Consider the following 57,671-nt stretch of genomic DNA (forward strand, 5'->3'; position numbering starts at 1 on the left):
CTTCAGGTATAAGGTTTAGTTCTTCTAGAAAGATGTCAAGTCTTTTATCTTCTTTAGTATAATGGGTCATTTCAAAATAATCAGAAACTCCCTCCGGAATAATCAATGGCATTAAAGCCTTAAACGAGTCGTGCATTTATATCAAATATCAAAACATAAATCTCAGATTTTTTTATCTAATCCACAACTTTTGTACATGATCCGTTAAAGTTATAATCTTAAGGAGGGTTTTCATTAAAAACATTAAATTTAATTATGGAAACTCCAAAGAAAAAGAGCACTGAAAAATTTGTCAAAGACATTCGAAAACACACCCGTCGTATTTTCACTTCAGAGCAAAAGATTTTAATCGTTATGGAAGGTTTACGAGCAGAAACTTCTGTAGCCGAACTCTGTCGAAAGCACAATATTGTGCAATCTCAATTTTATTCATGGAACAAAGAGTTTATGGAAGCGGGAAAAAAACGTCTTTCAGGTGATATTACTCGAGAAGCAACCAGTGATGAGGTCTCTGATTTGAAGAAAGAAAATGCTCGATTGAAAGAAATTGTAGCCGATCTAGTTCTTCGTTACGATATCGTAAAAAAAAGTTCAGACATGCTGGATTAATCCATAAATACAGGAAATATATGCGATTATCAGCAGGCGAAAAATACGAAATCATTCAAGCAGTCACACGGAGTGAAATCGGTGTGAAACCAACTTTGGATAGCTTTGGAATTGCCCGAAGTACCTTTTATAAATGGTATCAGAATTACCTCAAAAATGGCTATGATGGCTTGGAATCAACAAAAAGAAGTATTCGTAGACAGTGGAATAGTATTCCGCAGGAGCAAAAGGATTTAGTTGTAGAGATTGCATTGGAACATACCGAGTTGTCTTCAAGAGAATTAGCTTACAAAATAACAGATGAACAAGGTGTTTTTATTTCTGAATCAAGTGTTTATAGGATACTAAAACAAAGAGATTTGATTCCTGCACCCAATCATTTTCTTATTTCAGCAGCTAATGAGTTCAAAGATAAAACAGCATTTGTGCATCAAATGTGGCAGACGGATTTCACTTATTTCAAGATTATTGGCTGGGGATGGTACTATTTGAGTACTGTTTTGGACGATTTTAGCCGCTATATTATTCATTGGGAATTATGTGACTCGATGAAAGCTGAGGATGTAAAAAGGACAGTAGATACAGCAATAGCTAAAGCAAAATTGAAGTCGAAAGCGAAACCGAAATTACTATCGGATAACGGAGCTTGCTACGTGTCAAACGAACTGAAAACTTATCTTAAAAGCGATATGAAGATGAAACAAGTGCACGGAAGACCAATGCATCCACAGACTCAAGGGAAAATTGAACGATATCATCGGACGATGAAAAATGTAGTCAAACTCAATCATTTTTATCATCCCGAGCAGCTCATCGAAGCTTTAACAGAATTTGTAGACAATTATAATGAAAAACGTTATCATGAATCACTGAAAAATTTAACACCTGCTGATGTCTATTTCGGTAGAACAGATCAAATTCTAAGAAAAAGAAAACAGGTCAAAATGAATTCTATTCAGAATAGAAGGCAATTGTATAATCAACAAAAATTACTAAATTTATGACAACAATCTCTCCTTAAGGAGATAGACATAAGTGTCCAATTTAGTTTGATGACGTACATGATGTGTATATTTCCTCCAAACACTTTTTTACATCTTGGTATACTAAACTTTTTTGAGACTAAAAACTCCTTCAGAAATAAAAAAGGCCTCTAAATGAAAATTTATAGAGGCCTTTATTATAAAAAGTATGAGCTATTTCAAAACGCTAATTAACTGATTTACCCTGGTTGCTTCTTAACACTAAATAACCAACTATACCTGCTATTAATGACGTGATTAATATACTTAGTTTAGCTTCTGCAATATTTGTAGGATCATTAAATGAGAGTATAGCGATAAATATAGACATCGTAAACCCTATACCTGCTAATAAACCTACTCCTAAAATATGTCCCCAAGACGAGCCCTCTGGTAAGGAACTTACCCTTAATTTGGTACAAATATATGACACTAATAATATACCAACTGGCTTTCCGAGTAGTAAACCTAATGCAATACCTAAACCTAGATCTGAAATCAAACCTGAAACCATAGTAGATTCTAACGTTATATTCGTGTTTGCGAATGCGAATAATGGTATAATTATAAAATTCACCGGTTTAACTAAGGCATGCTCTAAACGCTCTAGAGGAGATTCTAGATTTGTATCATTCGTTGGTAATGTCATTGCAACAAGTACTCCTGCTATAGTTGCATGAATACCAGAATGGTGAATAAAATACCAAATAAATACTCCAGGAATTAAATACAGATAAGGGTTAAGAACATTAAATCTATTCATTAGAATAAGTACTACCAAACCTATTCCAGCATACATTAAATAAGAAACTTCAATACCCGAAGAGTAAAAGAATGCGATCACTAATATGGCAATCAAGTCATCTACTATAGCAAGTGCTGCTAAAAATATTTTCAAACTTGAAGGAATTCTGTTTCCTAAAAGATTGATTACAGCCAAAGCAAATGCAATATCTGTTGCCATTGGTATTCCCCAACCTGAACTCGTGGTTTGACCGGCATTAAGCCCTAAATATATAATGGCAGGAACAATAGCGCCCCCTACAGCACAAAGTATCGGTAGAGATGCTTTCTTAGGAGATGATAGCTCTCCTTCTACAATTTCTCTTTTAATCTCTAAACCTACCAATAGAAAAAAGATCGCCATTAAACCATCATTTATCCATAGAAGAATGGAATAATTTAGATGTATACTAGCACTTTCATAGCCTACTTTTAGGTCAAGGAATTCTTGCAAGGAGATTGCTAAAGGAGAGTTCGCGATAAGTAATGAAAGGATAACGCATATAAAAAGTAAAATTCCGCCTGCATTACTAGACTTAAAGAAGTCTTTAAAGACATTCAAATTAATTAATTGTGACATAAGATACATTAGTTTTTATTCCAAAAATCCATATTTGGAAAATTGTATTTTGAATTATTATATTTGGGGTCTTTCCCCACTTTATACTGTGTATTATAATCTTGATAAAGGACTAACACCTTACGATGCAATAACAGAATAGCGATTAAGTTCAACCAAGCCATTAATCCGACTCCGATATCACCAAGATCCCATGCCATTTTTGCAGAGCTTATACAACCTATAAATACAGACAGGAGTATAAGGACACGTAAGCCATTTAGTAGTAATTTACTAGATCCTCTCGATTGGATAAAACTAATATTAGTCTCCGCGATATAGTAATAAGCCATTATCGTTGTAAATGCGAAAAAAGTTAGTGCAATCGCTACAAATGAGGAGCCTATTAAGGGAAAATGATGAGCAACAGCATACTGTGTAAATGCAGGCCCCATTTCTACATTAGAATGAAGATTCTGGACAATAAAGCCTCCTTCAGGATTTACGACATTATATTGGCCAGTAAATATAATCATAAGAGCCGTAGCTGTACACACAAAAAGCGTATCGACGTACACTGAAAAACCTTGTACAAGCCCCTGCTTAATAGGATGAGAAACTTCTGCGGCTGCGGCTGCATGAGGAGCTGTTCCCTGCCCCGCTTCATTACTATAAATACCTCTTTTAACTCCCCAAGCAATTGCACTACCTACTATAGCGCCAAAGGTAGAATCTATATTCAAGGCTGACTTAAAAATTAGAGCAAATACACTGGGAATTTGTGCGTAGTTTAAAGCAATTATTATTAGCGCCATGATGATGTATAATCCTGCCATTAAAGGCACTACATATTCAGCAATCTTACTTATTCTACTTACCCCTCCCCAAATGATAAAGGCTAATAATAAGCATAAAGAGATTGCAATAGCATAAGGTGATATATGAAATGCAGACTCAATTGCTAATGTAATACTATTACTTTGAACACTAGGTAAAAGAAAACCAGTCGAAATAATGGTAACTATAGCAAAAGCCCATGCGAAAATCTTATTATTTAATCCCTTCAAAATATAAAAAGCTGGTCCTCCTCGGTATTGTCCATCTTTTACTTCTTTATACATTTGTCCTAAGGTGGATTCCACTATCGCAGAAGCACTACCTAATAGAGCTATAACCCACATCCAAAAAATAGCACCTGGACCTCCCATACCAATAGCTGTAGCGACACCTGCTATATTACCCGTACCTACACGACCTGAAACGGCTAAGGAAAAAGCTTGGAAAGAAGAAATACCTGTAGAAGAACTAGTCCCCTTAAATAATAAAGATACCATCTGCTTTAGATGGGTAAATTGGGGAAATCGAAATCTAATCGTGAAGAAAATTCCTGTAATTAAACAAAGAAAAACTAACGCGTCAGACCAAACTATTTTATAAACAAAATCTATTATTTGCTGCATTTGATATTAGGTATGATATATACAGCCAACTAAGGTATATAAAACCTTCTATTGTATTTAGAATTATCGCATAGATTATATCTATATATCTACAACTTAATTATCAATAATAGCAATTTTTAAATGTTCTTATTATTTTTTTCAACTAATATCTTTAAAAATGTTACTTCTACAAGTGACTAAATTCACCTTTAGTAAAGTAGACTTCAGTGTCCAATTTAGTTGGATAAAGTACAAATATATTTAATTTCAAAAAACAACTTTCTAAAACAAATCTTCGATTCTCTTCAAATCGTCAAGGAAAAATTTTGAGAATTGTTCGGACATGGGTACAAAAAAGCATTCTCCAAAAGAGAAGGCTTTTTTATTTATAATTACGGAGAACTTAGCATCTCATACTTGAATCAATAGGGGATCATGTAAGATCTGGACTACCTAATATTTTTAGGATTAATTCTTTCAAGCCAACTTTTTAATTAAACACTTTAATTTGATTTCGATTTCCAAAGGAGTTCGATAGCCAAGAATGCAATATATTATTTTCGTATTATACGAGTTTATATACAAAGCAATAGCATCAGATAATTGTTCAGAGGAGATGTATTTGAATCTATATAGCCGCTCCTACTTTATTGTATTAAAGAAAGTTTCGGCTACTGCATTGTACCTCATTTAATTTTAAGCATACTGGATGCAGCGATCTGAATGAACAATGAGTCCTTGTTGAATATCACTGCTTACTCTAGCTGGTAACCAAGCTTTAAGGAATGTATTCTTGGTCGTCATAACGCTTTTTAAAGACCATACAATAACTTTTATATCCGCAAAATCAATAATTTTAGTCAAAGAACTCCCTCTATCATTCACTCTTATGTAGGTAATATTAGATACCGACCTTTCACCTATTTCTAGACTTTCAAAACTTCAATCCAGCACATTTCCCGCTATTGGAAAAGAATGTATTGAATCGGTAGTTGTTGTAAACTTTCTTCTCAAGACACTTTTAAATCCCATTTTCTTCATCAGTACTCCTACATAAGAACTAGAATAAATAAGCCCTCCGCGTTCCACATTTTTTAACTCTAAAGCTCTCTTAAATCAGATGGCTACTGCCTTTTTTAGTATATCTCGCTCTTCGGTTACATCCTTTAATTGCTTACTTAAATCTTTCAACTGTGGCTCCTCAATAGATAATTCCTTTTATTTGAAGTAATCACCAGACTTGGAATGATATTCTTGGCTCCATCGACTAATCATGCTATCATTGATAGCGTAGTCATCACTGATATGTTTTGTCTTTATTCCAGATTTATATAGCTCCGTTACTATCAGCTTGAATTCATTGGCATACTGTGCTGCCATTCTTCAAATATATTAATTTCTAACTCAAGTAATTCGTCACAACAAAAGTAGACACACCATATAACGCATGCATGTTAACACTACATAATCTGCTTTACCTTTTTTTCTAAAATTAGCAGCCTTGAATTTATCAAAATGCGCCAAAGTTTATTGTTATAATTATTTAACATACTGTGTTAAAACAACAATAACTCAAACAAAACTTATTATTTAATGTTATATATAATCTTTTGGGGGTTGATTTTTTAAAATAATTAGTATAAACAATCATAAAACTACAGGCTATGGAAAAAGCAAAAAATGTAAAAACAGATCAGCTTGGCCAGCATTTGACAGACAACGATCAAAAGGTATTGACGACCAATGATGGTGTGCCAGTTTACGACAACAATAACACGCTAAAAGCAGGAAATAGAGGCCCATCTTTACAACAAGATCATATCTATTTCGACAAAATGGCACATTTCGACCGGGAACGTATTCCGGAACGCGTAGTACATGCTCGTGGTTCGGCAGCGCACGGTCTATTTGAGGCAACAGGCGATTTATCCGAATATACCACTGCTGCTTTTTTAAAAAAAGGAACAAAGACACCTGTTTTTACCCGCTTTTCTACTGTAGCAGGATTTAAAGGTTCAACAGACCTTGCCAGAGATGTGAGAGGGTTTTCTGTCAAGTTCTATACCGAAGAAGGGAATTACGATTTGGTTGGAAACAATATTCCGGTATTCTTCATACAGGACGCCATGAATTTCCCTGATTTAGTACATGCAGTAAAACCCGAGCCAAATAATGAAATGCCACAGGCAGCTTCTGCTCACAATACGTTTTGGGATTTTATTTCGCTGATGCCCGAATCTGCACACATGATTATGTGGGTAATGTCGGACAGGGCTATTCCACGAAGCCTTAGAATGATGGAAGGGTTTGGCGTACACACCTTCAAATTTGTCAATGATGAAGGAAAATCCACTTTCGTAAAATTCCACTGGAAACCCCGTTTGGGCGTACATTCCGTAGCGTGGAACGAAGCACAGAAAATTTCAGGTTTTGATGCTGATTTTCATCGCCGAGATTTATGGGAAGCAATTGAAAATGGTGATTTTCCACAGTGGGATTTAGGTGTACAATTGATTCCCGAGGAAGACGAGCTGAAGTTTTCGTTCGATATTTTGGACCCCACCAAAATTATCCCGGAAGAATTGGTTCCGGTAAAAATCATCGGAACGATGACCTTGAACCAAAATCCTGAAAATTTCTTTGCAGAAACCGAACAGGTGGCCTTCGACCCTGGAAGACTGGTTCCCGGAATTGATATATCCGACGACCCACTTCTGCAAGGAAGGATTTTCTCGTATATGGATACACAAAATTATAGGCTCGGTGGGCCGAATTTCCATGAACTTCCGATCAACAGACCGATTAACGGAAAGCATAATAATCAGAAGGACGGTTTCGGACGGATGGATATTCTAAAGGGAGCAGTCAGTTATTTCCCAAACAGCAAGGCTGAGGGCTGCCCCTATCATGCCATGCTTAAGGGAAAAACAACAGGTTTCCAATCACATAGACAAGCTATTGATGCGTCAAAAGTGAGGGCGCGTTCAGATTCGTTCGCAGATCATTTTACACAGGCACGCTTGTTCTTTCATTCTCAAAGCCCCGAAGAACAGGAACATATTATCAGTGCTTTGAGTTTTGAATTATCCAAGGTAGATGATGTGAACATCCGCCGAAGAGAATTGGCTATTTTGAACCAAGTTGATAAGGATTTAGCGAAGAAGGTAGGTGATAATTTAAACTTGACACCTCCTAAAGAACTGGATGAATTAACTTTGAAGTTTGCCCGCCAGAATCATCCGGAATATCCGATCAAACCGAAAAAGCCCGAGGTAGAAAAATCAGAAGCTCTCAGTATGAAAATTACGCCCGGAGAAGGAACGATAGAAACCCGTAAAGTAGCCTTTTTAGTAGATGATGGGGTTAGTAAAACCTCTGTGGACAGGATGAAAAAAGCCTTGGAAAAAGAAGGGGCTCAAGCCGTACTGATTGCTTCACATGTAGGAAAGCTGCAGTTTAAAGAAGGTGGAACAGAAGATGTACAACATTCGTACCTCACAGATTCGTCTGTTTTATATGATGCTTTTTATACACCCGATGGCGATTCTGTAAAGAAATTAGCGGACAATCCCGATTACATACAATTCATTAATGAAGGTTTTCGCCATTGTAAAGCCATTGCTTTTGCCAAAGAGGCTGAAGAGCTTATCAAGGAAACTTTAGTTAAAGAAGACCAGGGCGTGATATTGGAAAGCACAAAAGACCTGATCAATGATTTCATTACAGCAATGAAAGGTCATCGTGTCTGGGATAGGGAAAAACCGAGAAAAGTTCCGGCTTAGAATTTGTTTTACCTATATATGATTGATTAATATTGCTCCGGGCAACTCACAGAGGTGGACTATCAAATTAACTAAAATCTATCTCCTATGGATAAGATAAAAATAGTACAACATTCTGGAATTTTAAGTTGTATTGGGAATACGCCATTGATACCTTTGAATCGTGTTTTTTGCGATTCAAAGGTACAATTGTATGGGAAATTGGAAATGTTTAACCCCGGAGGAAGCATAAAGGACCGTACAGCATTCAATATTCTAAAGAATGCAATGGACAAAGGTATTGTGAGCGATAATACGACCATTATAGAATCCACTTCAGGTAATATGGGTATTGGGCTGGCTCGAATATGTCATTATTTCGGCTTGCGTTTGATACTCGTGACGGATCCTCATATCAATACTTTAACCGTCAATATCTTAAAAGCCTTCGAGGCGGAAATTATCACAGTCGATAAGCACGATGGAAATGGCGGATATCTCAAAACACGATTAGGTAAAGTACAGGAGTTGCTACAGGAAATTCCCAATAGCTTTTGGCCGGATCAATACCACAATATGGACAATCCTTCGGCACACGAGCAAACCTTTCTGGAAATCTTAAACAGCCTGAGAAAGGAACCTGACTATATCTTTGTATCTACCAGTACATGTGGCACATTACGTGGATTGGGCGATGCGATCCTTAAGCACAACGCCCTTACCAAAATAATTGCCGTAGATGCTGTTGGAAGTGTGATTTTTGGTGACAAACCAAATAAGAGAATCATTCCCGGAATGGGTGCCAGTCACCCTTCTAACTTTTTAAATCTAGAGCAGGTAGAAGATGTAATCATGATTTCGGACAGGGAATCCGTAGAAGGGTGCCATCATTTGCTGAAAACCGAAAGCATATTGGCAGGTGGCTCTTCAGGAGCTGTAGTAAAGGCTATAGAAAAAAAATTGCTCGACATCCCAGACAACAGTAGCGTAGTAGCCATTTTTGCCGATAACGGCGAACGATATCTGAACACCATTTATTCCGAATATTGGGTTAACCAACAATTTAATTCATTGGAAAAGTGATTTGGAAATCCATACATATAGCATCGGAACCTGGTCAGGAAAAAGATTTTATCCATAAACAGATCCATCGGCAATCAGATTTTGTACCGGGTAGTGATTCGATATTTAAAGTAGGCATCGTAGGTGGAGGTCCGAAGGGCTTATACGCTTTGGAGGAATTGTTTAGTCGTATAAAAGAGGAAAAAATATCAGGCAATTGGCAAATTCTGTGGTTTAACGATACGGAAAATTTTGGATGTGGTCCGAACTATCAAGTAGACCAACCTGACTATTTGCTCATCAACTATTGTATCGGTCACGTAGATGCTTGGGATAGAACTAAAAATTCATCAAAAAACTATTTGAATATGATGGATTGGATTCAAAAATTCAAGACGGATAAAAGGGAAGTTAAGCCTACGGATTTTGCTTCCAGGGCTTTGGTGGGTCATTATTTGCAGTATGTTACGATGCAGGTCATTGGTTCAAGACCCGAAAACATCCAATTAAGACTCATTCCTGAAAAAGTCCGAAATATAGAATCAAATTCCGAGGGAAAATTATGGATTCAAACGGATAATGGTGACTTCTGGTTGGACAACGTTTTACTTACCACGGGACATTGTTACCGCAATTTTCCAATGATCGACTTTCAGGAAAATTCCATTCCTGAAAATTATTTGACCGCAGCTTATCCCGTTCAGGTTTTAGATAAAATTCCACCTAAGAAAAAGGTAGGCATTATTGGTTGGGGATTGACATTTATTGATGTTGCTTTGCAACTGACCGAAGGAAGAGGAGGTCTCTTTGATAAAGCGGATAACTATATTCCCAGCGGAAAAGAATCTATTTTGTTCCCCTTTTCCCGGAATCAACTGCCTATTATGCCTCGTGGACCAATCTATGGAGAAAATACCTATAAGCTTCATTATCTGAATGAAAAATGGTTTGATGAAATACAAACCATTCTAAAGCAGAGAAAAATAGATTTCAGAACCGAACTATTTCCTTGGTTGGAAAGGGAGTTGAATTTCGCTTATTACAGCACGCAGCTCCAAACCCGTGAGGCAAGTGATGTAGAAGCCTATATACTCTCGCTGCCAGAAAAGGACCGATTCAGCTATCAGGATTTATTGTTTCCACAGATTCCAAAGGTAGGAAAGCTACAGGAATCGTATGTCTGTTATGTGGAATCACTAATTGCCGAAGCCGAAAAAGGCGAATTACAAAGTCCATTGATGGCTGCCGCTTCGGTTTGGCGGGAAGCCTCACCATTAATATCAAATATCTATCGGGCAGGAGGTTTTACTGGTGAATCTCATAAATTTTTGGATACGGAATTGTTTGGGGCATTTTGTAGAACCAGTTACGGACCACCGATTGAAAATATGAAAAAAATAAAAGCATTGATGGCAGCAGGCATTATTCAAGTTCAATGGAAAGCAGGTGTGGATTTAACGTATTATAAAGAACAAAATCAGTTTATATTGCAATCCAAAGAAAACCGGGAAAATGTGGATTTTATTGTCGATGCACGTATTGCCCGCCCGAATTTATCGCTGAGCAATTCCGAGCTATATCAAAATTTATGGAAGAATAAGTTGGTCGAACCTTATCAAAATGATAGCTACCGACCCGGTTGCATATGGATAAATGCCAACGGAAAAGCACTGAATTATGAAAAAGATATTCCGCTTTATGTGTACGGCAGTAATACAGAAGGATTTTTGTTGGATAACGATACCTTGTCTCGTAAAAAAAACAATCTTGCATCAAATTGGGCAACCGATACTTTGGAACAACACCGCAAAATTCTAGCGAATCATAATTGAAAACTATTAGAAATAATTGTAAATGAGCACCAATCAACACATACAACATCTTCCTTTAACGCCATTATTACATCCTTGGATAAAAGAACTAATAGGACATCCTGAATTGCTGCTTTCCGCGATAGAAGAGCACGGATCTCCGATCAATGTACATTCTTTGGCACCTTTCGGGGAGAATATACAGGCTTATCAGGAGGTATTCCAAAAATTTGGACTGAAATACAAAATCTTCTTTGCCCGAAAAGCCAACAAATGCATTGTTTTCCCACTTGCAGCTTCAAAACAGGGACAAGGAGCTGATACCGCCAGTTTCCGAGAACTGAAACAATGTTTGGATGCGGGCATCGCCCCGAAAGACCTCATTTTGACGGCTGCTGTAAAAAACAGACAATTACTTGAATTGGCAGTTGAGCATCAGATAACGGTGGTATTGGACAACATGGACGAATGGGATTTGTTGCAACAAATTGTCCGGGACAAGCAAAAGGAAATCACGGTCAATGTTCGTTTGGGAAGTTTCCATTTCGAAGGAAAGACCTTACCCACCCGATTCGGATTTACTTCGGAAGAAGCCTTTTTGTTTATTCAGAAAATTCGCAAGGAAGAACCTTTGTTACGATTTTCGGGATTGCATTTTCACCTAAACGGCTATTCGGTGGAGCAACGTGTAACTGCCATCGAGCAATCTTTGGAGCTCATAGACCGATTGTATGAACAAGGGATCAATACCGAATCGCTGGACATCGGCGGCGGATTTTTGATGAATTATCTGTCCGACAAATTCGAATGGGAAAATTTTCACCGTGAACTCAAACGTGCCGTTTTGGATGAAAGAGAACCTATTACGTATCAGAACGATGCGCTGGGAATGATCAAGCTAAACAATCAGCTATATGGTGAACCTACGGTCTATCCTTATTATAATGAGCTCCACAAAACCGATTTTCTAAAATCCATATTAACTTCCATTTCTTCAACGCAGCAACAGCCACTTTTTGAGTTGCTCAGAAAACGCAACATAGAATTACGAATGGAACCGGGGCGCTCTTTACTCGACCAATGTGGTATAACGGTAGCCAAAGTTGCATTTCGTAAAAAGGATTCAGACGGAAATTGGTTGTTTGGGCTGGAAATGAACCGCACACAGCTTCGCAGTTCCAGTGCCGATTTTTTGTTGGATCCAATTCATATTCCACAAACAGAAAACCTCGAAAATACGGATTATTGTGAAGGATACCTTGTCGGATCCTATTGCCTGGAGCAGGAATTGATCTTGAAACGTAAGCTTGCCTTTTCGCAGTTTCCGCAAGTAGGTGATCTCCTTATTTTTCCGAATACAGCCGGGTATATGATGCATTTTTTTGAATCAGAAGCACATTTGTTTGAGCTGGCGAAGAATTTGGTAGTTGTAGGGAATGTTCTTTATTTTTGCGATGGTTTAAAAATATAAAGCTTTATCTCATCAATAGATGAGTTATTGATTTTAGGACTCCTAATATTTTAGGACTATTTTTCTCAAGCCACTTTTTTATTTATACGCTTTAATTTCCAGCGGAGTTGAGTAACCTAGACTGGAATGTATTCTTTTTGTATTAAACCATTTTATATACTCAGCAATAGAATCAGATATTTGTTCCGAAGAAATATATTTGAATGTATTTAGCCACTCATACTTTATTATTTTAAAGTAACTTTCGGCTATTGCATTGTCCCTACAATTCTCTTTTCTACGCATCCTTTGTATTATTTTTATATTAATAGAAAAAAGATTGGTGATTTATTTGAAGCATACAGGATGCCGCTATCTGAATGAACTATGAGTCCTTGTTGAATATCCCCGCTCCCTCCTACTGATAACCAAGCGCTTAAGAGGGAATTCTACTTTTGTATCATTCTTTGGCAAAGTCATCGCACCAGGCACTCGACATAAGAGTATACTTAGATATCCAATTTACATTAACACACATAGTTTAAATCTATTTCTTAAAATCTATCTCCACGCAAAGATAACACTCCAATTTGCGTATGAGACCGTTTAAAGTATGCTCCTATACGCTAACTGTAAAACTAGAGATCATATGACAGCTCATTTATTAACAATAAATTTCCAAAAAATTAACGCTAATTTATTAGATAAGTGTTTAATTTGTAGTCTATATAATCAAAATTTGAATATAGATCAGAACAGCTTTAACACCTCATATTTTAACCAAAATTAATTTTATATAACACATTAACAATTCTTAGAATCCTAATTTATAAAACATGAAAAAGATCTTCTTAGCACTGACTATTCTGTTTGCTAATAATGTATTATTAGCACAAATCACGGATACGCGCAATGCATTAATAAATCGTGATGAAAGTAAAGTCTTTGTAGTCTCACATCGTGGCGAATGGAGACAGGCTCCAGAAAACTCAATCAAGGCTATTGATTTAGCAATCGAAGCCGGCGCAGATATTGTAGAAATAGATGTAGCGAAAACAAAGGATGGTCATATCATATTGATGCATGACAAAACATTAGAGCGTACAACTACAGGTAAGGGAAAAGTATCTGATTGGACATTAGATTCATTAAGAACATTAAAGCTAAAAAATGGCGCTGGTATACGCAGCAGACATAATATCCCTACTTTAGAAGAGGCTTTATTATTCTCCAAAGGCAAGGTAATGTTGAATTTGGATAAGGCTTATGATATTTTTGATGATATATATCCAATTCTAGAAAAAACAAATACGACGGATCATATAGTCATGAAAGGCAATAAGGATGTAAAAACTGTAAAGCAGCAATTTCACCAATATTTAGATAAAGTGATTTATATGCCTATTATCAACTTGGATAATGCAAATGCTTTACAACTCATTAAAGATTTTGACAAACAACTTAACCCTGTCGCTTATGAGTTCGTTTACAAAAACGATTCAAATCCTCTGCCAAAAGAACTCGCTAAAAGTCTAAAAGGTAAAAGTCTAATTTGGTACAACACCCTTTGGGACACATTAGCAGGCGGTCATGATGATGATTTAGCTGTTGACAATCCAGATGCTGCTTACGGCTATTTGATAAATAAATTAAATGCCAGAATTATTCAAACAGACAGAACTCCTTATTTGGTTGATTATTTACGTAAAAAAGAATGGTAAAACACAAACCATTTTTAGAGCATACCCTATATAAGGTCATCAAAATTTCATCACTATAATAGATAGCTAAAAGCTAAATCGCCAATATTTCATAAGAAATATTGGCGATTACAATTAATAAAAAACACTTTAGTTTCAGGAAAGTCATTCATCTGATGAATGACTTTTCTATTTATTTATGGATCTAATGGTTCATCCCAATCGATAACAAAAGATGATTCAGAAGGTAAAAACTCCAACAATACATCAGAAACTCTCTTTCCTAGAGTATAAGGAACATACCCTAATTCCCTTACACAACGATTACCCATTTTCTCCACTGTATCAATATGCCCAATACTACTTCCTACTAAGGACATTTTATCCTTTGGAAATCCATATTTTAATAACAGTCGTGAACCATTGCGCATATTTGTTGTGGTATGTCTCGCATGGGGATCTATCAAAATAGCGTCAGCGGCAATATTACATACTTCAACCAAATATTTCTTCATTTCAATAGCTTCGACATAGGGAGTTTTGTAAGGATGTACTCTTCCTCCAGAAACAATAATAAATGGAACTAAACCTTCTTGATAAGCTCTTGCAGCCATTCTACATCTCAATATACCGCCCGGACTAATAGGTTGATTATACTTATCAGGACCAGCTCCTAAGACTAATAAAGCGCTATATGGATATTTACTCCAATTCAAATCTTTGCTTTTAACAATAGCAGCTAGGTTTTCGTTATACTCCAATGGCTCCAATAAAGCAGCATCCCATCTTTCATTAATCTCCAAAAAACGGATTGCTGAAATCATCGGTAAAAAGAAAACAGCTGAGTTTTGCTTCATATCTTTCAAAACATCTTGTTGCACATCTTTCAGTACATTCAAATATGATTTATTTGAGGTATTGAATGATATCGAATCGATTCGTGGATAATTAGGTTTCTTTCCTCCTGCATATACATCAATTGCAAAATTCATTGCCTTAAAGTCTTGTACCAACGCAATTGTTAAATATTCTTTTGGAGAAATAAGCTTATCATTTACACTATATTTAGAACTTGACATCAATATTTCATGCACTAGTGTTCTGAAATCTTCTTGCTCATCATAAGCGCGATTTAAAGACTTTTGTAATATCAATATCTCATCATCAGACCACTTAAATCGGTCTATATAACACGATACATCTTTACAATCTACTACAGCATTATGCAATGCCTTTTTCTTTTCCGACAACAATTGTCCAACTCCTTTATCATTTAAAACTAATGTTTCTATAATAGATGGCTGTTTATAAAGAAGGTAGTTTAAATAGTAGTTTTTTGAAATCCCCCATTCTTCTGGAGAACTTGGTATTGGGCTTTTGTTTGAGTTCTGTGCCACCAGGTTAATGGTAGCACAGAAAAATAATAAACATATAATAAAGGCTCTCATAACATTAATTATACCCTATATTTTGATACATTCGCTCAGGATTTAACTTGTACTCATCAAAAGGAATTGGAAAATATCTATCTTTGACACTAATATTAGACAGCTTAGCATTGCCATAATTAGCTTGGTTTTTTGTAGAAAAATAATCAACTAATTCCTGTGGCTTGTAAGTTCTGATTAAATCAAACCAACGATGATTTTCGAACGCTAATTCTACACGTCTTTCATGCAAAATCGCATCTTTCAATGTTGGGTATAAATTTACATAAGTAGGATTTTGTATTGAAATATCATACGAAGGCAAACCTGCTCTCTCCCGTACCTCATCCAATAAAACAATCGCTTCACTTTCTTCACCTAAGTACATTTTCGTCTCAGCTAACATCAACATCACATCAGCATAACGAATCAATATCCAATCATTACCGCCCCAGCCAGTAGTTCCTGCAGCGGCACTATTATCTCTAAACTTGGTAACAAACCAATCATTAACACGAGAATCAGTAGCGAATTTCACAGAGAATTCTTTTCTAATATCTCCGACTTCATATTCACTTACCAAGTCTTTACTTGCTCTAGTACCTACACCAGTTGAAGGAAATTGAGAATTAATATTTTCACCTCTAGCTTGATTATTACGTGCTATATTAGAGTGGTATTTCTGATCACCTTGCAAATATTGAACTTGAAAAATCAACTCTTTACAGTTCATTTTTTGATTCACATCAAAAACATCACTATAGTTTATTTCAGACAACTCTCCAAAAGTACGGGCTGCGTATGCAGCTTCTAAATGTTGTTCAGCTTTCAAAAGATTAGCTTGTTTATCATCTGTAAATGTCGTCCCCATTGTCAAGTACACTTGACCTAAAAGTGCATTTATAGCCGTTTTTGAGGTTCTCCCAACTTGATATTCCCACTGCTGATTTGGCAAATTACTATCCAATGCATCAGTCAAATCCTTTACTATTTGTTTATACACTTCAACCTCTTTCACACGAAATGCTAAAGCAACAGCTTGCTCTTTTGTAGTGATTTCTTCTGTAACTAAAGGAATATCTCCAAATTTGCGAACCATATGAAAATATAATAACGCTCGTACAAATTTAGCCTCGGCAATATATCTTTTTTTCAATGCTTCATTTGATAATTCCACCTGTTCGATTCTTGATAAAACTGTATTACATCTAGCTATCCCATCAAACATAGCAGACCAATGTGTTCTCAAATAACTATTACTAGGTAATATCGAAAAATCATTAAATTGAAATGGCTCTCCTGCATTGGATTGATTATCATCTCTACCAGCATTGTCCGAACGTTCTTCATTATATAATGCACTCCCTTCGCCTACTGTATTTCCTGACCTTAATACTTCGTAAAGACCATTTACGGCAGCCCCAACATCACTTTCACTTTTAAAAAAGTTCTCTACAGAAACAGCATTTGGATCACTCTGATTGAGAAAATCTTTCTTACAAGAGCCTAAGGCTAATAAAATAAATGGTAAAATATATCGCTTTTTCATTGTTGACAATTATTAAAATAATAGAAATTCTGTTTTAGAATGTAACTTTTAAACCTAAATTATATGATCTTACAAGTGGATATAAACCGTAATCAACTCCTGGTGTAAGATTTCCTCGCTGATTGTAATCTGGCTCCGGATTATAACCTTTGTATTTTGAAAATGTCAATGGATTATCGATTGAAGCATAGAATCTCAAACCACCCAATTTCAATTTATTTACCACCTCATTAGGCAATGTATAGCCTAGCATCACATTTGTCATTCTTAAAAAAGAAGCATCTTGAATATAAAAAGTTGATAAACGAGTACTATTACTTTGAGTACCACCACGCGCTGCACGGTACACTTCACCGTTACCAGGATTGCTTGGAGATCTCCATCGTTGAGCTACATCTGCATATTGATTACCACTACCTTCCATATTGTACAAATAATAATCATATCCATCTAACACATCATTGCCATGTGAACCATTAAAAGAAGTTCTAAAATCAAAATCTTTATAATTTAGGTCTATAGCAAAACCATATGTAAAATCAGGATGTGGATTACCTATGATACGTTTGTCTTCATCATTAACGATACCATTACCGTCAACGTCCTCAAAATATAAATCACCAGGCTGCAACGCAGTCGTCGATGCTGATGATGGGGCAACAGTTTGATAATTTTCTTCAGTAGCTAAACCTAAAACTTTAAATCCATAAAACATTCCGATAGGACTGCCTTCTTGTGTCACGTGTGTGATATACGAACGCTCAGCACCATTAGTAAAGATTGTAGAAGCTCCCCCAAGAGCCAGTACTTTATTTCTATTCACATTTATATTACCACTAAATCCCAAATTGAAATCTGAAGTACGTATTATCCTGGTGTCCAATTGAATATCAAAACCCTTATTTTGAACTTTACTATTTGGAAGATTTGTTAAGATTGTATTTGCGCCAGATATAGCAGAAATTGGTTGATTAAATAATAGATTAGTGGAGCTACTCAAGTAAACATTAGCCATTACATTTACGCTACCATTTAATAATCCGATATCTAATCCAGCATTATATTGAGATGTAGTTTCCCATCCAAGATTTGAATCTTTAAGATCCAATGGATAATAAGCCGTCTCTACTCTATCACCAATAATTACACCAGTCGGACTACTAAAATTTGTGATATTTGCATAATCACCAATATTGTTGTTTCCACTACGTCCCCAGCTTGCTCTTAACTTCACAGTAGAACCTGAACCTAACCAATTATTATAAAAGCTTTCATTTGATACCGTCCATCCAGCAGATACCGATGGGAATACCCCCCATTTATTATTCAAACCAAAGCGTGAAGAAGCATCTGTACGTAATGATGCTGACACGAAATATTTCGAATCATAACTATAATTAACACGTGAGAAATATGACTGTAATGTAGTTACTCTTTTAAAGGCATCTTCTAATACAAAGTTTGAAGGATCTGCTCCTTTATCGGTGATTTCACCTATAGCATCATTTTGAAAACCTCTAGCGCGTACAGCAATATAATCCGTATCTGTCCTTTGTGCAGAATAACCTGCAAGTGCAGATATCGTATGTTTTTCGCTAAACGTTTTGTTATAGTTTAAAATTGCTTCTACCAGCTTGTCAATTTCGCTTCTATTATTAGCATCTGCATAAGCTGCCGATTTCGCATTATCTGAGAACGGTTGATTGTTCCCGTTCGAAATACTTGTAGGCCTATAATAATCATATTTCTGATCATTAGTAGATAAACCACCATTCACACGTAAAGATAAACCATCCAATATCTTAAAATCTGCAAAAGCATTATACAAACCTCGCTTGCCTAATCTTGTATTTTTGATCTTAGAAACATAAGCAAGAGGATTTTCTGGATTTTGAATACCATATTGAGCTGCAGAAAGCGCAGCCATTTCATATTGCGCATAGGTGCCATCCTCATTATAAACAGGTAATGTAGGCGCATATATTAAAGCAGACATAGATGGACTTCTGTCAAAACGGCCAGTAGTCACTTCTTTATTATCATTATATGTAAACGCTACATTAGCTCCTACAGTCAAACGATCACTCACTTTAGAATCAACATTTACACGTATATTAAAAGTCTCTTGACCTGTATTAAGCATTATACCTTGTTGGTTTTGATAGGAACCACTCACATAGTACTTTGTCTTTTCACTACCCCCATAAGCCGACAAATTATGACGTTGAAAGGGTGCATTCCTATACAATGCATCTTGCCAGTCCGTATCATATTTAGCTTTTTTAGCTGTTCCAGTAGTAAAATCATAGTATTCTTCAGGAATAGTAATAGATCCAGCATTACCAACACGAGAAACACGAGATGCATTATCATCAAAACGCATAGCGTCGTCCCAAGCCATGCCTCTTCCTAATACTAAGTCTCTATACGTATTATTACGGCCATCAATTAATAAATCAATAAATTCTTCAGAATTCAGTAAATCAATCTTCTTTGATAATTGTCCAAAACCTCCTAGTAATTCATAATCAATATTATTTTTCCCCTCTTTACCTCTCTTTGTTGTGATAAGGACAACCCCACTAGCTCCTCTTGAACCATAAATCGCAGCAGAAGCAGCATCCTTTAATACATCTATACTTTCTATATCATTAGGATTGATATTCAAATTATTCCCTGCTGGATAACCATCTATTACATATAAAGGATCTGAACCTGCGTTAATTGATCCCATACCACGTACTCTAATTTTTGTACCATCGTAAGGAGCACCGGAAGTTTGCATAACTTGCACACCAGCAATTTTACCAACCATTGCTTGACCTAATTTTGGTGAAGTCAAGTTCAATTCATCAGCCTTTACACTTGAAATCGCACCTGTCACATCAGACTTTCTTACTTGTTGGTATCCTATAGAAACATAGACTTCTTCAATTTCTTTACCATCACTATTCAATATAATCTCTGGTCTCAACTGATTATCTACTTTATAAGACAATGTTGCATAACCAATATATGAAACTGAGAGTAAGTCTCCTTTTATAGCCTCAATACTGAAATCACCTATCGAATTTGTTTGCGATGATACTTTTGTTCTTTGATTAATAACTGTAGCACCAACCAAAGGCTCGCCGTCTTTCCCTAAAACCTTTCCTTGCAATAGTTCTTGGTTAATTAACATATTCTCCGAAAAAGAAAATGTTTCGGCATGTACAGAAATCGAGGTCGTTGATAAAGCCATCAGTACCCACAATAATTTGTTCGATTTGATTTTCATATAAAATGTTATCCAGTTAATTTGCCAGCAAAACTAGCCATCAAATGTTAATACAATATTTGCCTCACATTAACTTATCTTCATCTACAAACATCAAAACCAGGAATTTCACCCTAAATATTAATTAATATTATATTGATTATTACCAAATTGTTAATTTTACAGGATAAGGTGTTATTAACGAAATCGAACTATGCATTTGCCAATAAATCAAAATGATGAAATGAAAATCTATCTCGTATAATCCGTTCTACATTGTAATCCGTTTAATCCAATCAGTAAAAGCTCAAACTTTGACTAAACAAGTTGAAGTAGTTTTAGTTCCTTCTGCTGATGATGGACAACCTTCTCCAGGAGCTTCCTCCACTTTTTATCAGATGAATATTTTACCACACCTATACACTATTTCAAAATAGGATATGGATATCTAGCAAAAAAAATAATAGGTTTTACACATAATTGAAGTGACTGGTTGTAAAGGAAGTGGTGCCTTAAAAATGAAAAAAACATACCTAGGAATTTATTATCAAAACAAACCTATTCATAAACAAAGTGAATACGTTGGTCCATGATTTTATAAATAGAGTTAGCAGAACAAATCAGCAATTCTTTTAGTAAGTACTAAGATTTGGGGGTATACGAATACAAATTTCCACTAGGAAAGAAATGGATTTATTCTTGGTTATAACGATGTGCTAAACAACGCTGTTGTTAGCAATACATATACAATAAATCAAAAATAATTATAGGAACTAAAAGCGCTAAGACAATATATAATGTAGGTATTCTCACCGTATATTAGGGTACAGAATTTGACAGCAAGAATAATCAAAAGATTAATAACAAGTTATAAGGTATTAAAATTGATCTAACTAAAAACACACAAAATATTCGAATATAGTTTTCGGCTTTAAGCGAACAAGATGCTTTTCAAAATTTATCAAAAAACAAAAACTCATCCTATAAAACCTTAAATTCTTAAGCAGAACAATATTGGTAAAATGAATTAGGAAAAATCACTATTGATAGTCTACTTTATGCTACTTAATTACTCTTGTAGCTTTCTTTTTTCTTCAATCAATTTAGAATATCAAATGTCCAATTTAGTTTGAAAACATACACAATGTAGATTATCAGCAAAAAATTGGACAGGTAGCCATAAAATCTTTAGGAAACTTTACGGAGACTAATACCGACTAGCATATTGTTTCTTCAAGATAGATAATTTACGCTAAACGGTCTACTATTTTTAGTAGCACTCCAATTATTTGGCGTAAATAAAATGTTAGCACAATGAACTTTAATGGGATATTTTTTCAATTAAATCTTTACGTGAAGGTGTCCATGATGTAAGTATGATACCATCTTCATTCCCTATACACTTGAGATTATGCTGAACATTTGGTGCAACATATATTACATCACCAAGATTAATAATTGCTTTTGAAGCACCTTCTGTAGCTTCAAAAACCCCTTTTACAACATAGTTATTTTCTTCATTTACGTGCTGGTGTAATGCTGCTACTGCACCTACTGGAAAATGTAATTCTGCAACAGTTAAAGAGTCACTGTTGCTCAGTATTTTGATGGTCACATCTCCAAATTTAATTGAGCCTAATCCTGTCATAATTATGTTTTTTATAGTTAATTTTCATTTTATTAAACATAACAAAAGACTTAATTGTTTTTTTAAAGCAAAGAATTATGCCACCTATTAATCATGATACGAATTAGAACCCTTTATACCTATATAAAAAAACATTTTCTGAAACTTATCAATACTAATAATAATAGCGCTACATGTTCAATTTAGGTTGATGACGTACTAGAAGTATTATATTCTTCGTGCTGTAGTAACAATCAAAAAGAAAAACAAAATGGCTATAATCTTTGTTATAATAGGGAATATTTCGAAAAACAATAAACGTGAAAAACATACAACCTAACTGCTTTAAAGTTATTAAAAAGTACTTTCCCATATTTACAGCATCATTACTTACTTTACTACTTGTTTTACCCTACAACCTCCTATTTTCACAAGTTCACATGAATAAGGATTCCGTAGATAACATTATTGAATCCTCCCCAGCCTTTACAATATTTAAGGACAACTATTTCATTGTTGGAGTTCCTATGAACCAAAAGCCGGATGCATATAATTCAGATGCTAAATTTCAATTCAGTTTTAAATACCGAATAAACAATGAAGCATTACCTGGCGAAATCTATTCTTATTTTACCTATACTCAAAAATCATTTTGGGATATTTTTCGTAATTCAAGCCCATTTGCTGAAACAAACTACAACCCAGGTCTTTTATTGATAAAACCTATTTACAGCAAGGGTGAGTTTTCTAAATTGCTCATGTTTTCTATAGAACATGAATCTAATGGGAGAGACAGTACATTCTCCCGCAGTTGGAATTTTGTTTCTATAAGGTACGCACAGATCTTTTCTAAAAACCTACACGCCTCACTCAAACTATGGGCTCCTATCGGTATCTCTGACAATCCAGACATTACCAAGTACATCGGATATGGCGAAATACAAATGTCCTGGATGATTATAAAGAATAAATTATTTGCAGATGCTTCCGCTCGAATGGGTAAAAACTTTGATAGAGGGAGCTTTCTAACTGAAATCAGTTGGAAACCATTCGCAAAGACGAACCAATATTTTACATTACAGTGGTGGCAAGGTACCGCAGAAAATCTTTTAGATTATAAGAAAAACATAAGTATGATTAGGCTTGGAGTGATTCTAAAACCAAATTTCATGCGTTTCTATTGATAAAAAAACAGCATGGTAGACATGCCTGTTATTGAATTAGCTTCAATATATTAAATTTCTAAAATAGTTTGTTAGGAATATGAATAAATAGGCCTGCACAGCAATATAGGTGCAAAATTTAAGGTGATAACTAATTCAAAACATTCACATGAAATAATGGACAATGTATTAGATCGTACCTTTAGGCTCTCAAAAAAATCACAAGTTTGGGTATCTGATATTACTTACATCTATACCAAAGAAGGCTTTATTTACCTAACTACCCTGCTAGCCTTATAAGACAATAAATGTATTGGCTGAAGTATTAGCGATGGTAATAAAACTGAATAAACTTCATTGGCAGCGTGGAAAATGGCAACAAATTGATTTCCAAAGAGCAGATGAGGGGTGAATTATTCGAATATATTGAAATCTGATATAATCAAGAACGTCAACATTCTACAGTAGGAAATCTTACAAGTAAACAAGAAAGGACAGTATATTAAAAAATTACTTAACCCATACTGCTGATTTTATGTACATGTGCGGGAATATATTATGCAGTTAATAGCAAAATGTTAAAAAAAGATAATAATAATCCATGCACAATTAATTTTACTTAAGTTTAAATATAATTTAAAAAATATGAAGTGTCCGAACTGTAATGAAACCCTATTAATGACGGTACGTCAAAATGTTGAAATCGATTATTGTCCTACATGCAGAGGAATTTGGTTGGATAAAGGCGAATTAGATAAGTTATTGGAGTATTCCGTTCAAAATACAGAGGGGAATAATTTTAGAAAACAAACCTTTGATAACGAGCGAGTACCTTATCAAGAAGGTTACGAAAGAAACGATAAATATTCAGACAGAAATTCATATCCACAACAACATGGACGAAAAAAGAAATCTTTTTTGTCTGATTTATTCGATTTTGACTAAACATAAATTTTGCTACAATACGAACGTGAAAAGAAATTGATAACCATATTGTACCAAGCAAATTTACGTATGGAGGAATAAATAATAAAATATTCTAACAAAAGGTCATTTATGGCCATTTCAATTGGAAACGCATCTAATTATTCGATATATATAATTAGATGAAATAAACTAAGATATCCGAACACTGATAAACTCCCCAGTTTGGATAGCAGATAATATAGTAAGATAGAAATTGTAAAAAGGAACTTACAAAGGCTATACAGGATAGCCTTTGTAACTTCACGACCAAAGTATAACTTAAAGTTTAATCTCTTCAACACCTCGCATCAGATATTTTTTTAAACTACTCACTAACATTTTTTAGGTTGTACATATTAAAAAAATACTCAAAACGATTTCAATTCTTTAAGTCCACTTCAAATTAGATCTACTACAAATTTTCATTCTGTTTATCAGATTCGCCAACCATGCTTCTTACAATCCCAGGATTACTATTTTTCTTTTTCATTTTTAGATTTAAAAATTCTACCATGATAGAGAATCCCATAGCAAAATAAATATACCCTTTAGAAATATGTTGATCGAATCCTTCTGCTAGTAAAGAAACACCGATAAGCAATAAAAAAGATAAAGCTAGCATTTTTACTGTTGGGTGATCGTTTACAAATTTAGAAACAGTTGAGGCGGACAACATCATTACAGCAACAGCGATAATAACCGCCGCAATCATAACTTCTATTTGATCAGCCATTCCAACAGCTGTAATTACTGAATCTAAAGAAAAAACAATGTCTAAAATTAATATTTGAATAATTGTACTAGCAAAAGAGTGAACTTTAACTTTCCCTCCTTCCTCTACAACACCTTCAATTTTATGATGAATTTCTACAGTTGATTTATAAATTAAAAATAATCCCCCAACCAGTAAGATTAAATCGCGTCCAGAAATAGCTAATTTATCCAACCATTCTATGTCATTTACACCAATTAAAGCCCCTATATTGAATAGAGGGTTTGTTAAACTCATTACCCAGCTTAATGAAAATAAAAGTAAAACACGTGTAAACATGGCTAAAAACAAACCAAGCTGCTGAGCTTTCTTTTGTTGGTGAGCCGGCAGTTTACCTGCTAAAATAGAGATAAATACAATATTATCTATTCCTAAAACAATTTCTAACATTGTTAAAGTAAATAATGCAATAAGTGCATCTGCTTGTAAAAAAACACTAAAATCCATAATAAATGTATGTAATAGTAAATGGTAACCTTTTGGTTAAAAAATAATTTGTAAATCTAAGTATATCTTTTTTTATAACCATCTATGTCTAACAAAAAATTTAACTATCCCTATAATACAGGAAAAATTTAAACAGGTATAACCTTTTTTGAAAATAACCTTATAAAATAAATGGAAATTTATACTTTTGCGGAAATTGCATTAACCTAAGCCTAGAAATACCACGTTAAAGCTAAGCTTATAAGCAACCCAGTTTCCTATATAAATAAAAAGAAATTAATATATATAAATCATTATACCTATGCCTAATTTTACTAAAAAAGGTTTATTAATAATAGCTGTTATACTCTTGTGCATTCATGTGCAGGCAGCAACCAGCAAGGTCTTTAAATTAGAGCACTATGGTGTGCTTCCTAATACTGGTGCAAATATGAGCGCGCTGGTGAATAAAGCCATACAACAGATCATGGCAGAAGCCGGCAATAACAACTCAGTGGTGATACGCTTTAAAAAGGGGCGTTACGACTTCTATCCGGAGGGAGCGGTACAGCGGGAATATTATATTTCTAATCATGACCAAGACAATCCCAAAACTGTCGGTATATCCTTAGAGCAGTACGAGAATATGATTATCGACGGTCAGGATGCAGACTTTATCTTCCATGGACGTATGCTGCCTATAGCATTAGTTGACAATAAAAACGTTTCTTTAAAGAATATCCATATCGATTTCGAGCAACCGCAAATCTGTCAAGTAGAGATTTTAGAAAATGACCTAGCGTCAGGGACGATAACATATAAAACGGCACCTTGGGTAACGTACAGCATCAAGGATAGCATTTTTTATAACACGGGACATCAATGGAAAATGCACCCTACTGCAGGTATTGTTTTTGAAAAAGACAGTAAACATATTGTCTATAATACCAGTGATATTGCTGTAGGCACAAAAAAAGTCATTGAAATAGCTCCTGGCGTCATTAAAGCCCTTAATTGGAAAAATGACAAATTAAAACCTGGTATGGTCGTAGCGATGCGCTCTTGGCAGCGACCTAATCCTGGGATATTCGTGCACAAGGGGCTGAACATCAGCTTGAGCAACATTACCGTTCATTATTCAGAAGGTATGGGTTTATTAGCTCAACTGACAGAAAACATATATTTGGATCAGTTTAATGTGGCTTTTCGCGGAAAGAATGACCCTCGTTATTTCACAGCACAAGCGGATGCCACGCATTTTTCAAGTTGCAAAGGAGTTATTATCGCTAAAAATGGCCTTTATGAAAATATGATGGATGATGCTATTAATATCCATGGCACCTACTTGAAGGTATTGAAAAAAATTGATAAGAATACAATTATAGCGCGCTATATGCATGGACAAGCCTATGGCTTCGACTGGGGCTATATGGATGATTCGGTACAGTTTATACAGTCTAAAACTATGGAACTTTACGAAGGCAAAAATAGCATTGCTTCAATTGAGGTACTACGTAAGGAGGCTAACGATCCTATACGCGAGTTTAAAATTGTTTTCACACAAACCTTAAGTGACGAAATAGATCCTACAGTACTCGATCTGGGTATAGAAAACCTTACATGGACACCAAAAGTAGAATTTACACATAATATCGTCCGTAACAATAGAGCACGTGGCGCTTTATTCAGTACGCCGCAACGAACTATTGTCAGCAATAACCTATTTGATCATACCTCGGGCACGGCAATTTTATTATGTGGTGATGCAAACGGATGGTACGAAACAGGCTCAACTCGGGATATCTTGATTCGCAAAAATACCTTTATCAATGCATTGACAAGTAATTTTCAATTTACCAATGCAGTGATATCGATATACCCTGAAATTCCTGATTTGAAAAACCAAAAGAAATATTTCCACAGTAATATAAAAATAGAAAATAATACCTTCGAGACCTTTGACAAGCCTCTGCTGTATGCAAAATCTGTGGATGGTATCACGTTCATCAAGAATAAGATCGTGACCAACAAAGATTTCCCTGCTTTTCACTGGAATAAAAAAGAAATATTATTCGATCGCGTTATTCATGCTACTTTAAAAGACAATACTATAGACGGTAAGCCACTTATCTACCCGAGCAACTAATATAGAGCACGGTTTAGGCATTGAAAGATGTAACCCCGAATCGCCTCTATCTTGTCATTCGAAAGCATAAATACGGATAGTAGCTCCACGAAAACAATGAAAGCTGTCTAAATTGTTTAGACAGCTTTCTTATGGATTATTATGACGGCTAGTAGCCGGTTTTTGATACTTTAAAAGATTTAGGGGTAAGGTTTATCGCTGCCTGAGGAATAAGCATGAATTATTAAAATTTTTGGTTATAGTATATACATTTATGAATATAGGTTAAACTAATTCCAATATTATAGGCGAAATTACAAGCACAAAGGCTACACTTAAATAAGTTTAGCCTTTGTGCTTAAATGGTATTATGATGTAGAATATTATTGGTTTTAAGTTATTAAAACTAACTCTCTCTACCTTTATTGAAAATCTTATACAGTATAAATGGAAACACAATAGTAGCTATAAAACTACATATTAGAATCACAATATAACTTCTACCTTCGCTTGCAGACATTGAAGATGGTATAGAGAAGGCTGCATATAGGGCTAATAAAGACATTATTAAACCAGCTCCACCAAAGAAAACTTTACCAATTAGTCCTCCAGGAACTGCATAATCTCTTGGTGCATCTTTATGACGAAATACAACCACAAAATAAGCAACAAAGAATAACACATAAGCACTTAAGTAAATAACAACAGTAAGTGAGATAGCAGTTTGGAAAGACATATTAGCTCCCGAACTACCAGAACCAAAAGTTAAAACTGCTGCCCAAATAGTTACAATTATTCCTTGAATTAGTAATATAAAGGTAGGAACACCTTTACTGTTTTTCTTTGCAAAACGAGCTGGCAGATATCCTTGTTCAGCTACATATTGAAGACCTGAAGTTGGTCCCACTACCCAAGAAGAAACTTGTCCAAAAATTCCAAAACAAATTAATACGCCAATTACAATTACCGGCCAAGAATTTTTTCCGGGTGAAATTAATACGCGAAAAGCATCAATCAAACCCTCATTAGAAGATATATTTCCTTCTATCACCATAGCAACGATACTACCCCCTAAAGTACATAATATAACTCCAACTAAAACTAATCCCATCATAATTAACGGATAACTGCGTTTAAAGTTATTTAAACCAACAGCTTTAGGTGCAGAAGCTTCTACTCCCATATAGGTTAATACGAAGGCTGTCATTGCAGCAAGGTTACCTTCTTTTGGAAAGAAATCAACACCTGTAAAATTCGTTGAGACAGTATGGCCATTACTAAAGTAATAAATCGCTAAAACAGCTAAAGCTAATACGGGCAGGACAATACCCAAAGAAAAGGCATATTTAGCAATTTTTGCGGTAAAAGAAGTTCCCCTAAATTGTAATAATGTAGTAATCCAAAAAAGCACTAGTACTACACTGAACTTTATCCAAGGTACCTCGTTGAGCTGTGGAATATCCAATACAGAAGCAAAAACACCAATAATAAAGTAAAACATTGTTACGAAACCAACTGTAATTTGGAACCATTGAAAAAATAATGCAGCAAATCCCATAGACGTTCCTAAAGGCTTACCTACCCATGAAAATATACCACCATCGGAATAACCTTTAACAGTTGCTAATTCGGCTGCACACAATGCTACAGGTAAAAACCATAAAGCACCACATAATATTAAATAAAAAATTAGTGTTTGCCCGCTCTGTGCAAAAGTCGGATATTCATAAACAGTTAAAAATAAAGAAGCTGTCATCGCAAAGAATGCGAACTTACTCATTGACCCAGGCCCTGTTAAAGGTTTACTAGTTTCTGCCGTCCTAGTTGTGCTACTTGAATTATCTGGTTGTCCCATAACGCATAGTTATAATTAATAAATCAAAAATTAAATTAAGTATCATCTTTTGAGATTATCTTCTCCTAATATTAATAACCCAAAATATCCAATTTAGTTTGATGATTTACAATTAAACCTAGCATTATACAAGACTAGTAGTTTCCCCTGCAGATAGGATTTCTAACTTCAGTGCTAAAGTCCATTTTCTGTACTTCATAATATCAATTGTATTAATTTGAAATTTAATATATCACTCCGAACTCTTAGAGGGCTAAGATACTAGCCTATTGCGAACAACACATTTACTTTTGTATAATTTATTTTATAAAACTTTTAACGTATAAAAATGTTCTATAGAAAACATTTTATACAAATATGAAAAATAAAGAACCAATTCGCGGCAGCCAAGGGGCGGATATTATCGGCCCTCGTAACTTTGAAGTTGAGAACCAAAATCCAGATATCCTTTTACCCCCTGAAACAGATCATGGTGGAATTCCCAATTTAAAATTCCCATTTGCCATGGCACACAACCGTTTAGAAGATGGTGGATGGGCTCGTGAAGTAACCCAAAGAGAATTGGGTAGCTTGAAAGAGATGGCTATTGTAAATATGCGTTTACCTGCTGGCGTTACTCGTGAGCTTCATTGGCATAAAGAAGGCGAATGGGCTTATGTTCTTAAAGGAAAAGTTAGATTCTATTTAATAGACGATCAACGGAATACATTAATTGAAGATCTAGAAGAAGGAGATCTTTGGTATGCTCCTCCGGGATTTCCACATGCCATTCAAGGTCTAGAAGAAGGTACTGAGTTTGTACTTGTTTTTAGTGATGGTAACTTCTCAGAAAATCAAACCCTCTTAGTAACAGAGTTATTTGCTCATACGCCTAAAGAGGTATTAGCGAAAAACTTTGGCGTTCCAGAAAGTGCATTTGATGGTATTCCAGCAAGTGAAAAATATATCTTCCGTCTTCCTGTTCCCGGACCTATTGAAGAAGTACGTAAAGAGCTTGGTGCTGTTAATTTTACGGATAAATATGTTTTCAAAGCATCAAAGCATCCAAAAAATATATTTGAAGGTGGGGCAACACAATTAATTGACAAGCGCACTTTTGAAGCTACAGATCTTGCTACGCTTATTATAGATTTAGAACCTGGAGGGATGCGCGAAATACATTGGCACCCAGATGCTGATGAGATTCAATATTATATTAGTGGACAAGCACGAATGACGGTTTTTGATGCGGTGAATAATGCCAGAACTTTCGATTTCGTAGCCGGTGATGTAGGTTATGTTCCAAGAACCTTAACACACTACATTGAAAATACAGGTACAGAACCAGTACGTGTTCTTAACGTCTTCCATAAAGGTCTTTATAGTGATGTATCACTTAACAACTGGTTAGCTCTAACCCCAAAAAGTCTTGTAACTGGACATTTAGATATTGAAGAGCCATTTATTGACTCTTTACGTCAAAAATATCAAACAATCGTTAAAGGATAATCTATTTTTTCATCACATAAAAATTAGCTAAGGGACTTATTAACAATGTATATCATCTCTTAATAAGTCTCTTAGCTAAAAAAATATAAAAGGCTACATATGGAAAGTTTTATGTCGAAAATGCTTTTTGCTGATCTTATACCCATTTTAGTGATTATGGCTATTGCGTATATCAGTGGCAAAAAGAATGTTTTTCAAGAAGGTCAATCTCAAGTTTTAAACAAACTAGTCTTAGATTACGCTTTACCAGCAGCATTGTTTATTTCAATCGTTAAAGCTGATAGAGAAATGCTATTTGAAAATGCAACCCTAAGCATTATATCTCTTGTGGGGCTAGTATCCCTATTTATGCTTTCTTATTATACTGTACAATGGTTTTTTAAGCGCTCGAAAGCTGAGGGTGCCGTATGTGCTCTTGTCGCTGGATCTCCTACGATAGGTTTTCTCGGCTATGCCATTCTTGATCCACTTTTTGGAACAGGTATTGAAACAGGGTTAGTGGTTGCAATTGTTGCAATTGTCGTAAATGCTGTAACTATTCCGATTGGATTATACTTATTGAATGCAGGAAAAAGTAGTACGGATCCAAATGCTAAAAGCCAAGGAAATGCACTCCTTTCTTCTTTAAAACAGCCTGTTGTTTGGGCTCCTATCCTTGCTGTATTGTTTGTTCTTATCGGAATTAAAGTACCTACTCAACTTGATCCTACGTTTAAATTACTTGCACAAGCAAACTCAAGTGTTGCTGTATTTGCAGCAGGACTTACACTAGCTGCTTACAAGTTTGAGCTTGATTGGGAGATTGCTTATAATACATTCTTCAAACTGATTTTAATGCCGGGTATATTTTTAGCAGCAGGATTATTCTTCAATCTCAGTAGTTTAACATTACAGATGCTTGTGTTAGGTGTTGCACTACCTCCTGCATTCTCTGGTGTGATCATTTCAGGACAATATAACGTGTATACACGGCAAGCGACATCAAGCCTTGCAGTAAGTGTAATAGGTTTTATCATAGCAGCACCAGCTTGGGTATATTTAGCCAAAACACTTAGTCATTGACACGATATCCATTATGATACATAAATTATATATTGCATTGTATAGCCGATATCATACTAAGTGAAGAAATTAAAAAAATACAATCAAAGGCTATTTTATATAGCCTTTGTTATTTTGCAACCAAAAGAAAATTCCAAAAACAGCAAATCACTATTTCACCTTTTGAGTTTAGAACACTATAAATAAACAGATCAAAACTACATTTTTAAGGGTAGCGATTTTTAAGGTAGATTACACCTTTACCTAACATGATGGCAAACAGATATGTCAGGTAAAAAAAACAAGCACAAAACATTAAAACGTATAAATCGTTATATAATATAAGATGTAATTGAAATTAGCGCTATTAGCGTATCAATCTGTGCTGTTATTTAGGATATATACTAGCTAGTATAAAGGGTAGCTACCTAGTCCAAATCTTAAGCATATATTAGTAAATAGAGGTCAATTTAATAGTATTAATCAAAATATAAACACTATGCTACAAGCAACACAACGAGTAATACACAAATTCTTCAGTAATAGTATACATATGTTTATTATTGAGGTAGTAAAAGAAAACGTAGAAGATCCTGATAAAGCAGTATACAAATGCAGGTACTATTTCAATGGCATCTTCCATACAGATGATTTTCTAGGAATTGAACTAGAGGCTATCGATTAAACTTTCAACATCTGCTATAAAGCATATAAATAATACTTAAGGAGTAAGCTATTATTTATATGCCCTTCAAGCTATTTTGATTACTCCATTATAATCAATGCTCTTCGTCATGTAAATGCTGTGGTTCTTTAGGCATAGTCATACTTACAAATAAGCATATTACAAGCATTACTATTACGTAAATGAAAAATAAATTTTCCTGATTTATATCTTTAAACTTCAAGGCCATAGCAGGTGCTGTTCCTCCAAATATAGCATTACCAATAGCGTAAGAAACACCTACCCCTAGTACCCTAACTTCTTTAGGAAACATCTCGGCTTTTACAATTCCACCTATGGCAGTATAAAAGCTTAAAGTAATCATCATAATACTTAGCAATACAAAAATGATATAGGGATTGTCACCATAGGTCTTCATCCCAATCCCCATTACAGGGTATATAAGGAGTGCTGTAAAAATACTAAAATAGATCATAGATTTACGATTTCCCCACCTATCACCTAAAGCTCCAAAAATAGGCTGAACAATCATAAATACAAAAAGACATGCTGTCGTAACTAGCCCAACAGCTTGGGTATCTAATCCTTGTGAAATATAGGTTCTAGAATATACCGTAATGGTATAAAATGATAAAGAACCTGCACTTGTAAATCCGATTACCGTAAAAAATGCACGCGTATGCTTTCGAATTAATGATATTATATTTCCACTGTCTTTACTGTCACGACTCGCTACACTTGATGTTTCGTGGAGATGACTTCTCAGAAATAACGACAAAAGAGCTACCACACCGCCAATAGCAAATGGAATTCTCCAACCACCATCATATAATTGCTGAGCGCTCATAAAACTAATCATAATAACCCCCATAAGACTTGCCAACAGATGTCCTCCTGATAAGGTGACATATTGAAAGGAAGAGAAAAACCCTTTTCTTCCTTTGAGGGCGACCTCACTCATATAGGTTGCTACAGCGCCATACTCTCCGCCCACAGAAAGTCCCTGTAATAATCGGACAACCAATAATAATAGTGGTGCCATTACCCCTACGGATTCGTATGTAGGTAAGAGCGCAAACAAAAAAGAGCTAAAGCTCATTAATATAATGGACATAATCATGGATTTCTTGCGTCCATATTTATCTCCTATGTATCCAAAAAGCCAACTACCTAGCGGTCGAGTAAAAAAACTTGCGGCAAATATTCCCCATACATAAATTGATTTGGCGCCTGCATCCAGATCGCTAGGAATAAGAGCATCTCTAAAATATGCTACAAATACAGCATAAATGTAAAAATCAAACCATTCAACTAAATTTCCAGAGGCCGCGCCAATAATACTCTTTATAGCTCTTCTAGATTTCCCCTTTTTTGTTTCTTCATGCATATATATACAATTTAATAAGATAATATCTTTAAAGTTAAAAATATTAATCGTAATAATAAACAAAAATATATGATGCTTTAAAATTGAGATAACCAAATTATTCTTTGGCCATTTTAAATCTAAAAGAACCTAAAATAAGGGCATTTAACAATATCTATAAAATCTTTCGATAGAAATATTATACTTAACAATTGAAGTATTTATAGCTAATGATGATCTTCATTGTGAAGATGCTTAGGCTCCTTTGGTAAAGACAAACTAATAAAGAAGCAGATAATAAGCATGACAATAACGTATATAAAAAATACATTTTCCTGATTGACACTTTTAAACTTCAAAGCTACAGCAGGAGCCGAACCACCAAAGATAGCATTACCAATAGCGTAGGACACGCCCACACCCAATGCCCTAACCTCCTGTGGAAACATCTCCGCTTTGATTAATCCACCAATAGAAGTATAAAAACTCAAAACAATCATCATAAAACTTAGCAGCATGAATATGATATATGGATTGTCAGCATAGGCCTTCATACCGATCGCCATCACAGGATATATCGTAATAGCAGTAATAGCACTAAAGTAAATCATAGATTTACGATTGCCCCATCTATCCCCTAAGGCACCAAATAACGGTTGTACCAGCATAAATACGAACAAACAAGCCGTCATCACCAAACCTACGGTTTCACTATCCATTCCTTCAGAGATATAGGTCCTGGAATATACCGTGATGGTATAAAAAGCTAAAGAACCCGCACTTGTGAATCCTATTACGGTAGCGAAAGCACGGCCATGTTTCCGGATTAAGGCTATTATATTACCACTATCTTTATTGTCACGACTCGCGGTACTTGATGTTTCATGAAGATGACTACGTAAGAATAAAGAAAATAGGGCCACTACGCCACCTATGACAAAAGGAATTCTCCATCCTCCATCATACAACTGATCATGACTCATAAAATGAATCATAATCACGCCCAGTAAACTTGCTAACAATTGCCCTCCAGACAAGGTGACATATTGAAAAGAAGAGAAAAAACCTTTTCTCCCTTTGAGCGCTACCTCACTCATATAGGTTGCTACAGTACCATATTCTCCGCCTACAGATAGCCCTTGCAGCAATCTTACGACCAACAATAATATTGGCGCCATTATACCTACGGCTTCATATGTAGGCAATAAGGCAAATAAGAAGGAACTACAACTCATCAAGACGATAGAGATAATCATGGATATCTTTCTACCATATTTATCGCCTATATAACCAAAAAGCCAACTTCCAATGGGACGCATAAAAAAACTCGCCGCAAATACCCCCCATGCATATATAGACTTTGTACCTTCATCTATATCTCCAGGAATAAGGGCATCTTTAAAATAGTCAACGAATACCGCATAGATATAAAAATCAAACCATTCGACTAGATTACCTGAAGCAGCACCAACAATACTTTGGATTGTTTTTTTAGTTTTTTGTTTTTGAAGATCATTATGCATATCTATTAGATTATGATATACTACGTAGCGTGTATATCTAATTATCAATCCTTAATAATAAAAACTACTACAACAATTTACCTGTCAAAATAGAAGCCGCAATACTGAAATAAATAATCAACCCAGAAACATCTACCAAAGTAGCTACAAAAGGAGAAGAAGCAGTTGCAGGATCAAACCCAATTTTTCGTAGTATAAAAGGAATCAGCGCTCCTGCTAATGTACCCCATAAAACGATAACGACCAGCGATAATGAAACTGTCAATGCTACATAAAGCCAATATTCACCGTAATCATAAATACCTGCTTTTTCCCATACAACGATACGCATAAAACCTATAAGCCCCAAAATAGTCCCTAAAGCCAAGCCGGATTTGAGCTCCTTGACCAACACATACCACCAATCTTTAAGCTTTAATTCACCCAAAGCCATAGCACGAATTATCAAAGAGGCCGCCTGTGACCCAGAGTTACCACCACTAGAAATAATCAAGGGAACAAACAAGGCTAAAACAATAGCTTTCTCTAATTCGCCATCGTAATAACTCATAGCAGAGGCCGTAAACATCTCGCCAATAAACAAGACAACAAGCCAACCAGCACGCTTCTTAATAAGCTCCATAATAGGTGTCCTCGTATAAGACACATCAAGCTCTTCCATCCCCCCAAATTTCTGGATATCCTCAGTATCACGCTCTTGCATTTCTTCTAAGATATCATCTGAAGTAACAATCCCAACGAGAACACCTTTTTCGGTGACAATAGGGATTGCAGAACGATCATATTTTTCAAAATCTTCAATTGCATCATCGATAGACATTGTAGTTCGTAAGGCTACAAAATTACTATCCATCAAAGAGGAAACCTTTGTCTCATCATCGGCTAAAAGGATATCTTCAATCCTCAAATCATCAATCAATACATTATTATCATCTACTATAAATACATAATGTAGATTTTCAACACGCTTACCAAACTTCTTGATATGCACTAAAACCTCCGAGATAGTATAATAATCTTTAACCTGAATATAGTTGGGTGTCATAATACGTGCTATACAGCGCTCATCATAGCCCATTAAATTCAAGGCTATATTACGTTCTTCAGGTCTTAATAAATTGATAAAATGCTTAATCAATGCATCGGGAAAAGTTTCAAATAATTCGGTACGATCATCAGGGCTTAGGTTATTAAGTACTTCTGCCAAGTCATGATCAGTCAAGCTAGAAACAATTTCCTGCTGAATATCCGAATCTAAATAAGAAAAAACTTCGACCTTACTATCATTAGACAATAGATAAAAAGTAATCGTTCTATTTTTCTTATCTAACGCAGTAAGATGTTCGGCAATATCTGCCGGATGTTGATTTTGAAAAATATTATCCATATTTTCAGTTGTATAATATATTTTGAGCCATAAAACATTTGTATATATACGAAACTACTCTGCCGGCACAATTTATTATACAACCTAATTTTATGGTATTTGTTTTAAATTTCTCACTAGAGAATATATGTTTTTTATCAAAGACTAAAGTACCCCGTAATGCTTTAATGCATTCCATATCCCATCTGAATCCACATCATCTGTGATATAATTTGCTATAGCTTTGACTTCAGGGTTAGCGTTACCCATCGCTACCCCAATATGGACATGTTGAAGCATCGTAATATCATTACCGCCATCACCAAATGCCATAGTATGTGATAGATCTATTCCAAAATAATCACAAAAGATATCAATACCTACTTGTTTACTTTGTCCCATTGGGTTGACATCAGCAAACAAAGGCGACCATCTCGAAGCCAAAGAATTAGGCATTATTTCAGCCATAAAATTCTGTTCTTCCTCTGGCCCTAAAAAAATATTAGTTTGTAAAATAGAATCTAATTCTGCTTCTGAAAAATCAAACTTCTTAGGCACTGGTAGATTTAAATGCGCATACATCCCTGCAATATCTTCCGTTACGTTATGTATGGTAATATCCTTTTCGGACATGAAAGAAAAACTCAATTCTTGTTGCTGTGCATAATCTAAAACTGCTTTAATATCACTAGGATCTATTGCTTTTTTGAATAATACCTCTCCTTCTTTGGTCACACAATACCCACCATTAAACGTTATATAGCCATCAAAATTCAAATATTTAACATGATCAATACTATTAATCGACCTACCCGTAGATAATATTGTTTTTATTCCTTTGTCTTGAAGCTGCGCTATGGCTTCTTCCGTTGAGGCGGAAACTTCGTGGGTATTAAAGCTTAATAAAGTACCATCAATATCAAAAAATACCGCATCAATAGTTTTGTTTTGCATGTGTAGTGTTCGTATTTCGTAAAGTAAATTTGAGGCAAGACACAAGGTAATGAATTAAGGTTTTGTATCTTTGTACATCACAATAAATATATTTTACCATGACGTTACCCTCTTTTATCAACAAGCTAAAGTTAGCGATAGAAAATGAAAGTTTTATCAAATTATCGTTAGGAAATTACAAAGGTAACGAACCGAATCTCAAAAATATTTATGCCAAATTAGTATTGATAAAAAGGGAATTGAAAATATCATTTACTCTTCGTTATCAAACACGAGATATTACCAAAAATATGCCTATCGAGGAAGGCATTACCTACATTATAGAACAATTACAAACTGATGGATTCCGTGCGGCTACATTATTCAACCAAACAGAGAATATAGTATTACAATATAACAATAAGGGAGATTGGTTTATTAAGACCGAAAAAGCTACAGCAAGTAAACCTACTAGCCTAACACACGATCATCAAAAAGAGCGTAAAGTAGGAAGTACCTCAAAACAATATCTTCAAGAATTGAGGCTGACAGATGAAAATGGAAAGGTATACAAAAATGCCCAAGATAAATGGAAGCAAATCAATCATTATATTGAACTATTAAGCACAGAGCTCAAGAACTTGCCAAAAAAAGAAAAACTTAAAGTGGTCGATATGGGCGCAGGTAAAGGATACCTTACCTTTGCACTACATGATTACTTGAGCCAAGAACTCGGCTATAATGTATTGACTGAAGGTATTGAATATCGTGATGATTTAGTAGAATTATGCAATCAAATAGCAAAAAAAGCAGCCTTTAAGGATTTTGAGTTCAAACAGGGCACTATTGAGGATTATCAACCAGAAGCGGATATAGATGTGCTAATAGCACTTCATGCATGCGATACAGCAACAGATGATGCGATATACAAAGGTATAAAATACAATGCAGAACTAATCGTGGTAGCACCATGTTGCCACAAACAAGTACGCAGAGAATTAGAGCGTGTTAAAGCGAGTAATGAACTAGATTTTATGACACAATATGGTATTTTCTTAGAACGCCATGCCGAAATGCTTACGGATAGTATACGTGCATTAATATTAGAATATTTTGGCTATCAAACTAAGGTAATGCAATTTATTTCTGATGCACACACACCTAAGAATGTAATGATTGTAGGGGTGAAAAAATCTATTAATCTGGACAAACAGAAAGAAATAAAAAATAGACTAAATGAGATCAAAAATTATTTTGGCTTAGATTATCATCATTTAGAAAGAATAAGTCACCTATAAGACTAAATACTATTTAATATAAAAAGGTTCAACAAATGTTGAACCTTTTTATTTCGCTAGATTAATTTTCAAACCTCTACTCCTAAACTATCTACCAAATGAAAACTAATAATCACCATTAATCTATACAACCTCAACTCTAGCAAAATAAAAAACCTCAATTTTCATTGAGGTTTTTTAGTGATCCCGCTGGGATTCGAACCCAGGACCCATACATTAAAAGTGTATTGCTCTACCAGCTGAGCTACAGAATCCTAATCACTTAATTGATTACCCTTCCTTGTTTGAAGTGATGCAAAGATAGGCTTTAAATACATTACAACAAAATAAAATTGACATTCAATCGCTAAAAAAGGATTAGCACAGCCCCAGAAAACAAACTAAATAATTAAATAATAAGCAGTTAAATACCACTAATGATAACTAAAAAATATATTAAATTTTATCCAACAAACACACAAAATGTTTATATTAATAATATATTGACATAATTAAATAAACAAAAGATAATAATAAATTAAAAAATATAGATCTAAGTCATCAATTATCCGGCATATCTTCCGGTAATTAGTACTTCGGTTCTATGTTCTACAAATATTTTGCTCAACTTAATCGGCCAATTACCCGCATCAACTCTCTTTTTTAAATCGTAAAAACCCTGACTTCTCAGCCTTTTTCTTAATCTATTTGTACCAACTGACCGACTAATAATTCGACAATTCCATAATCCTCCTCCGCTAATACATTCTACACGCAAAGAACTGTCCATAGTATTAATAGACCATTCAATAGCATCATATAACGGAATCACGAATAACCCAATGGGAAATCTATAATTAGCGGAAATTTCAAACAAATCAACTTTTATATTGGATGTGGCATGACATAGCTTCATGAGATCAATCAGCTTATTAACAAAAGACATCTCTTCACGCCAAGAAACTGTTGCATCAATATCATTCATACGCAATGTATAATCTAACAATTCCTTTTGTAAATTGGCATATGTCATATATTCCTTCGTATCCCCCATCTTCCATGAGTTATCACAAAAGATTTTAACACGATTGTAAAAAGATGATTTATTAATATCATAAGGTAATTCCTTACCTATAGTATCCAATTGCTCTTCAATCAAACGATATTGCCACAGATATTCTTGCCTCTCCTTTTCATCGAATTTTATCTCATAATAAATAGATAGAAGGAAGCCAAAGAAAATCACCAAGAGACCAATTATATAGGTTATTTTAAATAAATTATTTTCAGGCAGTACAGTAACAAACTTTTCATAGTTAACTCCTTCATAATAAAATACACCTAAAATTATTACTACAAAAGAAATAACAATTAAACTAAAATGAATCTTCCTGTAAATTATGGTGATAAAATTTTTATTCATAGTGGGTTATTTTTTCATAATTAACAACAGGTTATGTAAATATAATAACTAATAATTAAATAAAAATATGACATTAGTCACTTTTATGAAAAAACAGCCTTTTAAGAGGATAATGGGCACAAAAAAAACCTTCCCAAAATTGAGAAGGTTTTCAAAATAGAATTTAAACTAACTACAACATCTTAACTATTGTTTCATTTTCTTGCATTACCGCATGATCCTTTGCTGTTTTACCTCTACTATCTTTGATATCACGGTCAGCGCCAGCATTAAGTAATTTTGTTATTATTTCATTCTGACCAAAAGTAGCTGCAAAAATTAAAGCTGATGCACCATTAGCATTAACCTGATTCACATTAGCCTTACCCACATTTACTAAAAGGTCTACCATGTTGACATATCCTTTGAATGTGGCACCCATAAGTGCTGTATTTCCGGACATATCTTGTGCATCAACTTTAGCACCGTTACGGATCAAAAATTTTACTACTTCGGTATTATTATTATAGACAGCCAATATTAAGGGAGTAAATCCCTTGGGATTAGCTTGGTTGATATCAATTCCTTGTTTGATATAATTTGCAATTTGTACGGTATCATTAGTACGTGCTGCTGCAAAAATATCTTGTGCTTTAACAGATCCTAAAGCTAAGACTAAAGCTACTGTATAAATAAATTTTCTCATAATGTGTAAATATTTTAAGAGCAGAGCGGCTATTGAAGACCACTCTGCTACTTATTATTAATTATTTAATGTATTGTTGTACATCGTTAAAAGTAGTATTTGTTGCTTTCATCAAACGTGTACCATACTCTTTATCCGCTTGATAAAAATGAGCTATCATTTTGTTTACGATAACTTTATTTTTAACAGCATTTAATGCGCCTGATAAATTTTTGATTAAGTTGTCTTGATCTTGCTTAGAGAAAGAACGATATAAATCACCTGCTTGCGCAAAGTTGTTCTCTTTGTCAATTACATGCTGTGTAGTAGTTGTCCCAGCAGGGAATACATTTTTTGAATATTTGAACTTCGTATTATCTACTACCTCTGGTTTGTTTGTAGAAGGTTGGTAATTGATATCACCTTCTTGCTTACGCATAGACATATAACCATCTTGGTTATACGTTTTCACTTGGTTGATAGGTCTGTTTACTTCAACTTGCTGGAAATTACCACCAATACGGTGACGTTGCGTATCAAAATAAGAGAATAAACGACCTTGTAACAATTTATCTTCCGAAGGTTCGATACCTGGTACTAATGTACCTGGAGAGAATGCTGCTTGCTCTACTTGTTGAAAATAATTTGTAGGATTACCATTTAAAGTCATAGTACCTACTTTTACTAATTTTGCAACAGACTCAGGCCATACTTTAGTCACATCGGTAGGGTTGAAATCCAATTTATCGAAATCTTCCTTTTTCAATAGTTGAACGTAAAGATCCCATTTAGGATAATTTCCTTTTTCAATCGCTGTATATAAATCTACTGTTGCATGCTCAATCGCTGTAGATTGAATTTTATTCGCTTCTTCTTGCGTTAAATTTTTAACAACTTGCTGAGGAACCCATTTATACTTAACATAAGTAACCTCTCCTTTGTCATTTACCCATTTGTAAGCATGAACACCGTTACCTTCCATCTGACGGTAGTTAGCAGGAATTCCATAATCCGAGAATAACCATGTCAACATATGCGTAGACTCTGGTAAATTAGAAAAGAAATCAAATACACGATTTGGATCTGAAGCATTATTCATCAATGGTGATGGTTTGAATGCATGGACCATATCCGGAAATTTTATGGCATCGCGGATAAAGAAAACAGGTAAGTTGTTACCTACTAAATCATAATTACCTTGTTGCGTATAGAATTTTACAGCAAACCCACGAGGATCACGGTAAGTTTCTGGAGATCCTTGTTGGTGTGTTACTGTAGAGAAACGTACAAACAAAGGTGTTTTCTTTCCGGCTTGTGCTAAGAAATCTGCCATTGTAACATCAGAGAAATCTGCAGATGCGACAAACTCACCAAAAGCACCAGCACCACGTGCATGAACTACACGCTCAGGAATACGCTCACGATCAAATGCAGCAAGTTTTTCAATTAAGTGAATATCCTCTAACAAAACTGGACCATTGTTACCAACAGTTTTTGAGTTTTGATTATCCCCCACAGGAGCACCAGTATTCGTAGTCAACTGTTGTGCAAAAACCCCTGTTGATAAAAATGCTAAACCGAGTACTAAACTTCTTTTAATCATACTTAATTTGTTCTATTTATTGTTATTTAACAGTACAAAATTAGCCATCACGACACTATAAATTACATCTATAATATCTATAGCATATCATAAAAAATTATAATAACTAACAACAAAAGAGTTAGGTTAACACCAATAAAAAAATATGACCTAATTAAATAAAAAAATAGCGGTATTTTAAATAATCTTATAGAATTACATAGGTTATAAAAACCTAATAACAGCAAATTAATCATGAGTAAAAAACACTTGAACAACCACCACTACGTTAATAAAACCTCAATTATTTAGCTCTCCCTAATCCGAGAGAAACTATAGCTATGTTAACTTCTCCAAAACAACAAAGTCTACAAACCAAAGAATCTATATTCTATACATATTAAATATCTTTACAATACATACTTATCAAAAAAATAATTTTCTTTAAATATATCTCACTTGATAGGTAGACCTCTACTTGCTATTCAAATCTTTTATTATAGTTCTTACAGAAAGGATTTTCTTAAAAAGAATATTTATAAAAAATATCATATTTACAAACTACCGTTAAAATAAAATATATTATAAATAATAATTATATTTACTCTAAGGAAAACACATCCACTTATAAACTATTTATGAAAAATCACACGTACATATACGCCTTCGTGGCTTTTATAGTATCCTCTTGCTCAACGATTAAAAATTCTACTTTCAACAAAGAAATTATTACCACACAATGTACAGCGCAAGAAGAATATAATTATACCGCATTGGGGCTTCCCTCTTATTCAAGCATAAGTATATCAGACTCGTCACTGCTGAGCAAAAAGATATCATCAAATAATCTATTAATAGCAACCACAATAGGTATCACCCCTATTTTAGCAGAATATATCACCCTAAAAACAACAGTAGGACAAAACGCATCCTTAGAACAAAGAGTACGTTTATTGGAACTCAAGCATACACTAGATCATAAAATCAATAATGCTTCCTTGATCATATCTGCAGTCTCGGCAGAATTGGACTGTGAGGAGGAGCGTATAAAACAAATAGCTAACTACATAATAGAGAAGCAGGAAAATTTAGAATCCAAACTGACAATTGCCGCAATCGTAGTAGGTGCCTCTGGCGCTATCCTCACGAGTGGTGTGATCAAAAATGATAAAGCAGGTAATGCCGTAGGCATAACTGCCGGTGTAGCAGAAGCAGGATTAGGATTTGCTATGCTGTTTAACAAGAAAAAAATACGCTACCAACAGCAAAGAAATATATTGAAAGACATATGGCAGGGTCCGGATGTATCTAAGTTTTTCCCTCCTTTTATATGGTATTACCTCAACTATAGTATCGATAAATCACCAAGTCCTAGAGAAGAAATAATAGATAAATGGGAGCAGTTTGGACATATAGAAAAAGATTCCAAAAAAATGACAGATTTATTTTTTGGACCTGGCGGTAAATACACAGCAGATCAGCTGAATGACCGTGCAGCTATGTATGATCAATTGGAATCGAGAATAAATCTCCTTAAACAAAAATTGATGCTATTGAGCTACGAAATAGACAATATATAAATCTATTGCTGTATCTTTAGGATAAAAAACCAACAATTATATGAGAAATTTAATCGCTTTGTTCATTCTCTTTGTATCTGCCCATAACAGCTACGCTCAATATAATGAAACTAGATCTATAAGCCAACATAACGAGATTTCTGTTGCCACAGGAATTCAAGTTGAATATATCAAATCAAACAAAAATAATGTTACTATAGAATGTGAAAACAAACTTCATTTAAAGCTCGTTGTCACAGAAGTTTCGAATGGCAAATTAACAATTAAATATAAATCTAATAGTAATATAAGAGCTAGAAAACCTACAAGAGTAACCGTTTACTCCAATTACTCCTTAGAGAAAGCACAGGTTTCCTCTAGTGGTCACTTAACACTCAAAGATCCTATCAATGCGACATCATTTGAGTTAGACGCATCTTCAGCAGGCAAAATAGTTACCAATATTATCAAAGCGAATACTATTGATATAGATGCCTCCTCATCAGGTAGTATTGAGGGTACTATCAATGCTAAAAATGTAGAACTCGAAGCTGCTAATTCGGCAAAAATTACACTAGCAGGAGTTGCTTCAAATATCGATATAGACATGAGATCATCAGCAAAAATTGATCTTTCGAAAACAAAAATTGATGCATTAGCATTAGACGGTAGTTCATCTGCCCAATTGACAATAAACACCGCTATATCCTTAGATAGTAACTTGTCATCAAGCGCTAAAATATACTATACTAAAATACCGAACAATATTATAGAAAATAAAACCTCATCTGGAGGAAGAATGGTACAGAAATAATTACTTATAAGGATATATACACTAAAAGGCTACCTGATAATCTAACATTCAGGTAGCCTTTTAGTATCTATAACTCCCTTCAAACAATAAAATAATTCAACTGTTATCTATTTAAAAATAGATTTAACATGAAACATATTTTCCCCACGTTATTCGCAATAACACTAACATTAGGTATTTGTAGTAATGCAACCAGTCAAACCTATAAACGAACCTTAAAAGAAGAAGTTTATATTACGTCAAATGCTGACTCTATAGAACTCCATTTCTCCAAAAATGGAAAACACATAGTTTTTGAAGGAACAGCACAAGACAACATTGATTGGAAATCTCCAATAATAACAAAAAGTAAAAAACTATCCCTTAACCGAAAAACAGCACGCCCATTTTACGGTGTTATCACCCCTACAAAAGACACCTTGATTGTCGCAGAACGCAAATTAATAATCAATGACCTGGATAATTTCAGGGATCTTGGCGGCATAAAAACTATGGACAACAGATATGTCAATTGGGGTAAGTTCTACCGCTCTGATGCTCTGAATGAACTCTTAACGAGCTCCTTTCCGTATATAGAAGATCTACATATTAATAAAGTATTTGACTTGAGATCAGAATTTGAAATTGAAAAGGCGAAAGATAATCTACCTCCAACAATCACTTATGAGCACTTCCCTATTTTTGCGGACGATGATAGTGGTATGTTGCAGGGTTTACAACAAAAGCTAGAGAAAGGAACATTTACACAAGAAGAAGCCGAAGATTTAATGATGCAAACGTACGAAAGCTTTGCGAATGATGATGCCCAAAAATTCAACACTTTATTACATCAAATAATCGTTCAAGATAGTAAGCCTAATGTCTTTCACTGTACAGCAGGTAAAGATAGAACAGGCTATACAGCAGCTATGATATTGGCATTATTAAAAGTAGATAGACAGACGATATTAGATGAATATGATATGACCAACTTTTATACCGAAGCAAAGATTAAAGATTATATAGCAAATGTGGATAAATTGGGCTACGGCACGAATATACAACCAGGGGCTATAGCAGCAGTCATGAGTGTAAACAAAAAATATCTAGAGAAATGCTTTGCTATTATAGACAGTAAGTATGGCGGTATAGATGCATACATTAAAAATCAACTTGGTTTTTCGGACCAAGAACGTGAGGCTATTATCCAAAAGTACACCTACAAAATGTAATACATTGACCTTGTTGTCAATAGCAGATTGCTAATAAAAGGCAGATATTACTAATATATTCATCAATACGTAAAACATTTACTGCCAAAATATTTCAATATTTAAAAACTATTTCTATCTTTGCACTTCCGTAAGTGCGGAAAAAAATTTAAATTAAAATAATTATTTAAAAAATGCAACAGTACGAATCTGTAATCATTCTTACCCCGTTGCTTTCAGAAGACGCTGCAAAAGAGGCAATTGCCAAATTCAAAGCAGTCTTAACAGAAGGCGGAGCCGAAATTATCGCTGAAGATAATTGGGGTTTGAGAAAATTAGCGTATCCTATCCAGAAAAAAAGCACTGGATTTTATCACTTAACTGAATTCAAGGCTCCAGGTGAATTAATTAAAAAATTAGAGGTTGAATACAAACGTGATGAGCGCGTAATGCGTTTCTTAACTATCGCTTTGGACAAACACGCTATTGCATATAGCGAGAAAAAACGTAGCGGTGCATTCAACAAAAAAGTTGAAACTAAAACTGAGGAGGGAGCAAACTAATGGCAAACGAAAATATTCAATACGTAACTGCGCCTAAAGTAGACGACAATCGTAAAAAATACTGTCGTTTCCGTAAAAACGGTATCAAGTATATCGATTACAAAGACGCTAACTTTTTGTTAAAGTTTGTAAACGATCAAGGTAAAATTTTACCTCGCCGTCTTACTGGTACATCATTAAAATTCCAACGTAAAGTTGCTCAAGCTGTGAAACGTTCACGTATCATCGGTTTAATGCCTTACGTTACTGATTCATTAAAATAAGGAGGATATACGATAATGGAAGTTATATTAAAACAAGATGTTAAACACCTTGGCGAAAAAGACGATATCGTAGTAGTAAAACCGGGCTACGGTCGTAACTACTTAATCCCTCAAGGATTTGCTACTTTGGCAACATCGTCAGCAAAGAAAGTTTTAGCTGAGAATATCAAACAAGCTCAGTTCAAACAAGACAAAATTAAAAAAGACGCTACTGAATTAGCTACTAAATTAGAAACTGTAAAACTTTCTATTGGTGCTAAAGCTGGTGAGTCGGGTAAAATCTTCGGTAAAGTAAATAGCATCCAAATTGCTGATGCATTGAAAGCTCAAGGTTATGACGTTGATCGTCGCCGTATCACTTTCGAAACAGAGCCTAAATCTGTAGGTGAATACTTAGCAAACTTAAACTTACACAAAGAAGTTAAAGTTCAAGTTCCTTTCGAAGTAGTAGCTGAATAATTTTATTCTAGCTTAAAATATAAAGGGGATAACCATGGTTATCCCCTTTTTTCATTATGTTTGTTTATTAAAACGTACAATTATGAATTTCAAAACAATCATTGTCGCAATTGTATCCGCTTTGGCTGCTATTATTTTGTTCAAAAATACAGAACAAAGTAAATTTTGGTTATTCGGCGATATCTACACCTCCAAATTAACTTTACTGTGTATTTTTTACGTACTAGGCGTCATAACTGGAGGAATGCTATTTCGACGTAGAAAAAAACATCCTACTGAATATGGTGTTAGCAATCCAAATACCTATCAAGAAGAAGAGATGGGTAATATCCCAACATCACCTTATTCGACGACAAACCTGTCAGATGAGGACAAAGAATTTATAAAAAGAGATTAATCATCTTGATAAATAAGAGATGGTTGAATCATCATATAGCTACTATTATATATAACTAGTCCTGTATATATACGTAAAGACTAAAAAATCAACCATACATATAGGAATTAAACAAGTCGGAGGTATTTCATCTGACTTGTTTGAAATAATACTTTAACAGTTCCTTGTTTAGCTAATAGCCTCCTAGCTCCTACCTTGCTATCTAAGGCCGTGAAGTACGCGATATAGTGAACCATTAGCTAATCAAAATTTATCGTGTATCCATAGGTCTAGCAGCATATATGCAAAATAAAAAAGATTCTTAATCCAAAGGTTTATTATATTTAAACAAATAATATATTTCAGTACGGATCTACTAACCACAATCACCCCCATATACATGGTCAAAAAAACACTAAAATGGACAGGTACAATATTGTTATCTCTTCTACTATTGACAGTAATAGGACTATTCATGACTGGACATGGTTATATTTTAAAAGCAATACGTGTAGTCTATATGACAGGTCATACTTCTGCATTCCTAGGTGATTACAGCTATTTTAATAACCGTACAATTGCGATTGAAAAACCACAACCGTGGCCAATTAGTCAAGATTATAATAAAGTTAAAAGTACCTTAAAATTAGATTCACTACATACCGCAAATAAATCCATTGCTTATCTAATAATAAAAAATGATAGTTTATGGTTTGAAGAATATTATGATAGCTACAACAGAGATTCCAAAACAAACTCCTTCTCTATGGCCAAGAGTATGGTTGCCGCTGCATTAGGAAAAGCATTAGAATTGGGTTATATCACAAGCTTGGAAGATAAGGTAAAAAAATACCTGCCCGAATTGTCAGGCCAATACGCTGATGATCTAACAGTTAAAGACTTAGTAACGATGCAATCAGGATTAAAATGGGATGAAAGTTACAATTCACCATTTTCAGTTACGACCAAAGCATATTTCTATGATAACTTGAGTGAAACTATGCTTCAACTACCTATCTCTTCAGCACCAGGACAGGGATTCAAATACCAAAGTGGCGATACCCAATTATTAGCCATGGTGTTAAGTGAAGCGCTCCCTATTTCACTTTCTGAATTTTTATCTACTTATTTTTGGAAACCTATGGGTGCCGAGAAAGAAGCATTATGGCAATATAATGCAAAGGATGGAGTCGAGAAAGCCTATTGTTGTATAGCTAGTAACGCATTAGATTTTGCACGATTTGGAAAACTATATAAAGATAAAGGTACATGGTACGGTAATTCTCTTTTAGACTCTACCTATATTGCTACATCTACGATACCTGCAGATCCACAGTCTCCAGAATATGGATATGGTTGGTGGCTCGGTGAATACCGAAATAAGAATATCGTATATATGGATGGCCATTTGGGACAATATGTTATTGCTATACCTGAAGACAATATTATAATTGTACGATTGGGGCATGCAACAGACAAGCGAAAAAGAACCAATCCCAATTCTGCCTTCTATCAATATATAGACCAAGCCTATAAAATGATGGGTATCTAACAAAAAAAATAGGCTGTCCTTTTTGAGACAGCCTATTTTTTGTTAGATAAAAGTGTTAGGTTGAAAAAACATAACGAATTTCTTCACGTAGATTATAACGTGAAGCCATTACCTCACCGTATGCTCCAGCAGTACGGATAACGACTAAATCACCTCTTTTACTAATTGGCAGCTCCACTTCCTTACCAAAAGAATCAGAGCTTTCGCAGATTGGACCTACCACCTCGTAGTTCAACAGTTCATCCTTTAGATCCGCTCCTACCCGTTCAATTTTATGATATGCTTGGTACAATGCTGGACGCATCAATTCGGTCATACCAGCATCCAAGATTAAGAAATTCTTTTTAGCGCCAGATTTTGTATATAGTACACGGCTTACTAAAGAGCCACACTGTGCTACTAAAGCACGTCCCAGCTCAAAGTGTACTTCTTGTTGGGCATTTCTTTCTAAGAATTTATCGAAGACCTCAAAATAGGCTTCAAAATCAGGAATAGGATTCTCATCGGGATTTTGATAATCTACACCTAATCCACCGCCTACATTAATAACTTTGATGTAGGTTCCTCTTTCTTCAAACCAATTTTTCCATTCATTAACTTTGACGCATAAACTTTTGAAAACATTCATATCTGTGATCTGTGAGCCTACATGGAAATGTAAACCTATAAGATTGATGTTCGCACAAGCACTAATTACAGCAGCAGCTTTTTCTAATTCTGAATTTGGAACACCGAACTTATTCTCGTCCAACCCCGTTGTAATATAATGATGTGTATGTGCATCTACATTAGGGTTAATACGTAAAGATACATTTGCCTTTACCCCTTCAAGTGCAGCCAATTCATTAATTACTTCCAACTCTTGTATAGATTCAACGTTGAAAGCAAAAATATGGTGTTTCAATGCTGTTTTAATTTCCTTATCTGACTTCCCTACGCCCGCAAACGTAATTTGATCTGCCGAAAAGCCTACATCTATGGATTTTTGAACTTCATTACCACTAACGCAATCAGCACCAAATCCTTTAGATTGGATAACAGAAAGAATCCTGTCATTAAAATTAGCCTTCAATGCATAATGAATATGAAAATTACGCTTATCTGCGGCTTTTTTAGCTGCGTCAAGGGTATTATTTAACAATTCTAAATTGTAATAATAGAAAGGAGTCTCTTGCCCCCTAAACATCGCTAACTTTGTATTATCAAACATATATTAGTCTACAGCAATCTTAAAATAATCTATTATGTAGAGAGCGTAATGCCTCTACTTTATGTTTTGAATCTAATAATATAGAAACATTGTAATCTGATCCACCATAAGAGATCATTCGAACAGGCAAGTGTTTTACAGCATCCAAGACACGAGCAGCATAGCCATGTGTATTAGCACCAAAATCACCAACAACACAAATGATTGTCTGTCCTTCATCCACGCCTACTTTACCAAATAATTCGACCTCTTTTATAATTTCTAACAAATTACTAGTATCGTCAATACTTAATGAAACAGCTACTTCGGAAGTAGTAATCATATCAATTGGGGTCTTGTAACGTTCGAAAATTTCGAATACCTTACGTAAAAAACCATAAGCCAATAGCATACGGCTGGAATTGATATGAATAGCTGTAATACCATCTTTGGCTGCTATAGCACGGATAACACCTTTTTGTCCACCATCTTTAGATATCAATGTCCCTCTAGCTGATGGAGCCATTGTATTCAATAAACGAACAGGAACATTATATTTTTGTGCAGGAAAAACAGATTGTGGATGCAATATTTTGGCTCCAAAATAAGCTAATTCAGCAGCTTCATCAAAACTAAGATTTGCTATAGGGCTTGTATTGGTTACGACACGAGGATCATTATTGTGCATACCGTCGATATCAGTCCAAATTTGAACTTCTTCAGCCTTCAAACCAGCACCAATCAAAGAAGCTGTAAAGTCAGAACCACCACGGCGCAAGTTATCAATTTCACCAAAAGAATTACGACAGATAAAACCTTGTGTTATAAACAATTTATTGGTCGGATTTTCTTCCAATAATGGCGTTAATTTTTCTGTTATATAAGAAACTACAGGCTCGTTATCCTCATCAATTTTCATAAAATCTAATGCCGGCAACAAAACCGAAGGAATACCAATTTCTTCCAAATGAAAGTGCCATAGCGTAGTAGACAACAATTCCCCTTGCGCAAGGATTAACTTCTCTTCTGTAGGTGTAAATAAATAGTTAGCTAATCCAGATAAAATATTAAAATGGTAATCGATAAGCTCTTTACCCTTCTTAAGTCCTTCTTCGGTGTCAAAAAGTTCCTTAATAAGATCCTCATACTTGGATTGTAGTACAGCTATCAATTGTTTTGCTTCATCCTTCTTATCGTTTATATAAGCTTGACCAATTTCTACTAAAGCATTTGTTGTCCCTGACACAGCAGACAACACTACAATTTGACGCTCGTTTGGATCTACTATGTCAAGTAGCGCTTTGATACGAGCTGCACTTCCTACTGAAGTACCACCGAATTTTAAAATTTTCATATGATTAAAAACTATTATTTTAATTTAGCGCCTGAATATAGGTATTAAATTACAAAATTCATAAAAAAAATGCGGCACAATTGCATATTTGCCTTTGTACCGCATTCCATATATATGCGGAAGTATTACTTCTTCAGATTTAAAATCAAAAGAGAAGCTAATTCTTCGCCAATACGTTCTTGTGCTTCATTTGTAGCAGCACCGATGTGCGGCGTTAATGATATTTTAGGATGTGTTAGCAACTCCGTACGTGGAGTAGGTTCATTTTCAAATACATCTAATCCAGCAAAAGCTACTTTACCTGAATCTAAAGCTTTTATAAGCTCCAACTCATCAATAACACCACCGCGTGATGCATTCACTAAACCAACACCATCTTTTAATATTTCAAACTCTTCTTTACCAATTACTGGCTTATCTAAGAAAGGAACATGCAAAGAGATGAAGTCAGATACTTTGAACAGTTCATTCAACTCGACTTGTAGTACAGGTAAATCTAATGTAATAGCACCTGTAAAATCTAGCGTTAAAGTCTTAGGACCTTCAAATAGATCGTAATAAACAACACTCATACCTAAACCTAAGGCGATTTTGGCAGTTTCACGTCCGATACGACCAAAACCTACGACACCTAATGTTTTACCTTTCAGCTCCACACCAGCAGCATATGCTTTTTTCAAAGCGCCGAAGTTAGTAGCTCCTTCAACAGGCATTTTACGGTTAGCATCTTGTAAGAAACGAACGCCAGTCAACAAGTGTGCAAATACCAATTCTGCTACCGAATGAGAAGATGCTGCAGGTGTATTCACTACTGCAATACCTTTAGAGCGGGCATAATCAACATCTATATTATCCATACCTACTCCACCACGACCAATAACTTTTATATTAGGACAAGCGTCAATCAATGGCTGTCTTACTTTCGTAGCACTACGTACTGTAATAGCATCATATTCATTCAAACGTGCAGGCAACTCTTCTTGAGGAATATGAATCGTATCTACAACAAAACCTGCATCCTCTAATATTTTTTTTCCAATAGGATCAATCCCATCATTTGCTAAAATTTTCATACAATAAACGCTATTCAATTATTTGTGTGACTCTTCAAATTCTTTCATGGCATCGACCAAAGCATTGATAGATGTCAATGTCAATGCATTATAAACAGATGCTCTAAAACCACCTACAGATCTATGACCTTTTATTCCAATTAGATTACGTTCTTTAGCCAACGCCAAGAATTCAGCTTCTAACTCTGGAGTATCCATCACAAATGTGATATTCATACGAGAACGGTCTTCTACAGCTGCAGTGCCTTTGAAGAAAGGATTTCGCTCTATCTCATCGTATAAAGTACGTGCTTTGATAATATTTTCTTGTTCCATTACAGCAACACCACCTTTAGCTTTCAACCAACGTAAATTTAGTAAAGATACGTAGATAGCAAATGTCGGAGGCGTATTGTACATTGACTCAGCTTTGATATGCGCTTGGTAATCAAAAATCGTAGGTATAGTTCGGCCAGTTTTACCTAATAATTCATCTTTAATGATTACTAAAGTAACACCTGCTGGACCCATATTCTTTTGAGCTCCTGCATAGATAACATCAAATTCAGAAACATTAATTTCTCTACTAAAAATATCCGATGACATATCTACTATTGTAGGAATGTTTGTTACTGGTTTTTGAAAGATCTCCGTACCGTATATTGTATTATTTGAAGTATAGTGAAAATAATCTGCGTCTGCAGGGATTTCAAAATTCTTAGGAATGTAGGTGTAATTTTTATCACTAGATGAAGCTACGACCTCTACTTGGCCAATTTTTGAAGCTTCTTTAGCGGCTTTGGAAGCCCATACCCCCGTATCCAAGTAAGCTGCTTTGCCACCTTCTTTCAATAAATTCATAGGAATCATTGCAAACTGCTGACTAGCACCGCCTTGTAAAAATAAAATAGAGTAATTTTGAGGAACATGAAGTAATTCACGCACCGTTCTTTCCGCCTCCGCAATTACCTGTTCAAATTCCTTTGAACGGTGAGAAATTTCTAAAATTGAAAGACCAGTATTATTAAAATCTAATACTGCTTGAGAAGCTTCTTGGAAAACTTCTTGAGGCAATATACAAGGACCTGCACCAAAATTATGTTTCATTAGCTTTTTATGTTTGTGTTTGTTTGTTAAAAAAGTGAATTTTAACACAAAAGTACATTTTATTTTATTTAAAAAATAACATTAAAATCATTTTGTTATCAATAATTTAACAAAACAATCATTAAAATACAATTTCTTCACCACAAGTATACAGGCAAAAGCTCCTAATTCACAATAAAATTCCAATATCGTTAACATTTTGAAACAAAAAAAAGACCCATTTACGATTATGTACACCTTGATTTTAATCCGCAAAACTATATCCAAATACAATAAAAAAATCGTATCTTCGCCTGCATAGTACCTACTCTTTGGATTGCTAAAAAATAGTTTACAGAACCCAGACAAATATGGCTGAAGAAACAGAAAATGAAAACAACTTAGTACCTGCGAATGACAGGATTGTAAAAATCAATATTGAAGACCAGATGAAATCGGCCTACATCGATTATTCGATGTCCGTGATTGTATCTCGTGCTCTTCCTGACGCTCGAGATGGTCTTAAGCCTGTACATAGACGTGTGTTATATGGTATGGATGGTTTAGGAGTAGCATCTAGCAAGCCTTATAAAAAATCTGCACGTATTGTCGGTGAAGTTCTTGGTAAGTATCACCCACATGGTGATTCATCAGTTTATGATACGATGGTACGTATGGCTCAACATTGGTCGTTGCGTTATCCATTAGTTGATGGCCAAGGTAACTACGGATCATTGGATGGAGATCCTCCTGCTGCAATGCGTTATACGGAGGCTCGTCTTCGTAAGATGGCTGAAGAAATGTTGGCAGATTTAAAAAAAGACACTGTTGACTTTCAACCTAACTTTGATGACTCTGAAGAAGAGCCTACAGTATTACCTACTCGTATTCCTAATTTATTAGTAAATGGCGCTTCAGGTATTGCAGTAGGTATGGCTACAAATATGGCTCCACATAATCTTACAGAGGTTATAGATGGTACCATTGCTTATATAGACAATAGAGATATTGAAATATCGGAGTTAATGCAATTCATCAAAGGCCCTGACTTCCCTACTGGCGGTATTATATATGGTCACAATGGTGTTCGTGATGCTTTCGAGACCGGTCGTGGACGTATTGTAATGCGTGCTACTGCGGAGATTGAAACTACGAAATCAGGCAAAGAAATTATCATCGTTACTGAGATTCCATTTTTAGTAAATAAAGCTGATATGATCAAACGTACAGTAGATCTTATCAACGAGAAAAAAATTGAAGGTATTTCGGAAATTCGTGACGAGTCATCGAAAGATGTACGTATAGTTTACGAAATAAAACGTGATTCAAACGCTAATGTTGTATTAAACAATTTATACAAACACACCTCATTACAATCATCTTTCTCTGTAAATAATATTGCTCTTGTAAAAGGCAGACCAGTGATGATGAACCTTAAAGATATGATCCAAGTATTTGTGGAGCATAGACACGAGGTAGTAGTTCGTCGTACAAAATTTGAATTAGCAGAAGCTGAAAAACGCGCACATATACTTGAAGGTTACTTAATAGCATTAGACCATTTAGATGAAGTAATAAAATTAATCCGTAGTTCAGATACACCTGAAGATGCGCGTATTGGTTTAATAGAAAAATTTGGATTATCTGATATTCAAGCACGTGCTATTCTAGATATGACATTACGCCGTCTTACAGGACTAGAGCGTGACAAGATCAAAGAAGAATATGCTGAATTAATGAAAACTATCGAATACTTACGTCAAATATTAGATGATGAGAGCCTGCGCTACAAAATCATCAAAGACGAATTAGTAGAAGTAAAAGAAAAATTTGGTGATGAGCGACGTTCAGTGATCGTACATTCGGCAGAAGATATGACAATGGAAGATTTCATCGATGATGAAGAAATTGTCATTACTATTTCGCACAATAGCTACGTGAAACGTACTCCGTTGTCAGATTACAAACGTCAAGGTCGAGGTGGTAAAGGTTCTATTGGATCAAACACACGCGATGAAGACTTTACGGAGCATATCATTACAGCTACGGCACACAATTACATGCTTCTATTTACAGAAGCGGGTCGTTGTTTCTGGCTACGAGCTTTTGAGATTCCTGAAGGAAGTCGTACATCTCGTGGTAGAGCATTACAGAACATTATTAATGTACCTAAAGAAGAAAAGATAAAAGCATTCATCTTAGTGAAGAACTTGAAAGACCAAGAATACTTGGAGAATAACTTCATTATTATGTGTACGAAGCAAGGTACAATTAAGAAAACTTCATTAGAAGCATATTCTAGACCTAGAGCAAACGGTATCAATGCGATCAATATTAACGAAGGTGATCAATTAATCGAAGCTTGTTTAACAAGTGGTACAAGTGAAATTGTAATGGCATTACGCTCAGGACGTGCTATTCGCTTCAATGAATCTACAGTTCGACCTATGGGAAGAACAGCAACAGGTGTACGTGGAATAACCTTATCTAGTGCTACAGACGAAGTCGTAGGTATGATAAGTTTGAATAACCCTGAGTCTACAGTATTAGTAGTTTCAGAAAAAGGTTATGGAAAGCGTACTGATATTGAAGATTATCGTATTACTAATCGTGGTGGTAAAGGTGTTAAAACCATAAATGTAACCGATAAAACTGGTGAGCTAGTAGCCATCAAAGATGTAACAAACGACGAAGATTTGATGATAATCAACAAATCTGGCATAGTTATTCGTATAGGCGTAGATACATTACGTGTGATGGGCCGTGCAACACAGGGTGTTCGCTTAATTACATTGAAAGAAAATGATGAGATAGCATCTATTACTAAAGTAGTACGTGAAGAAGAGGAAGAAATTATAACCGACGAAGAAGGTGAGAATTTAGCCTCTGATTCAACAGAACAAACGGAAAACAACGAGGACTAATACATAAATAACATGAAAGCTGCATTTGCATCTGTAGTATTATTAAGTTTAAGCTTAACTGTTGAAGCTCAATCCAATCTAAAGGAGAGCTCCAACAGTTTTGCTCGTTATTCTAACACGGGTGATATCAAGCAATTAGAAAGTGCTAAAAAATTCATTGATGACGCGTACAAAACGAAACGAGATACTACAAACTCCAGAAACAATATCCTTAGAGCGCTAATTTATAGCTCATTAGCATATGCTGATTCGACACAAAAAATTAAAACACCACAAGATCCAATTATTATCTCAAAAAAAGCTTTGGCAAAAATAAGGCCCCGAGATAAAGAAAATTTTGAAAGTGAGATTAATTATATAAATCAGAATCTTACAGCAACCTATATTTACCGTGCGAATAAGTTTATAGAAAAAAAGGAATTTGATAAAGCGTATGAAAATTTCTTGGAGGTAGACAAATTAGGCGCTAAATCTAATGACATCACTAACAATTTGGCTTTACTAGCATCACAAGCTGGAAAAACAGATGATGCTATCCTTTACTACAAAAGCCTTATTGAGCAATCTAATGCTGATG

General features: G+C 34.9%; 44 protein-coding genes, 1 tRNA gene and 1 pseudogene (1 of these 46 running past the window's edge). 24 read left to right on the plus strand and 22 right to left on the minus strand.

Translation table 11 applies throughout. The features are described 5' to 3' along the window. Positions 1-255: 255 nt before the first annotated feature. Positions 256-1,613, plus strand: a protein-coding gene (locus IP023_RS12730; RefSeq protein WP_394801855.1) for an IS3 family transposase whose coding sequence is annotated in 2 segments (ribosomal slippage) — positions 256-571 and positions 571-1,613 — 1,359 coding nt in all. Because the reading frame shifts where the segments join, the coding sequence is not laid out codon by codon here. A 205-nt stretch (positions 1,614-1,818) separates the two neighbouring features. Here the strand turns inward: IP023_RS12730 and nhaA are convergent. From nhaA to IP023_RS12745, 3 genes and pseudogenes are all read right to left on the minus strand, one after another. Next, the gene (nhaA, locus tag IP023_RS12735; RefSeq protein ID WP_241790774.1) at positions 1,819-2,994 is read right to left on the minus strand and encodes a Na+/H+ antiporter NhaA; all 1,176 of its coding nucleotides are present in this window, start codon (positions 2,992-2,994) and stop codon (positions 1,819-1,821) included. An 8-nt stretch (positions 2,995-3,002) separates the two neighbouring features. Further along, positions 3,003-4,433, minus strand: a complete 1,431-nt coding sequence (locus IP023_RS12740) for an alanine/glycine:cation symporter family protein (protein ID WP_241790775.1) — start codon at positions 4,431-4,433, stop codon at positions 3,003-3,005. Positions 4,434-4,892: 459 nt separating this feature from the next. After that, positions 4,893-5,795 (minus strand): annotated as a pseudogene (locus IP023_RS12745) (IS3 family transposase). 284 nt (positions 5,796-6,079) lie between these two features. Here IP023_RS12745 and IP023_RS12750 point away from each other — a divergent pair. From IP023_RS12750 to IP023_RS12765, 4 genes are all read left to right on the plus strand, one after another. Further along, positions 6,080-8,197: a catalase gene (locus IP023_RS12750; protein ID WP_241790776.1), complete on the plus strand. Its 2,118-nt coding sequence runs from the start codon at positions 6,080-6,082 to the stop codon at positions 8,195-8,197. Positions 8,198-8,284: 87 nt separating this feature from the next. Further along, complete coding sequence (gene sbnA / locus IP023_RS12755; protein WP_241790777.1) at positions 8,285-9,259, plus strand: 2,3-diaminopropionate biosynthesis protein SbnA; 975 nt, start codon at positions 8,285-8,287, stop codon at positions 9,257-9,259. Continuing rightward, complete coding sequence (locus IP023_RS12760; protein WP_241790778.1) at positions 9,256-11,070, plus strand: FAD/NAD(P)-binding protein; 1,815 nt, start codon at positions 9,256-9,258, stop codon at positions 11,068-11,070. The genes sbnA and IP023_RS12760 overlap by 4 nt, the downstream gene beginning before the upstream one ends. A gap of 22 nt (positions 11,071-11,092) precedes the next feature. Then, positions 11,093-12,520, plus strand: a complete 1,428-nt coding sequence (locus IP023_RS12765) for a Y4yA family PLP-dependent enzyme (RefSeq protein WP_241790779.1) — start codon at positions 11,093-11,095, stop codon at positions 12,518-12,520. 78 nt (positions 12,521-12,598) lie between these two features. On the opposite strand, the gene IP023_RS15955 is transcribed toward IP023_RS12765, so the two are convergent. Next, positions 12,599-12,805 carry an integrase core domain-containing protein gene (locus IP023_RS15955; RefSeq protein WP_394801856.1) on the minus strand — a complete coding sequence of 69 codons (207 nt, stop codon included), beginning with the start codon at positions 12,803-12,805 and terminating at the stop codon, positions 12,599-12,601. A gap of 530 nt (positions 12,806-13,335) precedes the next feature. Here IP023_RS15955 and IP023_RS12770 point away from each other — a divergent pair. Further along, a complete protein-coding gene (locus IP023_RS12770; RefSeq protein ID WP_241790780.1) occupies positions 13,336-14,220 on the plus strand; it encodes a glycerophosphodiester phosphodiesterase family protein in 885 nt (294 codons plus the stop codon). 176 nt (positions 14,221-14,396) lie between these two features. On the opposite strand, the gene IP023_RS15895 is transcribed toward IP023_RS12770, so the two are convergent. Genes IP023_RS15895 through IP023_RS12785 form a run of 3 tightly spaced genes read right to left on the minus strand, consistent with a single transcriptional unit; the run spans position 14,397 to position 20,452 of the window. Next, entirely contained in the window at positions 14,397-15,596 is a 1,200-nt protein-coding gene (locus IP023_RS15895) for a YdcF family protein (protein WP_241790781.1), read from the minus strand. A 55-nt stretch (positions 15,597-15,651) separates the two neighbouring features. Next, positions 15,652-17,175 (minus strand): RagB/SusD family nutrient uptake outer membrane protein, encoded by a 1,524-nt coding sequence (locus IP023_RS12780; protein ID WP_241790782.1) that lies wholly within the window; start codon positions 17,173-17,175, stop codon positions 15,652-15,654. A 34-nt stretch (positions 17,176-17,209) separates the two neighbouring features. After that, on the minus strand, positions 17,210-20,452 hold the full coding sequence (locus IP023_RS12785) for a SusC/RagA family TonB-linked outer membrane protein (RefSeq protein WP_241790783.1): 3,243 nt from the start codon (positions 20,450-20,452) through the stop codon (positions 17,210-17,212). A 293-nt stretch (positions 20,453-20,745) separates the two neighbouring features. Here IP023_RS12785 and IP023_RS15840 point away from each other — a divergent pair, with 293 nt between their 5' ends. Continuing rightward, positions 20,746-20,868 (plus strand): hypothetical protein, encoded by a 123-nt coding sequence (locus IP023_RS15840; protein WP_262914415.1) that lies wholly within the window; start codon positions 20,746-20,748, stop codon positions 20,866-20,868. Between the two features lie 884 nt (positions 20,869-21,752). On the opposite strand, the gene IP023_RS12790 is transcribed toward IP023_RS15840, so the two are convergent. Further along, on the minus strand, positions 21,753-22,079 hold the full coding sequence (locus tag IP023_RS12790) for a cupin domain-containing protein (protein WP_241790784.1): 327 nt from the start codon (positions 22,077-22,079) through the stop codon (positions 21,753-21,755). A gap of 419 nt (positions 22,080-22,498) precedes the next feature. Here IP023_RS12790 and IP023_RS12795 point away from each other — a divergent pair, with 419 nt between their 5' ends. Both IP023_RS12795 and IP023_RS12800 read left to right on the plus strand, forming a co-directional pair. Continuing rightward, complete coding sequence (locus IP023_RS12795) at positions 22,499-23,242, plus strand: phospholipase A (protein ID WP_241790785.1); 744 nt, start codon at positions 22,499-22,501, stop codon at positions 23,240-23,242. Positions 23,243-23,866: 624 nt separating this feature from the next. After that, positions 23,867-24,166, plus strand: coding sequence for a TFIIB-type zinc ribbon-containing protein (locus tag IP023_RS12800; protein WP_241790786.1), 300 nt, complete (start codon positions 23,867-23,869; stop codon positions 24,164-24,166). A gap of 433 nt (positions 24,167-24,599) precedes the next feature. Here IP023_RS12800 and IP023_RS12805 read toward each other — a convergent pair whose 3' ends face one another. Then, positions 24,600-25,406 (minus strand): TerC family protein, encoded by an 807-nt coding sequence (locus tag IP023_RS12805; RefSeq protein WP_241790787.1) that lies wholly within the window; start codon positions 25,404-25,406, stop codon positions 24,600-24,602. Positions 25,407-25,707: 301 nt separating this feature from the next. Between IP023_RS12805 and IP023_RS12810 the strand changes: the two genes are divergently transcribed. Beyond that, complete coding sequence (locus tag IP023_RS12810) at positions 25,708-27,531, plus strand: alpha-1,3-galactosidase-related protein (protein WP_241790788.1); 1,824 nt, start codon at positions 25,708-25,710, stop codon at positions 27,529-27,531. Between the two features lie 385 nt (positions 27,532-27,916). On the opposite strand, the gene IP023_RS12815 is transcribed toward IP023_RS12810, so the two are convergent. Continuing rightward, positions 27,917-29,365 (minus strand): amino acid permease, encoded by a 1,449-nt coding sequence (locus tag IP023_RS12815; protein WP_241790789.1) that lies wholly within the window; start codon positions 29,363-29,365, stop codon positions 27,917-27,919. A gap of 357 nt (positions 29,366-29,722) precedes the next feature. Between IP023_RS12815 and IP023_RS12820 the strand changes: the two genes are divergently transcribed. The 3 genes from IP023_RS12820 (at position 29,723) to IP023_RS12830 (ending at position 32,579) form a co-directional block, all read left to right on the plus strand. Beyond that, positions 29,723-30,853, plus strand: a complete 1,131-nt coding sequence (locus IP023_RS12820) for a cupin domain-containing protein (protein ID WP_241790790.1) — start codon at positions 29,723-29,725, stop codon at positions 30,851-30,853. A 99-nt stretch (positions 30,854-30,952) separates the two neighbouring features. Next, entirely contained in the window at positions 30,953-31,915 is a 963-nt protein-coding gene (yfdV, locus tag IP023_RS12825) for a transporter YfdV (RefSeq protein WP_241790791.1), read from the plus strand. A 478-nt stretch (positions 31,916-32,393) separates the two neighbouring features. Further along, the gene (locus tag IP023_RS12830) at positions 32,394-32,579 is read left to right on the plus strand and encodes a hypothetical protein (protein ID WP_241790792.1); all 186 of its coding nucleotides are present in this window, start codon (positions 32,394-32,396) and stop codon (positions 32,577-32,579) included. Positions 32,580-32,673: 94 nt separating this feature from the next. On the opposite strand, the gene IP023_RS12835 is transcribed toward IP023_RS12830, so the two are convergent. The 4 genes from IP023_RS12835 to IP023_RS12850 form a co-directional block, all read right to left on the minus strand. Next, positions 32,674-33,966, minus strand: a complete 1,293-nt coding sequence (locus tag IP023_RS12835; protein ID WP_241790793.1) for an MFS transporter — start codon at positions 33,964-33,966, stop codon at positions 32,674-32,676. Between the two features lie 206 nt (positions 33,967-34,172). Then, positions 34,173-35,468 carry an MFS transporter gene (locus IP023_RS12840; RefSeq protein WP_241790794.1) on the minus strand — a complete coding sequence of 432 codons (1,296 nt, stop codon included), beginning with the start codon at positions 35,466-35,468 and terminating at the stop codon, positions 34,173-34,175. Positions 35,469-35,535: 67 nt separating this feature from the next. Further along, the gene (gene mgtE / locus IP023_RS12845; protein ID WP_241790795.1) at positions 35,536-36,855 is read right to left on the minus strand and encodes a magnesium transporter; all 1,320 of its coding nucleotides are present in this window, start codon (positions 36,853-36,855) and stop codon (positions 35,536-35,538) included. A gap of 144 nt (positions 36,856-36,999) precedes the next feature. Continuing rightward, positions 37,000-37,788: a Cof-type HAD-IIB family hydrolase gene (locus tag IP023_RS12850; protein WP_241790796.1), complete on the minus strand. Its 789-nt coding sequence runs from the start codon at positions 37,786-37,788 to the stop codon at positions 37,000-37,002. Between the two features lie 98 nt (positions 37,789-37,886). Between IP023_RS12850 and IP023_RS12855 the strand changes: the two genes are divergently transcribed. After that, positions 37,887-39,065: a class I SAM-dependent methyltransferase gene (locus tag IP023_RS12855; RefSeq protein ID WP_241790797.1), complete on the plus strand. Its 1,179-nt coding sequence runs from the start codon at positions 37,887-37,889 to the stop codon at positions 39,063-39,065. A 181-nt stretch (positions 39,066-39,246) separates the two neighbouring features. Here IP023_RS12855 and IP023_RS12860 read toward each other — a convergent pair. The 4 genes from IP023_RS12860 to IP023_RS12875 form a co-directional block, all read right to left on the minus strand. Beyond that, positions 39,247-39,319, minus strand: a tRNA-Lys gene (locus IP023_RS12860). Positions 39,320-39,609: 290 nt separating this feature from the next. Then, entirely contained in the window at positions 39,610-40,467 is an 858-nt protein-coding gene (locus IP023_RS12865; RefSeq protein ID WP_241790798.1) for a hypothetical protein, read from the minus strand. A gap of 172 nt (positions 40,468-40,639) precedes the next feature. Continuing rightward, positions 40,640-41,152: an ankyrin repeat domain-containing protein gene (locus IP023_RS12870; RefSeq protein ID WP_241790799.1), complete on the minus strand. Its 513-nt coding sequence runs from the start codon at positions 41,150-41,152 to the stop codon at positions 40,640-40,642. Between the two features lie 61 nt (positions 41,153-41,213). Beyond that, on the minus strand, positions 41,214-42,734 hold the full coding sequence (locus tag IP023_RS12875; RefSeq protein WP_241790800.1) for a catalase: 1,521 nt from the start codon (positions 42,732-42,734) through the stop codon (positions 41,214-41,216). Between the two features lie 617 nt (positions 42,735-43,351). Between IP023_RS12875 and IP023_RS12880 the strand changes: the two genes are divergently transcribed. The 8 genes from IP023_RS12880 (at position 43,352) to IP023_RS12915 (ending at position 49,489) form a co-directional block, all read left to right on the plus strand. Next, positions 43,352-44,293 (plus strand): hypothetical protein, encoded by a 942-nt coding sequence (locus IP023_RS12880; RefSeq protein WP_241790801.1) that lies wholly within the window; start codon positions 43,352-43,354, stop codon positions 44,291-44,293. 40 nt (positions 44,294-44,333) lie between these two features. After that, positions 44,334-45,086: a GIN domain-containing protein gene (locus IP023_RS12885; protein WP_241790802.1), complete on the plus strand. Its 753-nt coding sequence runs from the start codon at positions 44,334-44,336 to the stop codon at positions 45,084-45,086. Between the two features lie 128 nt (positions 45,087-45,214). Continuing rightward, the gene (locus IP023_RS12890) at positions 45,215-46,297 is read left to right on the plus strand and encodes a tyrosine-protein phosphatase (protein WP_241790803.1); all 1,083 of its coding nucleotides are present in this window, start codon (positions 45,215-45,217) and stop codon (positions 46,295-46,297) included. Between the two features lie 173 nt (positions 46,298-46,470). Continuing rightward, positions 46,471-46,839, plus strand: a complete 369-nt coding sequence (gene rpsF / locus IP023_RS12895; protein ID WP_241790804.1) for a 30S ribosomal protein S6 — start codon at positions 46,471-46,473, stop codon at positions 46,837-46,839. Next, a complete protein-coding gene (gene rpsR / locus IP023_RS12900) occupies positions 46,839-47,102 on the plus strand; it encodes a 30S ribosomal protein S18 (RefSeq protein ID WP_241790805.1) in 264 nt (87 codons plus the stop codon). The genes rpsF and rpsR overlap by 1 nt, the downstream gene beginning before the upstream one ends. A gap of 15 nt (positions 47,103-47,117) precedes the next feature. Further along, the gene (rplI, locus tag IP023_RS12905; protein WP_241790806.1) at positions 47,118-47,561 is read left to right on the plus strand and encodes a 50S ribosomal protein L9; all 444 of its coding nucleotides are present in this window, start codon (positions 47,118-47,120) and stop codon (positions 47,559-47,561) included. 82 nt (positions 47,562-47,643) lie between these two features. Then, positions 47,644-47,958: a hypothetical protein gene (locus tag IP023_RS12910; RefSeq protein ID WP_241790807.1), complete on the plus strand. Its 315-nt coding sequence runs from the start codon at positions 47,644-47,646 to the stop codon at positions 47,956-47,958. A gap of 379 nt (positions 47,959-48,337) precedes the next feature. Further along, on the plus strand, positions 48,338-49,489 hold the full coding sequence (locus tag IP023_RS12915; RefSeq protein ID WP_241790808.1) for a serine hydrolase domain-containing protein: 1,152 nt from the start codon (positions 48,338-48,340) through the stop codon (positions 49,487-49,489). A 55-nt stretch (positions 49,490-49,544) separates the two neighbouring features. Here IP023_RS12915 and lysA read toward each other — a convergent pair whose 3' ends face one another. The 4 genes from lysA to serC form a co-directional block, all read right to left on the minus strand. After that, positions 49,545-50,699, minus strand: coding sequence for a diaminopimelate decarboxylase (lysA, locus tag IP023_RS12920; protein ID WP_241790809.1), 1,155 nt, complete (start codon positions 50,697-50,699; stop codon positions 49,545-49,547). Between the two features lie 19 nt (positions 50,700-50,718). Beyond that, the gene (locus tag IP023_RS12925; protein WP_241790810.1) at positions 50,719-52,032 is read right to left on the minus strand and encodes an aspartate kinase; all 1,314 of its coding nucleotides are present in this window, start codon (positions 52,030-52,032) and stop codon (positions 50,719-50,721) included. A 125-nt stretch (positions 52,033-52,157) separates the two neighbouring features. Then, the gene (locus tag IP023_RS12930) at positions 52,158-53,105 is read right to left on the minus strand and encodes a D-2-hydroxyacid dehydrogenase (RefSeq protein WP_241790811.1); all 948 of its coding nucleotides are present in this window, start codon (positions 53,103-53,105) and stop codon (positions 52,158-52,160) included. Between the two features lie 18 nt (positions 53,106-53,123). Then, on the minus strand, positions 53,124-54,191 hold the full coding sequence (serC, locus tag IP023_RS12935) for a 3-phosphoserine/phosphohydroxythreonine transaminase (RefSeq protein WP_241790812.1): 1,068 nt from the start codon (positions 54,189-54,191) through the stop codon (positions 53,124-53,126). Positions 54,192-54,541: 350 nt separating this feature from the next. On the opposite strand from serC, the gene gyrA reads away from it, so the two are divergent. Beyond that, on the plus strand, positions 54,542-57,094 hold the full coding sequence (gene gyrA, locus IP023_RS12940; protein ID WP_241790813.1) for a DNA gyrase subunit A: 2,553 nt from the start codon (positions 54,542-54,544) through the stop codon (positions 57,092-57,094). A 12-nt stretch (positions 57,095-57,106) separates the two neighbouring features. Further along, on the plus strand, positions 57,107-57,671 hold the 5' portion of the coding sequence (locus IP023_RS12945) for a tetratricopeptide repeat protein (protein WP_241790814.1). The gene runs 533 nt beyond the window's last position; the window shows 565 of its 1,098 coding nt (coding positions 1-565); it begins with the start codon at positions 57,107-57,109; the stop codon falls past the right edge of the window.

The sequence above is a fragment of the Sphingobacterium rhinopitheci genome, from assembly GCF_022627575.1.
Classification (GTDB): domain Bacteria; phylum Bacteroidota; class Bacteroidia; order Sphingobacteriales; family Sphingobacteriaceae; genus Sphingobacterium; species Sphingobacterium rhinopitheci.

Excerpts from the sequence above, each read along its gene's own strand:
- IP023_RS12835 (WP_241790793.1), bottom strand. The coding sequence starts at position 33,966 with ATGCATGAAGAAACAAAAAAGGGGAAATCTAGAAGAGCTATAAAGAGT.
- IP023_RS12925 (WP_241790810.1), bottom strand. The coding sequence starts at position 52,032 with ATGAAAATTTTAAAATTCGGTGGTACTTCAGTAGGAAGTGCAGCTCGT.
- IP023_RS12830 (WP_241790792.1), top strand. The coding sequence starts at position 32,394 with ATGCTACAAGCAACACAACGAGTAATACACAAATTCTTCAGTAATAGT.
- IP023_RS12850 (WP_241790796.1), bottom strand. The coding sequence starts at position 37,788 with ATGCAAAACAAAACTATTGATGCGGTATTTTTTGATATTGATGGTACT.
- IP023_RS12855 (WP_241790797.1), top strand. The coding sequence starts at position 37,887 with ATGACGTTACCCTCTTTTATCAACAAGCTAAAGTTAGCGATAGAAAAT.
- IP023_RS12740 (WP_241790775.1), bottom strand. The coding sequence starts at position 4,433 with ATGCAGCAAATAATAGATTTTGTTTATAAAATAGTTTGGTCTGACGCG.
- IP023_RS12890 (WP_241790803.1), top strand. The coding sequence starts at position 45,215 with ATGAAACATATTTTCCCCACGTTATTCGCAATAACACTAACATTAGGT.
- IP023_RS15955 (WP_394801856.1), bottom strand. The coding sequence starts at position 12,805 with ATGCGTAGAAAAGAGAATTGTAGGGACAATGCAATAGCCGAAAGTTAC.
- IP023_RS12765 (WP_241790779.1), top strand. The coding sequence starts at position 11,093 with ATGAGCACCAATCAACACATACAACATCTTCCTTTAACGCCATTATTA.
- IP023_RS12865 (WP_241790798.1), bottom strand. The coding sequence starts at position 40,467 with ATGAATAAAAATTTTATCACCATAATTTACAGGAAGATTCATTTTAGT.
- IP023_RS12785 (WP_241790783.1), bottom strand. The coding sequence starts at position 20,452 with ATGAAAATCAAATCGAACAAATTATTGTGGGTACTGATGGCTTTATCA.
- IP023_RS12805 (WP_241790787.1), bottom strand. The coding sequence starts at position 25,406 with ATGGATTTTAGTGTTTTTTTACAAGCAGATGCACTTATTGCATTATTT.
- IP023_RS12915 (WP_241790808.1), top strand. The coding sequence starts at position 48,338 with ATGGTCAAAAAAACACTAAAATGGACAGGTACAATATTGTTATCTCTT.
- IP023_RS12810 (WP_241790788.1), top strand. The coding sequence starts at position 25,708 with ATGCCTAATTTTACTAAAAAAGGTTTATTAATAATAGCTGTTATACTC.
- IP023_RS12790 (WP_241790784.1), bottom strand. The coding sequence starts at position 22,079 with ATGACAGGATTAGGCTCAATTAAATTTGGAGATGTGACCATCAAAATA.
- rpsF (WP_241790804.1), top strand. The coding sequence starts at position 46,471 with ATGCAACAGTACGAATCTGTAATCATTCTTACCCCGTTGCTTTCAGAA.
- IP023_RS12770 (WP_241790780.1), top strand. The coding sequence starts at position 13,336 with ATGAAAAAGATCTTCTTAGCACTGACTATTCTGTTTGCTAATAATGTA.
- yfdV (WP_241790791.1), top strand. The coding sequence starts at position 30,953 with ATGGAAAGTTTTATGTCGAAAATGCTTTTTGCTGATCTTATACCCATT.
- nhaA (WP_241790774.1), bottom strand. The coding sequence starts at position 2,994 with ATGTCACAATTAATTAATTTGAATGTCTTTAAAGACTTCTTTAAGTCT.
- IP023_RS12780 (WP_241790782.1), bottom strand. The coding sequence starts at position 17,175 with ATGAAAAAGCGATATATTTTACCATTTATTTTATTAGCCTTAGGCTCT.
- serC (WP_241790812.1), bottom strand. The coding sequence starts at position 54,191 with ATGAAACATAATTTTGGTGCAGGTCCTTGTATATTGCCTCAAGAAGTT.
- IP023_RS12885 (WP_241790802.1), top strand. The coding sequence starts at position 44,334 with ATGAGAAATTTAATCGCTTTGTTCATTCTCTTTGTATCTGCCCATAAC.
- sbnA (WP_241790777.1), top strand. The coding sequence starts at position 8,285 with ATGGATAAGATAAAAATAGTACAACATTCTGGAATTTTAAGTTGTATT.
- IP023_RS12800 (WP_241790786.1), top strand. The coding sequence starts at position 23,867 with ATGAAGTGTCCGAACTGTAATGAAACCCTATTAATGACGGTACGTCAA.
- IP023_RS12910 (WP_241790807.1), top strand. The coding sequence starts at position 47,644 with ATGAATTTCAAAACAATCATTGTCGCAATTGTATCCGCTTTGGCTGCT.
- lysA (WP_241790809.1), bottom strand. The coding sequence starts at position 50,699 with ATGTTTGATAATACAAAGTTAGCGATGTTTAGGGGGCAAGAGACTCCT.
- IP023_RS12815 (WP_241790789.1), bottom strand. The coding sequence starts at position 29,365 with ATGGGACAACCAGATAATTCAAGTAGCACAACTAGGACGGCAGAAACT.
- IP023_RS12795 (WP_241790785.1), top strand. The coding sequence starts at position 22,499 with ATGAATAAGGATTCCGTAGATAACATTATTGAATCCTCCCCAGCCTTT.
- rpsR (WP_241790805.1), top strand. The coding sequence starts at position 46,839 with ATGGCAAACGAAAATATTCAATACGTAACTGCGCCTAAAGTAGACGAC.
- IP023_RS12820 (WP_241790790.1), top strand. The coding sequence starts at position 29,723 with ATGAAAAATAAAGAACCAATTCGCGGCAGCCAAGGGGCGGATATTATC.
- IP023_RS12875 (WP_241790800.1), bottom strand. The coding sequence starts at position 42,734 with ATGATTAAAAGAAGTTTAGTACTCGGTTTAGCATTTTTATCAACAGGG.
- IP023_RS12930 (WP_241790811.1), bottom strand. The coding sequence starts at position 53,105 with ATGAAAATTTTAGCAAATGATGGGATTGATCCTATTGGAAAAAAAATA.
- IP023_RS12870 (WP_241790799.1), bottom strand. The coding sequence starts at position 41,152 with ATGAGAAAATTTATTTATACAGTAGCTTTAGTCTTAGCTTTAGGATCT.
- rplI (WP_241790806.1), top strand. The coding sequence starts at position 47,118 with ATGGAAGTTATATTAAAACAAGATGTTAAACACCTTGGCGAAAAAGAC.
- gyrA (WP_241790813.1), top strand. The coding sequence starts at position 54,542 with ATGGCTGAAGAAACAGAAAATGAAAACAACTTAGTACCTGCGAATGAC.
- IP023_RS12840 (WP_241790794.1), bottom strand. The coding sequence starts at position 35,468 with ATGCATAATGATCTTCAAAAACAAAAAACTAAAAAAACAATCCAAAGT.
- mgtE (WP_241790795.1), bottom strand. The coding sequence starts at position 36,855 with ATGGATAATATTTTTCAAAATCAACATCCGGCAGATATTGCCGAACAT.
- IP023_RS12880 (WP_241790801.1), top strand. The coding sequence starts at position 43,352 with ATGAAAAATCACACGTACATATACGCCTTCGTGGCTTTTATAGTATCC.
- IP023_RS12750 (WP_241790776.1), top strand. The coding sequence starts at position 6,080 with ATGGAAAAAGCAAAAAATGTAAAAACAGATCAGCTTGGCCAGCATTTG.